Source organism: Pseudomonas ceruminis (genome assembly GCF_021602025.1).
Lineage (GTDB): Bacteria > Pseudomonadota > Gammaproteobacteria > Pseudomonadales > Pseudomonadaceae > Aquipseudomonas > Aquipseudomonas ceruminis.
In genome coordinates, this window is the sequence record NZ_BQHW01000009.1 from 114,031 (window position 1) to 170,576 (window position 56,546).

48 protein-coding genes, 1 tRNA gene and 4 pseudogenes (1 of these 53 running past the window's edge) are annotated in these 56,546 nt (G+C 60.9%); 22 read left to right on the forward strand and 31 right to left on the reverse strand.

The features are described from left to right. The 3 genes in view from mfd to L6D80_RS13180 are tightly spaced (at most 9 nt apart) and all read left to right on the forward strand, a layout consistent with a single transcriptional unit that may run on beyond the window. A protein-coding gene (mfd, locus tag L6D80_RS13170; RefSeq protein ID WP_054903088.1) for a transcription-repair coupling factor crosses the window boundary here: on the forward strand, positions 1-2,614 show its 3' portion. Its footprint begins 836 nt before the window's first position; 2,614 of the gene's 3,450 nt are visible here — the last part of the coding sequence; its start codon lies beyond the left edge, outside the window; its stop codon occupies positions 2,612-2,614. A gap of 9 nt (positions 2,615-2,623) precedes the next feature. Beyond that, positions 2,624-3,196 carry a CsiV family protein gene (locus tag L6D80_RS13175; protein ID WP_176514568.1) on the forward strand — a complete coding sequence of 191 codons (573 nt, stop codon included), beginning with the start codon at positions 2,624-2,626 and terminating at the stop codon, positions 3,194-3,196. Between the two features lies 1 nt (position 3,197). Next, positions 3,198-6,551, forward strand: coding sequence for a DEAD/DEAH box helicase (locus tag L6D80_RS13180; RefSeq protein ID WP_176514570.1), 3,354 nt, complete (start codon positions 3,198-3,200; stop codon positions 6,549-6,551). Positions 6,552-6,608: 57 nt separating this feature from the next. Here L6D80_RS13180 and nagZ read toward each other — a convergent pair whose 3' ends face one another. From nagZ to L6D80_RS13195, 3 genes are read right to left on the reverse strand one after another with little or no spacing between them, the layout of a single operon-like run. After that, positions 6,609-7,607 (reverse strand): beta-N-acetylhexosaminidase, encoded by a 999-nt coding sequence (gene nagZ / locus L6D80_RS13185; RefSeq protein WP_176514617.1) that lies wholly within the window; start codon positions 7,605-7,607, stop codon positions 6,609-6,611. An 8-nt stretch (positions 7,608-7,615) separates the two neighbouring features. Next, entirely contained in the window at positions 7,616-7,786 is a 171-nt protein-coding gene (locus tag L6D80_RS13190; RefSeq protein WP_176514572.1) for a hypothetical protein, read from the reverse strand. A gap of 40 nt (positions 7,787-7,826) precedes the next feature. Further along, on the reverse strand, positions 7,827-8,534 hold the full coding sequence (locus L6D80_RS13195) for a TetR/AcrR family transcriptional regulator (protein WP_054903091.1): 708 nt from the start codon (positions 8,532-8,534) through the stop codon (positions 7,827-7,829). Between the two features lie 221 nt (positions 8,535-8,755). On the opposite strand from L6D80_RS13195, the gene lexA reads away from it, so the two are divergent. Next, entirely contained in the window at positions 8,756-9,364 is a 609-nt protein-coding gene (lexA, locus tag L6D80_RS13200; RefSeq protein ID WP_176514574.1) for a transcriptional repressor LexA, read from the forward strand. A gap of 13 nt (positions 9,365-9,377) precedes the next feature. Continuing rightward, a complete protein-coding gene (gene sulA, locus L6D80_RS13205; RefSeq protein ID WP_054903093.1) occupies positions 9,378-9,854 on the forward strand; it encodes an SOS-induced cell division inhibitor SulA in 477 nt (158 codons plus the stop codon). 33 nt (positions 9,855-9,887) lie between these two features. Here sulA and L6D80_RS13210 read toward each other — a convergent pair whose 3' ends face one another. The 6 genes from L6D80_RS13210 to fadB all read right to left on the reverse strand — a co-directional run bounded on the left by L6D80_RS13210 (position 9,888) and on the right by fadB (position 17,201). Then, positions 9,888-10,121, reverse strand: coding sequence for a hypothetical protein (locus L6D80_RS13210; protein WP_004376430.1), 234 nt, complete (start codon positions 10,119-10,121; stop codon positions 9,888-9,890). Positions 10,122-10,171: 50 nt separating this feature from the next. Then, positions 10,172-10,687, reverse strand: a complete 516-nt coding sequence (locus L6D80_RS13215) for a DUF6586 family protein (RefSeq protein ID WP_176514576.1) — start codon at positions 10,685-10,687, stop codon at positions 10,172-10,174. Positions 10,688-10,797: 110 nt separating this feature from the next. Beyond that, a complete protein-coding gene (topA, locus tag L6D80_RS13220; protein ID WP_176514578.1) occupies positions 10,798-13,407 on the reverse strand; it encodes a type I DNA topoisomerase in 2,610 nt (869 codons plus the stop codon). A 100-nt stretch (positions 13,408-13,507) separates the two neighbouring features. Beyond that, complete coding sequence (locus L6D80_RS13225; protein ID WP_054903095.1) at positions 13,508-13,759, reverse strand: DUF1653 domain-containing protein; 252 nt, start codon at positions 13,757-13,759, stop codon at positions 13,508-13,510. 78 nt (positions 13,760-13,837) lie between these two features. Beyond that, entirely contained in the window at positions 13,838-15,013 is a 1,176-nt protein-coding gene (fadA, locus tag L6D80_RS13230) for an acetyl-CoA C-acyltransferase FadA (RefSeq protein ID WP_012271343.1), read from the reverse strand. 40 nt (positions 15,014-15,053) lie between these two features. Then, on the reverse strand, positions 15,054-17,201 hold the full coding sequence (fadB, locus tag L6D80_RS13235; protein ID WP_176514580.1) for a fatty acid oxidation complex subunit alpha FadB: 2,148 nt from the start codon (positions 17,199-17,201) through the stop codon (positions 15,054-15,056). A 167-nt stretch (positions 17,202-17,368) separates the two neighbouring features. Here fadB and L6D80_RS13240 point away from each other — a divergent pair, with 167 nt between their 5' ends. After that, positions 17,369-17,680, forward strand: a complete 312-nt coding sequence (locus L6D80_RS13240; RefSeq protein WP_176514582.1) for a hypothetical protein — start codon at positions 17,369-17,371, stop codon at positions 17,678-17,680. A gap of 7 nt (positions 17,681-17,687) precedes the next feature. On the opposite strand, the gene L6D80_RS13245 is transcribed toward L6D80_RS13240, so the two are convergent. Next, a complete protein-coding gene (locus L6D80_RS13245; RefSeq protein ID WP_054903098.1) occupies positions 17,688-18,125 on the reverse strand; it encodes a hypothetical protein in 438 nt (145 codons plus the stop codon). A 109-nt stretch (positions 18,126-18,234) separates the two neighbouring features. Between L6D80_RS13245 and L6D80_RS13250 the strand changes: the two genes are divergently transcribed. After that, complete coding sequence (locus L6D80_RS13250) at positions 18,235-18,675, forward strand: universal stress protein (RefSeq protein ID WP_054903099.1); 441 nt, start codon at positions 18,235-18,237, stop codon at positions 18,673-18,675. A gap of 54 nt (positions 18,676-18,729) precedes the next feature. Here L6D80_RS13250 and L6D80_RS13255 read toward each other — a convergent pair whose 3' ends face one another. Then, positions 18,730-20,658, reverse strand: coding sequence for an ATP-binding cassette domain-containing protein (locus L6D80_RS13255; protein ID WP_176514584.1), 1,929 nt, complete (start codon positions 20,656-20,658; stop codon positions 18,730-18,732). 220 nt (positions 20,659-20,878) lie between these two features. Here L6D80_RS13255 and L6D80_RS13260 point away from each other — a divergent pair, with 220 nt between their 5' ends. Continuing rightward, a complete protein-coding gene (locus tag L6D80_RS13260; RefSeq protein WP_054903101.1) occupies positions 20,879-22,807 on the forward strand; it encodes a transglycosylase SLT domain-containing protein in 1,929 nt (642 codons plus the stop codon). 54 nt (positions 22,808-22,861) lie between these two features. On the opposite strand, the gene L6D80_RS13265 is transcribed toward L6D80_RS13260, so the two are convergent. Together L6D80_RS13265 and L6D80_RS13270 are read right to left on the reverse strand one after the other, a co-directional pair. Further along, a complete protein-coding gene (locus L6D80_RS13265) occupies positions 22,862-23,665 on the reverse strand; it encodes an MOSC domain-containing protein (protein WP_176514586.1) in 804 nt (267 codons plus the stop codon). Between the two features lie 56 nt (positions 23,666-23,721). Then, complete coding sequence (locus tag L6D80_RS13270) at positions 23,722-24,657, reverse strand: chemotaxis protein CheV (protein ID WP_054903103.1); 936 nt, start codon at positions 24,655-24,657, stop codon at positions 23,722-23,724. Positions 24,658-25,009: 352 nt separating this feature from the next. Between L6D80_RS13270 and L6D80_RS13275 the strand changes: the two genes are divergently transcribed. The 3 genes from L6D80_RS13275 (at position 25,010) to L6D80_RS13285 (ending at position 27,451) form a co-directional block, all read left to right on the forward strand. Beyond that, positions 25,010-25,519, forward strand: a complete 510-nt coding sequence (locus L6D80_RS13275; protein WP_054903104.1) for a hypothetical protein — start codon at positions 25,010-25,012, stop codon at positions 25,517-25,519. Between the two features lie 385 nt (positions 25,520-25,904). After that, complete coding sequence (locus L6D80_RS13280; RefSeq protein WP_176514619.1) at positions 25,905-26,795, forward strand: sensor histidine kinase; 891 nt, start codon at positions 25,905-25,907, stop codon at positions 26,793-26,795. After that, on the forward strand, positions 26,792-27,451 hold the full coding sequence (locus L6D80_RS13285; RefSeq protein WP_054903105.1) for a response regulator: 660 nt from the start codon (positions 26,792-26,794) through the stop codon (positions 27,449-27,451). Before L6D80_RS13280 ends, L6D80_RS13285 begins: the two co-directional genes overlap by 4 nt. Here L6D80_RS13285 and yegS read toward each other — a convergent pair. Beyond that, positions 27,435-28,316, reverse strand: a complete 882-nt coding sequence (gene yegS / locus L6D80_RS13290; protein WP_176514588.1) for a lipid kinase YegS — start codon at positions 28,314-28,316, stop codon at positions 27,435-27,437. The genes L6D80_RS13285 and yegS overlap by 17 nt on opposite strands. 343 nt (positions 28,317-28,659) lie before the next feature. Between yegS and L6D80_RS13295 the strand changes: the two genes are divergently transcribed. Continuing rightward, complete coding sequence (locus tag L6D80_RS13295; protein ID WP_176514590.1) at positions 28,660-29,907, forward strand: glycosyltransferase family 4 protein; 1,248 nt, start codon at positions 28,660-28,662, stop codon at positions 29,905-29,907. On the opposite strand, the gene L6D80_RS13300 is transcribed toward L6D80_RS13295, so the two are convergent. Both L6D80_RS13300 and moaB read right to left on the reverse strand, forming a co-directional pair. Continuing rightward, positions 29,896-31,083: a molybdopterin molybdotransferase MoeA gene (locus L6D80_RS13300; protein WP_176514621.1), complete on the reverse strand. Its 1,188-nt coding sequence runs from the start codon at positions 31,081-31,083 to the stop codon at positions 29,896-29,898. The genes L6D80_RS13295 and L6D80_RS13300 overlap by 12 nt on opposite strands. A 22-nt stretch (positions 31,084-31,105) precedes the next feature. Then, complete coding sequence (gene moaB, locus L6D80_RS13305) at positions 31,106-31,645, reverse strand: molybdenum cofactor biosynthesis protein B (protein ID WP_054903109.1); 540 nt, start codon at positions 31,643-31,645, stop codon at positions 31,106-31,108. 176 nt (positions 31,646-31,821) lie between these two features. Between moaB and L6D80_RS13310 the strand changes: the two genes are divergently transcribed. Next, a complete protein-coding gene (locus L6D80_RS13310; RefSeq protein WP_054903110.1) occupies positions 31,822-32,043 on the forward strand; it encodes a YgdI/YgdR family lipoprotein in 222 nt (73 codons plus the stop codon). An 81-nt stretch (positions 32,044-32,124) separates the two neighbouring features. Beyond that, a tRNA-Pro gene (locus L6D80_RS13315) sits at positions 32,125-32,201 on the forward strand. A 91-nt stretch (positions 32,202-32,292) separates the two neighbouring features. On the opposite strand, the gene L6D80_RS30300 is transcribed toward L6D80_RS13315, so the two are convergent. From L6D80_RS30300 to L6D80_RS13325, 3 genes and pseudogenes are all read right to left on the reverse strand, one after another. Continuing rightward, entirely contained in the window at positions 32,293-33,060 is a 768-nt protein-coding gene (locus tag L6D80_RS30300) for a methyl-accepting chemotaxis protein (RefSeq protein ID WP_371263321.1), read from the reverse strand. Positions 33,061-33,177: 117 nt separating this feature from the next. Beyond that, positions 33,178-33,909 (reverse strand): annotated as a pseudogene (locus L6D80_RS30305) (HAMP domain-containing protein); the annotation flags it as partial. Between the two features lie 189 nt (positions 33,910-34,098). Beyond that, the gene (locus tag L6D80_RS13325; RefSeq protein WP_176514594.1) at positions 34,099-35,859 is read right to left on the reverse strand and encodes an ABC transporter transmembrane domain-containing protein; all 1,761 of its coding nucleotides are present in this window, start codon (positions 35,857-35,859) and stop codon (positions 34,099-34,101) included. A gap of 203 nt (positions 35,860-36,062) precedes the next feature. Here L6D80_RS13325 and L6D80_RS13330 point away from each other — a divergent pair, with 203 nt between their 5' ends. Beyond that, positions 36,063-36,236, forward strand: a complete 174-nt coding sequence (locus tag L6D80_RS13330) for a PA1571 family protein (protein WP_176514596.1) — start codon at positions 36,063-36,065, stop codon at positions 36,234-36,236. An 82-nt stretch (positions 36,237-36,318) separates the two neighbouring features. On the opposite strand, the gene pdxB is transcribed toward L6D80_RS13330, so the two are convergent. From pdxB to rlmM, 3 genes are all read right to left on the reverse strand, one after another. Next, positions 36,319-37,461: a 4-phosphoerythronate dehydrogenase PdxB gene (gene pdxB, locus L6D80_RS13335; protein ID WP_054903112.1), complete on the reverse strand. Its 1,143-nt coding sequence runs from the start codon at positions 37,459-37,461 to the stop codon at positions 36,319-36,321. 60 nt (positions 37,462-37,521) lie between these two features. Then, a complete protein-coding gene (tusA, locus tag L6D80_RS13340; RefSeq protein WP_054903113.1) occupies positions 37,522-37,764 on the reverse strand; it encodes a sulfurtransferase TusA in 243 nt (80 codons plus the stop codon). Positions 37,765-38,632: 868 nt separating this feature from the next. After that, positions 38,633-39,697: a 23S rRNA (cytidine(2498)-2'-O)-methyltransferase RlmM gene (gene rlmM / locus L6D80_RS13345; RefSeq protein ID WP_176514598.1), complete on the reverse strand. Its 1,065-nt coding sequence runs from the start codon at positions 39,695-39,697 to the stop codon at positions 38,633-38,635. 224 nt (positions 39,698-39,921) lie between these two features. Between rlmM and acnA the strand changes: the two genes are divergently transcribed. Together acnA and L6D80_RS13355 are read left to right on the forward strand one after the other, a co-directional pair. Further along, positions 39,922-42,663 carry an aconitate hydratase AcnA gene (gene acnA / locus L6D80_RS13350; RefSeq protein WP_054902309.1) on the forward strand — a complete coding sequence of 914 codons (2,742 nt, stop codon included), beginning with the start codon at positions 39,922-39,924 and terminating at the stop codon, positions 42,661-42,663. A 260-nt stretch (positions 42,664-42,923) separates the two neighbouring features. Beyond that, on the forward strand, positions 42,924-44,489 hold the full coding sequence (locus tag L6D80_RS13355) for a methyl-accepting chemotaxis protein (protein WP_054902310.1): 1,566 nt from the start codon (positions 42,924-42,926) through the stop codon (positions 44,487-44,489). A 47-nt stretch (positions 44,490-44,536) separates the two neighbouring features. Here the strand turns inward: L6D80_RS13355 and L6D80_RS13360 are convergent, their stop codons facing one another. The 5 genes from L6D80_RS13360 to L6D80_RS13380 all read right to left on the reverse strand — a co-directional run bounded on the left by L6D80_RS13360 (position 44,537) and on the right by L6D80_RS13380 (position 47,910). After that, on the reverse strand, positions 44,537-45,421 hold the full coding sequence (locus L6D80_RS13360; RefSeq protein ID WP_176514600.1) for a pseudouridine synthase: 885 nt from the start codon (positions 45,419-45,421) through the stop codon (positions 44,537-44,539). 50 nt (positions 45,422-45,471) lie between these two features. After that, positions 45,472-45,780 (reverse strand): transcriptional regulator, encoded by a 309-nt coding sequence (locus L6D80_RS13365; RefSeq protein ID WP_176514602.1) that lies wholly within the window; start codon positions 45,778-45,780, stop codon positions 45,472-45,474. A gap of 71 nt (positions 45,781-45,851) precedes the next feature. Next, entirely contained in the window at positions 45,852-46,283 is a 432-nt protein-coding gene (locus L6D80_RS13370) for a D-Ala-D-Ala carboxypeptidase family metallohydrolase (RefSeq protein WP_054902313.1), read from the reverse strand. Positions 46,284-46,388: 105 nt separating this feature from the next. Further along, positions 46,389-46,628, reverse strand: coding sequence for a glutaredoxin family protein (locus L6D80_RS13375; RefSeq protein WP_176514604.1), 240 nt, complete (start codon positions 46,626-46,628; stop codon positions 46,389-46,391). A gap of 73 nt (positions 46,629-46,701) precedes the next feature. Continuing rightward, positions 46,702-47,910: an ammonium transporter gene (locus L6D80_RS13380; protein WP_054902379.1), complete on the reverse strand. Its 1,209-nt coding sequence runs from the start codon at positions 47,908-47,910 to the stop codon at positions 46,702-46,704. 313 nt (positions 47,911-48,223) lie between these two features. Here L6D80_RS13380 and L6D80_RS13385 point away from each other — a divergent pair, with 313 nt between their 5' ends. The 4 genes and pseudogenes from L6D80_RS13385 to dgt form a co-directional block, all read left to right on the forward strand. Then, on the forward strand, positions 48,224-48,538 hold the full coding sequence (locus L6D80_RS13385) for an ElaB/YgaM/YqjD family protein (RefSeq protein ID WP_054902315.1): 315 nt from the start codon (positions 48,224-48,226) through the stop codon (positions 48,536-48,538). Positions 48,539-48,547: 9 nt separating this feature from the next. Beyond that, positions 48,548-48,922 (forward strand): phage holin family protein, encoded by a 375-nt coding sequence (locus L6D80_RS13390; RefSeq protein ID WP_054902316.1) that lies wholly within the window; start codon positions 48,548-48,550, stop codon positions 48,920-48,922. After that, positions 48,919-49,248 (forward strand): hypothetical protein, encoded by a 330-nt coding sequence (locus L6D80_RS13395; protein ID WP_054902317.1) that lies wholly within the window; start codon positions 48,919-48,921, stop codon positions 49,246-49,248. The genes L6D80_RS13390 and L6D80_RS13395 overlap by 4 nt, the downstream gene beginning before the upstream one ends. 124 nt (positions 49,249-49,372) lie before the next feature. Beyond that, a pseudogene (gene dgt, locus L6D80_RS13400) lies at positions 49,373-49,996 on the forward strand (dGTP triphosphohydrolase); the annotation flags it as partial. A gap of 162 nt (positions 49,997-50,158) precedes the next feature. On the opposite strand, the gene L6D80_RS13405 reads toward dgt, so the two are convergent. The 4 genes and pseudogenes from L6D80_RS13405 to L6D80_RS13415 form a co-directional block, all read right to left on the reverse strand. Next, the gene (locus tag L6D80_RS13405; protein ID WP_028699746.1) at positions 50,159-51,523 is read right to left on the reverse strand and encodes a deoxyguanosinetriphosphate triphosphohydrolase; all 1,365 of its coding nucleotides are present in this window, start codon (positions 51,521-51,523) and stop codon (positions 50,159-50,161) included. Between the two features lie 79 nt (positions 51,524-51,602). Then, positions 51,603-52,130 carry a methyl-accepting chemotaxis protein gene (locus tag L6D80_RS30310; RefSeq protein WP_370738927.1) on the reverse strand — a complete coding sequence of 176 codons (528 nt, stop codon included), beginning with the start codon at positions 52,128-52,130 and terminating at the stop codon, positions 51,603-51,605. Positions 52,131-52,142: 12 nt separating this feature from the next. After that, positions 52,143-52,925 (reverse strand): annotated as a pseudogene (locus L6D80_RS30315) (PAS domain-containing protein); the annotation flags it as partial. 25 nt (positions 52,926-52,950) lie between these two features. Beyond that, on the reverse strand, positions 52,951-55,491 hold the full coding sequence (locus L6D80_RS13415; RefSeq protein ID WP_042132490.1) for an EAL domain-containing protein: 2,541 nt from the start codon (positions 55,489-55,491) through the stop codon (positions 52,951-52,953). A gap of 307 nt (positions 55,492-55,798) precedes the next feature. Here L6D80_RS13415 and L6D80_RS13420 point away from each other — a divergent pair. Further along, positions 55,799-56,518: pseudogene (locus tag L6D80_RS13420) on the forward strand (deoxyguanosinetriphosphate triphosphohydrolase); the annotation flags it as partial. Positions 56,519-56,546 lie beyond the last annotated feature (28 nt).

The window sequence follows — 56,546 nt, forward strand, 5'->3', positions numbered from 1 at the left end:
CCAGGTGTTCTCGCTGCCGGGCGTCGAGCAGGCCGCCGAGCACTTCTGGAACGACGTGCGCGGGCGCTATGAAGACCGCCGCGGCGACCTCACCCGCCCACTGCTGCCGCCGGCCGAACTGTTCCTGCCTGTGGAAGACTGCTTTGCCCAGCTCAAACAGTGGCCACGGGTCGTGGTCAGCGCTGAGGCCCTGGACGCTGGGGCAGGCCGCGAACGCTTCCCCGCCCGCGCCCTGCCCAACCTGGCTATCGAAGCCAAGGCCAACCAGCCGCTGGCGGCGTTGTCCGAGTTCCTCGACCAGTTCAGCGGCCGCGTGCTGTTCACCGCCGAATCGGCGGGCCGTCGCGAGGTCCTGCTGGAGCTGCTTGAACGCCTCAAGCTGAGGCCCCAGACCGTTGACGGCTGGACTGACTTCGTCACCGGCAAGGAGCGCCTGGCAATCACCATCGCCCCGCTCGACGAAGGCCTGCTGCTGGACGACCCGGCCATTGCCCTGGTCGCCGAAAGCCCGCTGTTCGGCCAACGTGTGATGCAACGCCGACGCCGCGACAAGCGCGGCGAAGCAGCCAATGACGCGGTCATCAAGAACCTCACCGAGTTGCGCGAGGGTGCGCCCGTGGTGCACATCGACCACGGGGTGGGCCGCTACCTGGGCCTGGCCACTCTGGAAATCGACGGCCAGGCCGCCGAGTTCCTGACGTTGGAATACGCCGAGGGTGCCAAGCTCTACGTACCCGTAGCCAACCTGCACCTGATCGCCCGCTATACCGGCAGCGACGACGCCTTGGCACCGCTGCACCGGCTGGGTTCCGAAGCCTGGCAGAAGGCCAAGCGCAAGGCCGCCGAACAGGTCCGCGACGTGGCGGCCGAACTGCTGGACATCTACGCCCGTCGCGCCGCCCGCAAAGGCTACGCCTTCGCCGACCCAGCTGCCGATTACGCCACCTTCAGTGCTGGCTTCCCGTTCGAAGAAACACCCGACCAGCAGAACGCCATCGAAGCGGTGCGTGCCGACATGCTCGCCGCCAAGCCGATGGACCGCCTGGTGTGCGGCGACGTCGGCTTTGGCAAGACCGAGGTGGCCATGCGCGCCGCCTTCATTGCCGTGCACAGCGGCCGCCAGGTGGCAGTGCTGGTGCCCACCACCCTGCTCGCCCAACAGCATTACAACAGCTTCCGCGACCGCTTCGCCGACTGGCCGGTGACCGTGGAGGTGATGAGCCGCTTCAAGTCCGCCAAAGAAGTGGCCGCCGCTGCCGCTGACCTGGCCGAAGGCAAGATCGACATCCTCATCGGCACCCACAAGCTGCTGCAGGACGATGTGCGCTTCAAAGACCTGGGCCTGGTGGTCATCGACGAAGAACACCGTTTTGGCGTGCGCCAGAAGGAGCAGCTCAAGGCGCTGCGCAGCGAGGTGGACATCCTCACCCTGACCGCCACGCCGATCCCGCGCACCTTGAACATGGCCGTGGCCGGTATGCGCGACCTGTCGATCATTGCCACGCCGCCGGCGCGGCGCCTGTCGGTACGCACCTTCGTCATGGAACAGAACAACAGCACGGTGAAGGAAGCCCTGCTGCGTGAACTGCTGCGTGGCGGCCAGGTGTACTACTTGCACAACGACGTGAAAACCATCGAGAAGTGCGCCGCAGACCTCGCCGAGCTGGTTCCCGAGGCGCGTATCGGCATCGGCCACGGGCAGATGCGCGAGCGCGAGCTTGAGCAGGTGATGAGCGACTTCTATCACAAGCGCTTCAACGTGCTGATCGCCTCGACGATCATCGAGACCGGCATCGACGTGCCCAGCGCCAACACCATCGTCATCGAGCGCGCCGACAAGTTCGGCCTGGCCCAGTTGCACCAGCTGCGCGGCCGGGTCGGCCGCAGCCACCACCAGGCCTACGCCTACCTGCTGACCCCGGCGCGGCAAAAGGTCAGTGCCGATGCCGAGAAGCGCCTGGAAGCCATCGCCAACACCCAGGACCTTGGCGCCGGCTTCGTGCTGGCCACCAACGACCTGGAGATCCGCGGTGCCGGCGAACTGCTCGGCGAGGGCCAGAGCGGGCAGATCCAGGCAGTGGGCTTCACCCTCTACATGGAAATGCTCGAGCGCGCGGTCAAGGCCATCCGCAAGGGCACCCAGCCAAACCTGGAGCAACCGCTCGGCGGCGGCCCGGAGATCAACCTGCGCCTGCCGGCGTTGATCCCCGAGGATTACCTGCCCGACGTGCACGCGCGCCTGATCCTCTACAAGCGCATCGCCTCTGCGGCCGACGAAGAAGGCCTCAAGGACCTGCAGGTAGAAATGATCGACCGCTTCGGCCTGTTGCCCGAGCCGACCAAAAACCTGATGCGCCTGACCCAGCTCAAGCTGCAGGCGGAAAAGCTCGGCATCAAGAAAGTCGACGCTGGCCCCAACGGCGGCAAGCTCGAGTTCGAGGCCGAGACCCCGGTCGACCCGCTGACCCTGATCAAGCTGATTCAGGGCCAGCCCAAACGCTACAAGTTCGAAGGCGCAACCCAGTTCCGCTTCCTGGTGCCGATGGAGCGCCCCGACGAACGCTTCAACACCCTGGAGGCGCTGTTCGAGCGCCTGACCCCACAGACCGCCTAAGGAAGCCCCATGCGTGCCATTCGTTGCCTGACCTTGCTGCTTGCGCTGTTCGCGCCGGCTGCCTTCGCCGAAGGCTTGTATCAGGTGGAAATGCTCCTCGTACGGCAAAACACTGTGCCCGCCTTTACCAGCCCGTTTGCACCTGAGGACTGGAGCGCCGGCGCCCCGCGCCTGGACAAAGGCGCCGAGCGCCCACTGGCACTGGACGATGAAGCCACCCGCCTGCAGGCCACCGCCGACTACACCGTGCTGCTGCACAAAGCCTGGCAGCAACAGGTTGGCAGCCAGCCCAGCCGCATCGCCCTGGGCGCAGGCGAGGGGCAGTTCGGCCACTTCCCGATCGAGGGCAACCTCAGCATCACGGAGGGTCGCTTCATCGCCGTGGAAGCCAACTTCTGGGTCAACCAGCTCGACGGCAACGGCAGCGTGCTGCAAAGCGAGCAGTTCAAGCAGAGCAACAGCACCATGAAGGGCGGCCAACTCACCTTTCTCGACGGTGGGCACCTGGCAGTCCTGCTGAAGGTCACGCCTGCGGGCGCGCCGAAGATACCGGTGATGACCCCGGAAATGATGGAGCAGTGACGTGAGCGAAAGCGATGCGCAGTCCTTCGTCCGGGAACACGCCGGCTGGACCTATGCGTTCGACCGTAAAACCTTGCAACGCGGCCTGGACTACGCAGAGCAAGGCAAGAGTGAAATCGTATCGATCCGGGGCCTGACCATCCACGCCCAGTGCGCAGGCTCACAGGGCGGCGCCTACCACCAACGCATTTCCCTGGACATGACCGAAGAGGGCGTCGAATGCATCGGCACCTGTTCATGCCCGGTCGGGAACAACTGCAAGCATTGCGCGGCCGCGCTCTATGTCCTGGAACGCGGCCCGAACTGGGTCGAAGGCGCGCCTGCCAGCCCGCTTGCGAACGCGCAGACAACGGGGCAACCGGTGGACCTCCCCCCCGATCTCGCGCACTGGGTGCAGGCACTGGAAATATCAGCAACGCCTCCCGCCGAGCCGACCCGGCGCAAGGGGCCGTCGCTCTATTACGTGGTCAGCGTCGAGAGCGGGCAATGCATGCTCAGCGTGTTCAAGGGCACTCGACAAGCTGAAGAGGGACTGAAACTGACGCGGCCCAGCTCGATGCCCGAACTGATCTACTACACCCCGCGCTACGTGACCGACGAGGACCTGCGTGCTCTGCGCCTGATCGATGCCATCAGCAAGGATTACAGCCTGCCGATCGCACGACTGGAAGGCAAGAAAGGCGCTGAACTCTACGAGTACGCCCTGGCCACAGGGCGCCTGCTGTTCGGCACCCAGCGAACGCCACTGATTCACGGGCCAGACCTGCAAGCCGAGTTCCGCTGGATGAGGTTGGACAACGGCAGTTACCGTGGCGCCTGGCACCCCGCTGCTAATGACCACACACTGGCACTGCCGCTCGACCCCCTGTACTACGTGGACACCGAAACGGGGCAGACAGGCAAACTGCTGCATGACCTGGACCCGTTCATCGCCAGCCAGCTGGCGAGTGCGCCAACCGTGCCAGAACACCTGGTCATTCCCCTGAGCCACCGCCTGAATGCCCTGAACCGCCAGGTCCCGACGCCCACGACCGTGCAAGTCGAGCACCTCGAGCAGGTTCAGCCGCGCCCTCACCTGACCCTGGGCAGCCTGGAGTTCAGTGCCTACATGCCCAAGACCGGCCGCATGCAGCGCCAGATGCAACACCGCGCGGCCCTCGCGTTCGATTACGACGGCCTGCGCGCCAGCGGCAACGACGACAAGCCACTGACCCGCCTGGTAGAGGCCACCAGCCAACGCATCCGCCGCCAGCCCCAAGCCGAGCAGGTGCTGCGCAAGGCCTTGCATGACCTGGGTTTCAAGCCCGCCACCCGGCAGAGCAAGGCGCTGCCCGACAGCGCCGGCGAAATGCTCCAGCTGCCCGACGATGAGGCCTGGCTGCGTTTTGCCCGTGAAGGCCTGCCGCGCCTGCGCGCGGCGGGCTGGGAAATCGACATTCACCGGGACTTCGCGTTCAACCTGCAAGAGGTGGAGGACTGGTACGCCAGCATCGACGAAGCGCCAGGCCATGAATGGTTCGACCTGGAACTGGGCATCGTCGTTGATGGCCAGCGCCACAGCCTGTTGCCGATCGTCCTGCAACTGCTGCGCAGCAACCCTGAACTGCTGCGCCCCAGCGAACTGGCCCGGCGCAGTGATGATGAGCACCTGGTGATCGACCTCAACCGCGGCCGCCTGGATAGCCCGACACTGCGCGTCGCCCTGCCCTACGGGCGGATCAAGGCGGTCATGGGCACCCTCGGCGAGCTGTACCTGCACGAGGACACCACCGGCCCGTCATTGCGCATGGACCGCGCCGACGCGGCGCGCCTGAACGACATCGACCACCTGCCCCTGCACTGGGAAGGCGGCAGCCATGTGCGCGACCTTGGCCGGCGCCTGCGCGATGCCCGCGACTTGCAGGTCGAGCCACCCGCCGCACTCAATGCCACCTTACGCCCCTATCAGCAGCAAGGCCTGAACTGGTTGCAGGCACTGCGCGAAATGGGTACCGGCGGGATACTGGGCGACGACATGGGCCTGGGCAAAACCCTGCAGACCCTGGCCCACCTGCTGCTGGAAAAACAGAACGGCCACCTGGCTCACCCTGCCTTGGCGGTGATGCCGACCAGCCTGATCCCCAACTGGCTCGACGAGGCCCAGCGCTTCGCCCCTGGCCTACGCGTGCTGGCCCTGCAGGGCCCAGGCCGTAACAAGCATTTTGCCAAGCTGCACGAATACGACCTGGTGTTGACCACTTACGCCCTGGTGCCACGGGACATTGAACACTTGCGCGCGCAACCCTGGAGCGTGCTGGTACTGGACGAAGCCCAGAACATCAAAAGCAGTACCAGCAAGGCCACCCTCGCGGTCTGCGAGCTGCAGGCCAACCAGCGCCTGTGCCTCACAGGCACACCGATGGAAAATAACCTGGGCGAACTGTGGTCGATCTTCCACTTCCTGATGCCCGGCTGGCTGGGCGAGGTCAAGCGCTTCAACCAGGACTATCGGACGCCAATCGAACGCCATGGCGATGCCGAGCGCCTGACGCACCTGGTCAGCCGCATCCGCCCGTTCCTACTGCGCCGCACCAAAGAGCAAGTGGCCACCGAGCTGCCCGCGAAAACCGAAATGGTGCACTGGGTCGAACTCAGCGACGCCCAGCGCGACACCTACGAGGCCGTGCGGGTGGCCATGGACAGGAAGGTCCGCGACGAAATTACCCGCAATGGCGCGGCTCGCAGCCAGATCGTGATTCTCGACGCCCTGCTCAAGCTGCGTCAGGTGTGCTGCGACCTGCGCCTGGTCAAAGGGGTGGAAACCAAGGGCAACCAGGCCGACAAAGGCAAGCTTGGCGCACTGCTGGAAATGCTCGAAGAGCTGCTCAGTGAAGGGCGGCGGGTGCTGCTGTTTTCCCAGTTCACCTCGATGCTGGCACTGATCGAACAGGAACTGCAAAAGCGCAAGGTCCGTTACAGCCTGCTTACCGGCGACACCCGCGACCGGCGCACGCCGGTGCAGCAGTTCCAGCAGGGGGACAGCGAAGTGTTCCTGATCAGCCTCAAGGCCGGTGGCGTAGGGCTGAACCTCACTGCTGCCGACACGGTGATCCACTTTGACCCGTGGTGGAACCCGGCCAGCGAGAACCAGGCCACCGACCGCGCCTACCGCATCGGCCAGGACAAGCCGGTATTTGTATTCAAGTTGATTACCCGCGGCACAGTGGAAGAGAAAATCCAGCAGCTGCAGCAGGATAAAGCCGCGCTGGCGGCGAGCCTGCTCGATGGCGGGCAGGCGGGGCAATGGCGCTTGGGGGATGAGGAAATCGACGCGCTGTTTGCGCCCTTGCCTGGGAAGCGAGGCCGGCAAGGCTAGTCATCGACAGGCAATATCGGCCTCTTTGCGGGTAGCCCCACGAAGAGGCCGATACCATCAATCGACCAACTGCGCTTCGCGCAGCGCACCCAAGGCCTCCAGCCAACGGGGCTGCTGGCGATAATCGGTACGCGCAAAGCCCTGCCCACGCATCCGCGCAATCCGCGGCGAGGGCTTGACCTTCAGCCGCTGCGCCGCAGTCAGCGCCAGCTCCGCCGCGGCCCGGTCGTTACACACCAGCCCCATGTCGCAACCCGCACTCAAGGCCGCCTCGATGCGGTTGGCCGCATCACCCACTACATGGGCGCCAGCCATTGACAGGTCGTCACTGAAAATCACCCCGTCAAAGCCCAGCTCGCCGCGCAGGATGTCCTGCAACCAACGACGCGAGAAGCCGGCAGGCTGGTTGTCGACCTGCGGATAGATGACATGGGCAGGCATTACGGCCGCCAGTTGGCCACTGAGGCGGCTGAACGGAATGAGGTCTGCCTGGCGCAGTTGCTCGAGGCTACGCTCATCGGTCGGGATAGCCACATGCGAGTCCGCCTCGGCCCAGCCATGCCCCGGGAAGTGCTTGCCACAGGCCGCCATGCCCGCTGCGTTCATGCCGCGGATGAAGGCGCCGGCCAGTTGCGTGGCCCGCTGCGGATCACCTTCGAAGGCGCGGCTACCCACCACGGCGCTGCGCTGATGGTCCAGGTCCAGCACGGGGGCAAAGCTCAGGTCCAGCCCCACCGCCAGCACCTCGGTGGCCATCAGCCAACCACAGTGTTCGGCCAGGGACTCGGCATTGACGTTATCAGCGATCGCACGCATGGCCGGCAGGCGCACGAAGCCTTGACGCAAGCGCTGCACCCGTCCACCTTCCTGGTCGACAGCCAGGATCAGCTCAGGACGGATGGCACGGATGGAAGCACACAGCTCGCGCACCTGGCGCGGGCTCTCGATGTTGCGGGCAAAGATGATCAGGCCGGCCACTTCCGGCTGGCGCAGAAGCTGGCGGTCCTCGGCGGTCAGCCATTTACCGGCGATATCCACCATCAGGGAGCCTTGCAGGCTGACGGTCATAGGTAATCCTTCATTGCAGACGGAGAGAAGCCCAGGTCGGGCATGCCAGGGTGCGCTCGAAACAGGCCCGGCAGATTGGTGTTGTGCAGGCGACTGACACCTGGCTCATAGCCATTGCGCCAGAACAGGTCAGCGAGGGGAATGCGCAGGAAATCGAGGTCGGACATGGGCGCTAGCTTAGCTGAAGCGCCCTGCCCCGCCCAGCCTTCAGGCCTTGGCGGTAGTGCTGGCGGCCTTGCTGCGCGGGCGCAGCTGCGCCGATGCCATGGCCGCGTCGGTGACGCCACTGTCGGCGCGCATGCCGGCAGCCAGGAACGGCACCATCAGGCGCATCACCTGCTCGATCGAGGTATTGATGCCAAAATCGGTTTCGGCGATGGCGCGCAACGCCTTGATCCCGGACATGCTGAAAGCCGCAGCACCCAGCATGAAATGCACCCGCCAGAACAGCTCGAGCGGCGGGATCCGCGGCGCGGCCTCGTTGACCAGCAGCATGTAGCGGCGGAACACCTTGCCGTACATGTCTTCCAGGTAGCGACGCAGGTGCCCCTGGCTCTGGCTGAAGGCAAGGCCCAGCAGGCGCATGAAAATGGACAGATCGTTATTGCTGCGCGGCTGCACCACCAATGCCTGCTCCACAAGCATTTCCAGCAGTTCTTCGAGGCTGGGCTTTTGCTCAGGCTTGGCCTGACGCCGCTCCAGCTCACGCTCCAGGCTGGCACAGAACGGCCCGAGGAAACGCGAGAACACGGCCTGGATCAAGGCCTTCTTGGAGCCGAAATGGTAGTTAACCGCCGCCAGGTTGACCCCGGCCTTGCTGGTAATCAGGCGCAACGAGGTTTCGGCGAACCCCCTCTCCGCGAACAACTGCTCGGCAGCATCGAGAATGCGTTCAACGGTTTCCGATTGGGCCATGACTACTCCGCCAGACTGACAAACAAGTGTTTGAAACATACGTTTCAGCCCTGCGGATGTCAAGGCTCGGTGACCGGGCGGTCGTCATTAAAAAGCCCTTGGTTGCACGCTGCAAGCGACATGATCGTTGGCCAGGCAGTTTTTCTTGCAGCTTGGCGCTTGCAGCTCATCCAGCACTGTATATAATCCCAGTCACTGTATAAAAAGACAGAGCGCCCGCCATGTTGAAACTGACGCCACGCCAAGCCGAAATCCTGGCCTTCATCAAACGCTGCCTTGAAGACAACGGCTTCCCGCCGACACGCGCGGAGATCGCTCAGGAGCTGGGCTTCAAATCGCCCAACGCCGCCGAGGAGCATCTCAAGGCCCTTGCGCGCAAAGGTGCCATTGAAATGACCCCGGGCGCCTCCCGTGGCATTCGCATCCCAGGCGTCGAAGCCAAGACCGAAGAAAGCGGGTTGCCCATCATCGGCCGGGTCGCTGCCGGTGCACCGATTCTCGCCGAACAGCACATCGAGCAATCCTGCAACATCAACCCAGCCTTTTTCCACCCACGCGCCGACTATCTGCTGCGCGTACACGGCATGAGCATGAAGGACGTCGGCATCTTCGACGGCGATCTGTTGGCCGTGCACACCTGCCGCGAGGCCCGCAACGGCCAGATCGTCGTCGCCCGTATCGGTGATGAAGTCACCGTCAAGCGCTTCAAGCGCGAAGGCAGCAAGGTCTGGCTCATCGCCGAAAACCCAGAGTTCGCCCCTATCGAAGTCGACCTGAAAGAACAGGAGCTGGTGATCGAGGGTTTGAGTGTCGGCGTAATTCGTCGCTGATCCAGGAGGCGTCATGCAACAGTTCATCCAAGCACATCAGCAGGTTCAGCTTCCACTGTTCGAAGCCTTTCTCGCCCAGCCGGTATTGCCGGGCCTGAAAGCCAGCGAACAGGCACGCAAAAGCAGCCAACCAGACCTGTTCAGTGAACTGTCCCTGCGTGGCGCACCCGAGCACTGCCAGAGTTTGCTGGCACCCGTTTTGCGCGAGTTGAGCGAAGAGCAGGAAGCACGCTGGCTTACCCTGATCGCACCGCCTCCCAGCCTGACCCAGGCCTGGCTGCGCGACGCTGGCCTCAACCGCGAGCGCATCCTGCTGCTGCAGCCTGGCGGCAACCAAAGCGCCCTGCAACTGGCCTGCGAGGCATTGCGCCTTGGGCGCAGCCACACGGTGGTCAGCTGGCTTGGCAGCGTCAATGCCACCGCACGTCAGCAACTGGTACGCGCAGCCAGTGCCGGAAACGCACAAAGCCTGAACATCCGCCTCGGCTGATGTTCAGGCTTTGCCTGTCATAAAACCTGATGCTCAGTGCAGTACGCGTGGCCCTTCGTCGCGCTCAAGCTCGCCATCCATCAAACGGCCGGCCATCTGCACACCCACACTCAGCATGGCCTTGGCCACTTCAACATGTTGCCCCTGCAGGAACGCCTTGGCATCTTCCGAGAAATCCAGGGTTACCAGGGAGCCTTCGTCCTCGGCGCGACGCAACTCGATTCGGCCATCAGGCAACTCGACAATTTCTAGAAAAGACGTAGACATATAGGGCTGTTCTCCACGAAAGGCCGGTATTGTACCAGCCACAGCGGGTATCAGCACTCACTCAACGCGTCACGGAAACGTCTCACCAAACCTTTGAGGTTGTGGCGCCAGCTTTCCAGCTCGTCCCGTGACAGCGCAGGCTGCTCGGGCTCGTCGAGGTTGATGGCCTGAATAAGCGGCTGGGTGACGTCACCTTTTGGGGCTTTTTTCGCGACCGGTGGTCGGAACAATTCGGCATAAGCGCCCAACAGTTGCGCCAACCAGGTTTCGCGTTGCCTGGCCAATTCCAGCAGCTCCGCCACTTCGGGAATGGCAATGCCATTGAGGGCATCGTCGGCAAGCGCTTGCTCGACAGTAGCCGCCACTGGCAGGCGATAGAACCCGCCAATCTCATGGCATAACCCCAACAGCGCACCGTACAGGTGGAACAACGCCGATTCGCGCTCAGCCTGGACCAGGCCCTGAGCATTCATGGCCTGACTGTCCTCAGCCTTGGCCATGGACTCGAGGGCAAGGCCAGCGAAGAAGAGTTTCTGGTTAGTGCGGGTGTAGAGTTCCTGGGCCATCTTGAGTGGCCTCCCTAAGGCTGCAAGGCGAATACCTGCAGTTTCAGGGATCAGGGTGTACTTGTCACCCATGAAATAGGGCCGCATAGCGGCCCCATTCAATTGCACGATCAGCGCTTGTCTTCAACCTTCCAGGCATTGCCGTCGTAAAACGCCTTCCAGCCGGTCGGCTTACCATCGACCTCGGACTGCACGTACTGCTCCTTGGTCTTGCGGCTGTAGCGGATCACCGCCGGGCGGCCCTCCGGGTCTTTGGGCGGCGCATCGCACAGGAAATGATATTTCGGGTCGATCTCGTGCTTGTGCGGCAGAATTTCCAGCACCAACGGCGCACGCGTCTCGCGGTTCTTGGGGAACTGGCTGGCAGCCAGGAACAGCCCCGAAGCACCATCGCGCAGCACGTAGGTATCGTCGACCTTCTCGCACTTGAGTTCCGGCATGTCCACCTTGTCCATCTTCGGTGGCGCCGCCTCACCGCTCTTGAGCAGTTTTCGGGTGTTTTTACAGGCCGGGTTGGTACAGCCGAAGAACTTGCCGAAACGGCCCGTCTTAAGCTGCATCTCGCTGCCGCACTTGTCGCACTCCAGGCTCGGACCTTCATAACCTTTGATGCGATAGTTGCCCTCTTCGATCTCGTAACCGGCGCAATCGGGGTTGTTACCGCAGATATGCAGCTTGTGCTTCTCGTCGAGCAGGTAAGCGTCCATCGCGGTGGCGCAGATCGGGCAGCGGTGCTTGCCCAAAAGAACGCGCGATTCCGACTCACCTTCGTCGTCCGCCGCAATTTCATCGCCCGGCACCAGGTTCACGGTGGCCTTGCAACGCTCTTTGGGCGGTAGGCTGTAGCCGGAGCAACCCAGGAACACGCCCGTGGAGGCGGTGCGGATCATCATCGGGCGCCCGCATTCCTTGCACGGAATATTGGTCATGGTCGGCTGGTTGGCGCGCATGCCGTGTTCAGCGGATTCGGCAGTCAGCAGTTTCTTGCTGAAGTCACCGTAGAACTCGTCAAGAACGTTCTTCCAGTCACGCTCGCCCTGGGCCACGTCATCGAGGTTCTCCTCCATGCCGGCAGTAAAACCGTAGTCCATCAGGTTGGCGAAGCTTTCCGACAGGCGCTCGGTCACGATGTCGCCCATTTTTTCGGAATAGAAACGGCGGTTATGCAGGGTCACATAGCCACGATCCTGAATGGTGGAAATGATGGCCGCGTAGGTCGACGGGCGACCGATACCGCGTTTTTCCATTTCCTTGACCAGACTGGCTTCGGTGAAGCGCGCCGGCGGCTTGGTGAAATGCTGGCTCGGGTCGATCTGGATCAGCTTGAGTGCTTCGCCCTGGACCATTTCTGGCAGTACGTCGTCCTCACCCGGTTTGCTCTGCTGCGCCAACACGCGGGTATAACCGTCGAACTTGAGGATGCGGCCCTTGGCGCGCAGCTCGAAGTCACCCGCGGCCACCGTAACGCTGGTGGACAGGTACTGTGCAGGCGGCATCTGGCAGGCCAGGAACTGGCGCCAGATGAGTTCGTACAGGCGCTCGGCATCACGCTCCATACCGCTGAGCTTGGTCGGGTGCGTGTTGACGTCGGATGGACGAATCGCTTCGTGCGCTTCCTGCGCCCCTTCCTTGCTGCCGTACACCAGCGGCGCTTCGGGCAGGTACTGCTTGCCGAATTCGCGCTCGATGTAGCTGCGCGCCATGTCCAGCGCGTCGGCCGACAAGTTGGTAGAGTCGGTACGCATGTAAGTGATGTAGCCCGCTTCGTACAGGCGCTGCGCCATCATCATGGTCTTCTTCACCCCGAAGCCCAGGCGGTTGCTCGCTGCCTGCTGCAGGGTGGAGGTGATGAACGGCGCCGAAGGCTTGCTGCTGGTGGGGCGGTCTTCACGCTTGACCACGCTGTAGCTGGACGCTTTGAGCTTGTCCAGCGCAGCCATGGCCTGGGCTTCGTTGAGCGGTTTGAAGGCCTCACCCTTCTCGCGGGTGACTTCGAAGCGCACCTTGGCGTTCTTCGCAGTGCCCAGGTCGGCGTGAACTTCCCAGTACTCTTCCGGGATGAACGCGCGAATCTCGCGCTCACGCTCAACCACCAACTTCACCGCCACCGACTGCACGCGGCCTGCCGACAGGCCACGGGCGATCTTGGCCCACAACAGTGGCGAGACCATGTAGCCCACCACGCGATCGAGGAAGCGCCGCGCCTGCTGGGCGTTGACGCGGTCGATATCCAGTTCGCCAGGCTGCGAGAAGGCATCCTGGATGGCCTTCTTGGTAATTTCGTTGAACACCACGCGCTTGTAGCGGGTGTCGTCACCCCCGATGGCTTCGCGCAGGTGCCAGGCAATGGCCTCCCCTTCGCGGTCCAAGTCGGTTGCGAGATAGATGGTGTCGGCATCCTTGGCCAGGCGGCGCAGCTCTTCGATCACCTTTTCCTTGCCAGGCAGGATTTCGTACTTGGCCTTCCAGCCGTGCTCGGGGTCCACGCCCATGCGCGCCACCAGTTGGCGACGGGCCTTTTCTTTGGGCGACAGGGCCGGAGCCTCACCCGCAGCCTTGCCCCGCTTGGCGGCCGGCTCTTTGCTCGCGCTGGCCGAACCGCTGGTGGGGAGGTCTCGGATATGGCCGATACTCGACTTCACCACGTACTGGTTGCCCAGGTACTTGTTGATGGTCTTGGCCTTGGCCGGGGATTCCACAATGACCAGCGATTTGCCCATGGATCGGAGTATTCCTGAATCTGAAGATGAAAAACGCGTCAGGTGCCGGACGCGGCACCGCTATATATAGTGGCAATAGAGTGAGGTCAAGCGCGGTCGTTCACTCTTGCACCTTGCCAGGCTGCCCAGACAACCCCGCTTCGGCCTTGACCAAAGCAAAGCGTGGCACCTGCTCGCCGTCAACCTCGACGGATTCCTGGAACATCGAAAGCGGGCGTACCCAGTAGCTGTAATCACCATACAGGCACTGGTAGAACACCATCCACTCCTCGCTTTCGGAGTGCCGCGCAGCACTGAAGACACGGTACTCAGGCCCTTTGTAATGCCGGTATACGCCTGGTTGTATCTGCATGCCGCTACCCTCTTGAAACAAATGCCTAAAAAAACAAAAACCGGGGCACAGGGCCCCGGCTGCTGCCTTGCTACGCGATCAGACGCGTTCGAAGACCGTGGTAATGCCCTGGCCCAAGCCTACGCACATGGTCGCCACCCCGAGGGTGCCACCATTTTGCTTCATGACGTTGAGCAGGGTGCCGGAAATCCGCGCCCCGGAGCAACCGAACGGGTGGCCCAACGCAATAGCGCCGCCGTGCAGGTTAACCTTCTCATCCATCTTGTCGAGCACTTTCAAGTCTTTGAGCACTGGCAGGGCCTGTGCAGCGAAGGCTTCGTTGAGCTCGATGAAGTCGATATCGGCCATGGTCAGGCCGGCACGCTTGAGGGCTTTCTGGGTCGACGGGACTGGGCCATAGCCCATGATTGCAGGGTCCACACCCGCCACCGCCATCGAGCGAATCACCGCCAGCGGCTGGATGCCAAGGTCCATTGCACGCTGGCCGGACATGACGATCATGCACGACGCGCCATCGGTGATCTGCGACGAGGTACCGGCAGTGACGGTACCACCTTTCGGGTTGAACGCCGGCTTGAGCGACGCCAGGCCTTCGAGGGTAGTTTCCGGGCGAATGGTCTCGTCGAAGTCGAAGACCTTCAGGAAACCGTTCTCGTCATAGCCCTGCATCGGGATGATCTCGTCCTTGAACTTGCCCTCGACTGTCGCCTTATGGGCAAGCTGGTGCGAACGCACGCCGAACAGGTCCTGTTGCTCACGGGTGATGCCGTGCATCTTGCCGAGCATCTCGGCAGTCAGGCCCATCATCCCGGAAGCCTTGGCAGCGTGCAAGGACAGGTGCGGGTTAGGGTCCACACCGTGCATCATGCTGACGTGGCCCATGTGCTCGACACCACCGACCACGAACACATCACCGTTGCCAGTCATGATGGCCTGGGCAGCCGTGTGCAGCGCGCTCATCGACGAACCACACAGGCGGCTGACGGTCTGGGCAGCCGAGGTGTGGGGAATCTGGGTCATCAGCGACGCCATGCGGGCGATGTTCCAGCCCTGCTCCAGGGTCTGGTTGACACAGCCCCAGATCACGTCCTCGACTTCTTTCGGGTCAACCTTGCCGTTGCGCTCGAGCAGCTTGCTGATCAGGTGCGCCGACATGTCTTCGGCGCGGGTGTTGCGGTGCATGCCACCCTTGGAGCGGCCCATCGGCGTGCGACCGAAGTCGACAATCACCACGTCTCTTGGATTGAGGCTCATATTGATAATCTCGCTCTACTCTCTCTAAGGCGTTGGCCGCTCAGTTGAAGAAGCGCTGGCCATTCTTGGCCATTTCGCGCAACTTCGCGGTCGGGTGGTACAGCGGCCCCAGATCAGCGTACTGATCGGCCAGGGCGACGAACTCGGCCACGCCGATCGAGTCGATGTAGCGCAGCGCACCCCCGCGGAACGGAGGGAAACCAATGCCGTAGACCAGGCCCATGTCCGCCTCGGCAGCCGTCTCGACAATGCCGTCTTCCAGGCAGCGCACGGTTTCCAGGCACAGCGGGACCATCATCCAGTTGATGATGTCTTCGTCGGTCACTTCACGTTGCTCGAAGACAATCGGCTTGAGCACGTCGAGCACGGTGGCGTCGAACACTTTCTTCGGCTTGCCGCGCTTGTCGGTTTCATAGGCGTAGAAGCCCTTGCCGTTTTTCTGCCCCAGACGGTTGGCCTCGTACAGCGCGTCGACGGCCGAGCGGCGCTCGTCCTTCATGCGGTCCGGGAAGCCTTCGGCCATCACGTCGCGGCCGTGGTGGCCGGTGTCGATGCCGACTACGTCCATCAGGTAGGCCGGGCCCATCGGCCAGCCGAACTTCTCCATGACCTTGTCGATGCGCACGAAGTCGACGCCAGCGCTGACCAGCTTGGCAAAGCCGCCGAAGTACGGGAACAGCACACGGTTGACCAGGAAGCCCGGGCAGTCGTTGACCACGATAGGGTTCTTGCCCATCTTCTTGGCGTAGGCGACGGTGGTGGCAACGGCCACTTCACTGGACTTCTCGCCACGGATCACTTCCACCAACGGCATCATGTGCACCGGGTTGAAGAAGTGCATGCCGACGAAGTTTTCGGGGCGCTTGAGGGCTTTGGCCAGCAGGTTGATGGAGATGGTCGAGGTGTTGGAGGCAAGGATCGCATCATCCTTCACCTGCCCTTCAACCTCTGCCAGCACGGCCTGCTTGACTTTCGGGTTCTCGACCACGGCCTCGACGACGATGTCGACGTTGGCAAAATCACCGTAGGACAGGGTCGGGCGGATGGCGTTGAGTGCCTCAGCCATTTTGGCCGGAGTCAGACGGCCCTTCTCGACGCGATTGCCCAGCAGCTTGGACGCCTCGTTCAGGCCCAGCTGGATGGCTTCCTCGCGGATGTCCTTCATCAGGATCGGGGTGCCCTTGACCGCCGACTGATAGGCGATGCCGCCCCCCATGATGCCTGCGCCGAGCACGGCAGCCTGCTTCACGTCGTGGGCGATTTCGTCATGGGCCTTGGCCTTGCGCTTGAGCTCTTGGTCGTTCAGGAACAGGCCGATCAGGCTCTCGGCGACCGAGGTCTTGGCCAGCTTGGCAAAGCCCGCCGCTTCTACCTCCAGAGCCTTGTCACGGCCGAAGTTGGCGGCTTTCTGGATGGACTTGATGGCTTCTACCGGAGCCGGGTAGTTCGGGCCAGCCTGGCCAGCGACGAAGCCCTTGGCGGTCTCGAACGCCATCATCTGCTCGATGGCATTGAGCTTGAGCTTTTCCAGCTTGGGCTGACGCTTGGCCTTGTAATCCAGCTCGCCGCTGATGGCGCGCTTGATCAGGTCCAGGGCACCGGCCTGCAACAGTTGCGGGGCGACCACGGCGTCGACGGCACCGACTTTCAAGGCGTCTTCGGCACGGTTTTCCTTGCCAGCGGCGATCCACTCGATGGCATTGTCCGAGCCGATCAGGCGCGGCAGACGCACGGTACCGCCGAAGCCTGGGTAGATGCCCAGCTTGACTTCCGGCAGGCCGATCTTGGCGGTGCTGGACATGACCCGGTAGTCGGCCGCCAGGCACATTTCCAGGCCGCCACCCAGGGCGATGCCGTTGATGGCGGCAACGGTCGGCACTTCGAGGTCTTCGAAGGCATTGAAGATGCGGTTGGCTTCCAGGTTGCCGGCAACCAGCTCGGCCTCGGGCAGCTTGAAGTTATCGACGAATTCGGTGATGTCGGCGCCGACGATGAACACGTCCTTGCCACTGCTGACGATCACGCCCTTCACCGAGGCGTCGGCCTTGATGGCGTCGACGGCCTGGCGCAGCTCGTCCAGGGTCAGGCGATTGAACTTGTTGACGGACTCACCCTTGAGGTCGAACTTCAGTTCGACGATGCCGCTTTCAAGAGCCTTAACCGTGATGGCTTTACCTTCGTAAATCATCAACTGATCTCCACGATATGGAAGCTGAACTGTACACGCCGATCGCTGGAGGCAAGGCAGCACTTGGCTGCTCTCGCTCCAGGCACACCCGTCAGCGCGCTAGTCGGGATTCTGTACGAGCGGTGTGACATACAAACGCTCAATTCATACGCCCGTTTGATTTGGGTATGCACACATTCTCCGAAAAGGTCAGCGTTGTCAAATGGTCGCAGGCACCGGGAAAACGCGACTTTGCGGTCATCGCGCATCGGGTGGGCGCAAAACCCGCTGACAGTGATTGCAGATCATTCATGTCAGCGATTGACCACAAAAACTTCCCTGCGCTGCATTTTTCCAGCAGCGCGGCGACGCTCGGCTACACTGGCAGTGGCTTCAGGAAAACCCGGCCTGCCTGGCCTTTTCTGCGCAGCAGAAACGACAAAGCGGCAATCCGGCAACGCTCCCTCAGGGGCGCTGCCGGATTGCCGCTTTGTCGTTAACGGGGGCTCAGGCGAGGGTTTCGAAGGCGTGGGCAATATCCTGCAATACAGATTTATCGCCCCGCTCGCTCCAGTACAGAGCAATCATGCGTTTATCGGCTTCGACCTTGTAGACAGTCGCCGGCAAGCGTGCAAACACCTCGGCCAGGCGTGCCTCCTCGCACACTTCGCGCCACTGGTTCCACCACACCCCAGGGCTGATCTGCCAGTAGCACCAGCTGTCTTCATGGCCGCGGCGTCGCGCTCGATGGTACTGCGGGCACGGGCTGGGCGGTTCTTTTTCGAGCCAGTGCGGCCACTGCTGCGGCGCCAACTGCATGGCCAGGCCCATGCGCCGCGCCTCCAGGCGCAAGCTCATCTGCTCGCCCTGCTTGCGCGACACCCGCAACCAGGAAAGCGGGCTGAGAATCAGCGCAAGGATTGACACCACCAGCCATACCGTCATATCTGTAGATCCCATAAAGCGTTGCAAATGAGCGGGTTACTCGGTTTCACGGATAACCTGCTCGAAAGCGACCATACTTCTACTATCGCGATTGTCAGGAGTACAGCTCATGTCCTACGAACATCTTCTGGTCGCCGTCGACCTCACCGAAGAGTGCGACCCGGTGATCAAACGTGCCATGAAGCTCGCCGAGCCGACCGGCGCCAAAGTCTCACTGGTGCATATCGTCGAACCCATGGCCATGGCCTTCGGCGGTGACGTGCCGATGGACCTGTCGCAGTTGCAACAGCAGCAGTTCGATCAGGCCAAGGAGCGTATGGATCGCCTGTTCAACAAATACCCTGAGATCAACCGCGGTGATTCGCACCTGACCTACGGCCAGCCACGCCAGGAAATCCACCAACTGGCCAAGGACCAGAAGTGTGACCTGATCGTGGTCGGCAGCCATGGCCGCCATGGCTTGGCTCTGCTGCTCGGCTCCACCGCCAACGACGTGCTGCACGGCGCGCCGTGCGATGTGCTGGCTGTGCGGTTGCTGAAGAAGGAATGATCTAGCCTGTTCCGGCCTCATCGCCCACAAGCCGGCGATGAGGCCAGGACTGCCTCAACCTTCCAGTTCTGCCCAACGCTCTACCAGCACATCCAGCTCGCCCTGCATTTTTTCAAGCTTGGCCAGCACCGCCGAGGTTTCCTCGATCGGCCGCTGATAGAAGCCCGGCGCGTTGACCTCTTCCTGCGCTGCCGCCATGCGCTGCTCCAGCTCGTCGATCTGCCCCGGCAGCATCTCCAGCTCACGTTGCAACTTGTAACTGAGCTTCTTCTTCGACGCATCGGCTGCCGCAACTACCGGTGCAGGCGCCGCTTCCACTGCCGGCTTCTCGACCACCGCAGTATTGAGCTCGGACTTGCCGCCTTTGCTCTCAGTCACGCCAAGCAGCTTCGGCGACCCGCCCTGGCGGATCCAGTCTTCGTAGCCGCCGACATACTCGCGTACCTTGCCCTGCCCCTCGAACACCAGCGTGCTGGTGACCACGTTATCGAGGAAGGCCCGGTCGTGGCTGACCATCAGCACGGTGCCCTTGTAGTTGCACAGCACCTCCTCGAGCAACTCGAGGGTTTCCACATCGAGGTCGTTGGTCGGCTCGTCGAGCACCAGCAGGTTGGCCGGCTTGCTGAACAGCTTGGCCAGCAGCAGACGCGCCCGCTCGCCCCCAGACAGCGCCTTGACCGGCGTGCGGGCACGCTGCGGGCTGAACAGGAAGTCGCCCAGGTAGCTCAGCACATGGCGGCTCTGGCCATCGATCTCGATGAAGTCGCGGCCTTCGGCGAGGTTGTCGATCACGGTCTTTTCCAGATCGAGCTGATGGCGCATCTGGTCGAAATAGGCGACTTCCAGCTTGGTGCCACGCTCGACCTTGCCCGAGGTAGGCTCCAGATCGCCCAGCATCAGCTTGAGCAGGGTGGTCTTGCCGGTACCGTTGGCACCCAGCAGGCCGATACGGTCCTGACGCTGCAGCACCATCGAGAAGTCCTTGACCAGCATCGGCCCCTCGGGGTGCGCAAAGCTGACGTTCTCCAGCACCATCACCTGCTTGCCGGATTTTTCCGCTGCCTCGATCTGGATATTCGCCTTGCCCTGACGCTCGCGGCGCTCACTGCGCTCGACACGCAAGGCCTTGAGCGCACGCACCCGGCCTTCGTTACGGGTACGGCGCGCCTTGATGCCTTGGCGGATCCACACCTCTTCCTGTGCCAGGCGCTTGTCGAACAGCGCATTGGCGGTTTCCTCGGCGGCCAGCGCGGCCTCCTTGTGCACCAGGAAACTGGCGTAGTCGCCGTTCCAATCGATCAGGCCGCCACGGTCCAGTTCGAGGATACGGGTGGCCAGGTTCTGCAGGAAGGAACGGTCGTGGGTGATGAACAGCACGGCGCCATTGAAGCCGCTCAGGGCCTCTTCGAGCCAGGCGATGGCACCGATGTCCAAGTGGTTGGTCGGCTCGTCGAGCAGCAGCAGGTCAGGCTCGGACACCAGCGCCTGGGCCAGCAGGACGCGGCGGCGCCAGCCACCGGAAAGCTCGGCCAAGGTCTTTTCGGCCGGCAGTTGCAGGCGGCTCAGGGTGCTTTCCACCACTTGCTGCAGGCGCCAGCCATCACGGGCCTCCAGCTCGTGCTGGACGTGCATGAGTTTTTCCAGATCCTCGTCGCCGTGGATGTTCTGGCTCAGATGGTGGTATTCGGCAAGCAGCTCACCGACGCCGTCCAGGCCGGCAGCCACCACGTCGAAGACGCTGCGCTCGTCAGCCACCGGCAGCTCCTGCGGCAGCTCACCGATCTTCAGGCCGGGGGCGCGCCAGATTTCGCCGTCGTCGCCCTTCTGCTCACCTTTTACCAGGCGCAGCATGCTCGACTTGCCGGTGCCGTTGCGGCCGATGATGCACACCCGCTCGCCACGGGCGATCTGCCAGGACACTTTGTCCAGCAGCGGCATCGCGCCGAATGCGAGGGACACATCGCTGAATTTGAGCAGGGTCATGTTCGTCTCCAGAAAGCGGGCGCGCATTCTACCTGAGTTGGCCCATTCCGGCATTAAGTTGACCACGCCGCCAGGGTATTGCGACATCCGGTCGAAGTTAATGCCTTGATACAAGCACAGTGCTTTCACCCGCGACCGGCAAACAGCTAAGCTAAGGCATAGCTTCCAACAGTGCTGGCTTCGCCGTCACTTTCCCATGGTTCAACTGCCCGGACGTATCATGCGCAGCCGCCTGTTACAGATTGCTTCCTGCCTGCTGCTCACCGCCGCCACCGTCAGCGCGGCGCAGGCCATCGACCTTTCCCAGCAACGCCAGTACTACGATGAGGCCAAGCGTGCACTGGCCAAGGGGGACAAGGGCCCTTACCTGCGCTATGCCCCGGCCTTGCGCGACTACCCGTTGACCCCCTACCTGGCGTACGACGAACTTACCGCGCGCCTGAAAACCGCCAGCAACGAAGAAATCGAAGGTTTCCTGGCCAAGCATGGCGACCTGCCCCAGGCCAACTGGATGAAACTGCGCTGGTTGCGCTGGCTGGCCGAGCGTGGTGAGTGGAACACCTTCGTCAAGTACTACGACCCCAAGCTCAACTTCACCGAACTGGACTGCCTCAACGGCCAGTACCAACTCAGCCACGGCCTGCGCGCCGAGGGCTACGCCAGCGCAGAAAAACTGTGGAACGTGGGCAAGTCGCAACCGGCCGCCTGCGACACCCTGTTTGGCATGTGGGCCGCCGAAGGCCAGCTGACCGAAGCCAAACGCTGGAACCGGGCCAAGCTGGCAGCCCAGGCGCGCAACTACGCCCTGGCCAATAACCTGGTCAACTCCCTGACCACGCTTGGCGCGCAGGGCCGCCTGCTGGTGGACGTGGCGCAGAAGCCTGAACTGCTCAACCAGCCATCGCGCTTCACCCCGGTCAACGAGGCCATGTCCGACGTGGTCAGCCTGGGCTTGCGCCGCCTGGCCCGCCAGGACCCGGAGCGCGCCATGGCGCTGCTCGACGACTACGCCCAACGCATGCACTTCTCCCGTGACGAGAAGGTCGCCATCGCGCGCGAGATCGGCCTGACCCTGGCACGCCGCTACGACCCGCGCGCCCTCGACCTGATGACCCGCTACGACCCGGAACTGCGCGACAACACCGTCAGCGAATGGCGCCTGCGCCTGCTGTTGCGCCTGGGCCGCTGGGAGGACGCCTACGAGCTGACCAAGCGCCTGCCCCAGGACCTGGCCAGCAGTAGCCGCTGGAAGTACTGGCAGGCGCGCAGCCTGGAGTTGGCGCAACCCAACAACCCGCAGATTCCACTGCTGTACAAGACCGTGGCGCGTGAGCGTGACTTCTATGGCTTCCTCGCTGCCGACCGCGCGCAAACGCCCTATCAACTGAACAACAAACCGCTGGTACTCAGCCCGCAACTGGTGAACAAGGTACGCAATACCCCAGGTATCCAGCGCGCCCTGGAGTTCCATGCCCGTGGCCAGATCGTCGAAGGCCGCCGTGAGTGGTACCACGTCAGCCGTCACTTCAACCGTGACGAGATGGTGGCCCAGGCGCGCCTGGCCTACGACCTGCGCTGGTACTTCCCGGCCATTCGCACCATCAGCCAGGCGCAGTACTGGGACGATCTGGATATCCGCTTCCCGATGGCCCATCGCGATACCCTGGTACGTGAAGCCAAGGTACGCGGGCTGCACTCAAGCTGGGTATTCGCCATCACCCGTCAGGAAAGCGCCTTCATGGAAGATGCCCGCTCCAGCGTCGGCGCCAGCGGCCTCATGCAACTGATGCCAGCCACGGCCAAGGAGACCGCACGCAAATTCAGCATCCCGCTGGCCTCGCCGCAGCAGGTGTTCAACCCGGACAAGAACATCCAGCTGGGCGCCGCCTACCTGAGCCAGGTGCACAGCCAGTTCAACGGCAACCGCGTATTGGCCTCGGCGGCCTACAACGCCGGCCCCGGCCGGGTACGCCAGTGGCTCAAGGGGGCCAAACACCTGAGTTTCGATGTGTGGGTGGAGTCGATCCCATTCGACGAGACACGCCAGTACGTGCAGAACGTGCTGTCGTACTCGGTGATCTACGGGCAGAAGCTCAATGCACCGCAACCCCTGGTGGATTGGCACGAGCGGTATTTCGACGACATGTGATCCGCATCCGGCCTCTTCGCGGGTAACCCGCGACGAGGCCGGTAACGCCCCCCCTTATTCCAGCACTTCGACCTCCATCCCTACCGCCAGCCGGCCACTGCCATCTACCGCCAGGTTCTGCCCGAATAAAATATCCCCCTCCTTTTCGCGGAAGGTCTTGAGCGTGGTCAACGGCTCACGGTCCGGGCTGCGTGCCCCGGTCGCCGGGTCCAGCGTGGTGAAGATGCACCGCACGCTGGGTTTGAGCACACGAAACTGCAACCCGCCAATGCGTATGCGCTTCCAGCCATCCTCGGCAAACGGCGCTGCCCCCTGCACCACTAGGTTTGGCCTGAAGCGCAGCATTTCCATGGGCCGGCCAATGCGCCGGTTCAACTCATCCAGCGAGCCCTGGCCGATCAGCAATAACGGAAAACCATCGGGGAACGCCGCACGGTCACTGTTCAAGCCGTAGCCACTGGGCAGGTAGCGCGCCCGCTGCTCCGGGCAATAGACCAGCCGTACCGGCTTGCCAAGCAGTTGCGACAGCCAGGCTGCAGCCTCATCACCTGCATCCGGCACGCGCAAGGTATCGCGCCAGAGGGTCACACCACGCAAGCCCTCGTCAGCAGGCGGCACTGCCACCTGCACAGGCGCCTGCCCTGGGGTCTCCAACAGCAACGCCCCCGCCTCACTTACGCTCGCCTTGAGCTGGCTGAGTTGCGGCCAGGCGCGCTGGGTCAGGAAGCGTCCGTTGTCTTCCTCGACCACCAGCCAGCGCCGGTCGCCTGACAGACCAAGAGGGTCCACCGCGCATGCCTGCAGGCATTGCGCCTGGCCTGACTTCACCGGGTACCGGTACAGCTCACTCAGAAACATCCCTGCCTGCCTCGTGCCATGTCAAACAGCAAGCTTATACCCGGCAGCGGCATGGATCACGCGGTGGTGGTATCCAGAAGCAGGCGCTGTTTGACCACATCGACCAGGCGATCGGGCTGGAACTTGGAGAGGAAGTTGTCACAGCCGACTTTCTTGACCATTGATTCGTTGAAGCTGCCCGACAACGAGGTGTGCAACACCACATAAAGCTTGCGCAGGCGCGCGTCGTTGCGGATCTCGGTCGTCAGCCGGTAGCCATCCATTTCCGGCATTTCCGCATCGGTGAACACCATCAGCAGCTTCTCGCAGACATCCTCGCCAGCGTCGGCCCAGCCCTTGAGCATGCGCAATGCTTTCAGGCCATCACTGGCCACATGCAGCTTCACCCCCAGTTGCGACAGGGTGTCCCGCAGCTGCGCCAGGGCAACACTGGAGTCATCCACCAGCAGCACCTCACGGCCTCGGGCGCGGGCCAGCACCGGGTCGGCCAGCTTGTCACCGGACACCCTGGCGTTGTACGGCACGATCTCGGCCAGCACCTTCTCCACGTCGATCACTTCCACCAGCTTGTCATCGACCTTGGTAATGGCCGTCAGGTAATGCTGGCGGCCCGCACTGGAAGGCGGCGGCATGATGGCCTCCCAGTTCATGTTGACGATGCGATCGACCCCACCCACCAGAAATGCCTGCACCGAGCGGTTGTACTCGGTGACGATGATGGTGCTGTCCGGCCCGGGTTGCAGTGGGCGCATGCCGATCGCCTGGGACAGGTCGATCACAGGCAACGTTTGCCCGCGCAGGTTGACCACACCACAGACGAATGCGTGACGCTGCGGCATCAAGGTCAGCTTGGGCAGTTGCAGCACTTCCTGCACCTTGAACACGTTGATTGCGAACAGCTGGCGGCCAGCCAGGCGGAACATCAGTATTTCCAGGCGGTTCTCACCCACCAGTTGCGTTCGTTGGTCTACCGTGTCGAGAATGCCAGCCATTGGAAAACCTCCAGGCTTGAGTCGGAAAATGTGAATTCATTCACCCTGTATCGGCGGCTCAAGGCGCAGCTTGACCCTCACGGGAAAATGCCGCACAGGGCAATTGATATCAAATTACCATCATGCTTTACTGCGGTCCTCAACGCCCAGATCGACAGCGATTCCCACCTGCCACCCCCTAGGCAGGCATCAGGGAAACCCTTAGTAGCAATCGGGCGAAAGCTGATGTTCGCGATATCCTTTAGCCATTAATGTGACGCCATTCTCATTGCATGAATGGAGTCAGGCTTTTGCTAGCGATCGACATGGCGTGCCCATTTTCTGCTCCTGCCCTGCGCACTGGAGTGTCTTGATGGACAGCACAGTCCCAAAGAGCGGCGCCCTGCAGGAATTTCTGCTGGATGCTCAGGTCTTGCTGACCCAGTGCCAGGAATGCCTGCAGCACCTGGAGTTGATCGCCAATGACCCGGACGCCTGTCATTGCCTCAGCCACACCCTCGATACCCTGGCACGTCGCGCCAGCGGCCTGGGCCTGCTTGAAGTCGCTCACTACTGCACCGTGCTGCAGCAGTTGCTGGCACCGGCCTGCCAACGCCAGCACCTGCACAGCAAGGCCTTGCCGGCGCTGGATGCCTGCCTGACCCTGCTGGCCTGGCAGCTGGAGCTGGTCGACGCCCAGACCGGCCGCCTGGCGCTGGACACCAGCGAGCAAGTCGCGCTGCTGACCGAACTGGCCACCGTGCTGGATCAACCGGTGCCGCAAACGTGTGCGCCGTGCCACGAACAGGGCAACCGCTGCGATCATCCTCACCAGAGCCTGCCACAGGGCGCCACGCCCAGCCTGCCCAACCAGGCACATTAGCGGGGCGGCAATCCAACTAAGTGCGTATTAAATGCCGCACCCAGGTCGAACTTGTGAACAGCTGTTAGTTCAGGCACCTGCAGTTGACCCATGACAATCCCAAGTTGAAATGGGCCGCCCACCGTTGGACTAAGTGACATCACTTTGATAGCCATTGCCGTCGCCAAAAAGTCGTGTTCCACCCGCAGATTCCGAGGTTTCAAAGCATTGCCCAGCCGCGACCAAACCGGTCCGAGGTGTTACCATGCGCACTAACAAATACCGGCCGACCGTATACAGAACGCTTACTCATCCGCTCGGCGATTAATTGAAAGCACGACGCCAAAGCCTCTGGCAAAACATGTGCAAGGCCTCCATCAGCAAGACTTCAGTGGCTTCCCAATTTATGTTCCCACGCTTGAAGACCCCTTTGCGCTGCCGTTCTCGCGCTACCCTGCTGCGCTGGGCGACGGCATTGCTGTGCGTGGGCTCGCTGGTTGCCAATCTGTTGCTGCTGGTGCAGGGCAACGCGATGCCGGCCAGCCTGCTACTGCTGCAGCTGGTGGCCATGCTCGGGGTCGCCTGGCACCTCAGGCACGGCGCCAAGTCGATCAGCATGCGCCCGGCGGAACTGGCCGACCGCATGCTCAAGGTTCAGGAAAGCGAACGCCAGCACCTGAGCCGTGAACTGCACGACGACATCGGCCAGTTGCTGACCGCCGCCAAACTCCAGGTGGAATGGCTGCAACGCCGTGTCCCCGACGACTTGCAAGCGCATTTCGGGACCTTACGCGGCACCTTGGAAGACACCCTGGGCAAAGTCCGTGACGTCTCCGCCATTCTCAACCCGCGCCAGTTGGCCAGCCTTGGCCTGGAAGCCAGCCTGCGCGCTCACCTGGTGCGTACGCTGGCAAACTCCGATGTGCACTGGAGCCTGGAATGCAACCAACGCCTGGGCGGGATCTGCGAGGAGGTGGCCATGGCCGCCTTCCGCATCACCCAGGAGGCTGTCACCAACATGCTGCGCCATGCCCAGGCGCGTAACCTGACCATCCGCCTGCAGCGCAGCGCCGCCGGCCTAACGTTGTCGATCGAAGATGATGGCCAGGGATTCACGCCGGCGGCCAACCCGGCCGTGGCAGGCCAACGGGGCATGGCCGGCATGCAGGAACGTGCCACTGCCCTGCAGGGCAGCCTGGAGATCGTCAGCCAGCCTGGCCTGGGCACCCGAATCGTTGTGCTGTTCCCGTGGCCACCACGCACCCATGAACGTGCCAGGACGCCTGTTTCCCGATGACCTGTAGATTGCTGCTGGTGGATGACCACTCGCTGATCCGTGCCGGGGTCCGTGCCCTGGTGTCCGATATCCCCGGCTACACCGTCGTTGGCGAGGCCGACGATGGTGGTCAGCTGCTCGAGCATGTTCAGCAACTGCACCCGGACATTGTCCTGCTGGACATTTCCATGCGCACCACCAGTGGCCTCGACGCCCTCACCCTGCTGCGCGCCACGGGCAACACGTGCAAGGTGCTGATCCTGTCGATGCACACCGACCCGGAGTTGATCATGCGGGCCCTGGAGAGCGGCGCCCATGGCTATCTGCTCAAGGATGCCACTGCCACCGAACTGGAGCAGGCGCTTGCCGCCCTGCGCACCGGCGAGCGCTACCTCAGCCCGGCCATCGCCCACACGGTGATCAACCAGGCACTCATGCGCGCCCAGCACGGTAAACAACCGGATACCGAGCGGCACAACCTGACGGCGCGACAACTGGAAATCCTGCGCCTGATCGTACGCGGCAAGTCCACCCGCGAGATCGCCACGGGCCTGGGCCTGTCGATCAAGACCGTCGAAACCCACCGCTCACAGATCATGAAGCGTCTGCAGATCTACGACGTTGCCGGTCTGGTGCTGTTTGCCGTGCGCGAAAAGATCATCAGCCTGGACGACTGAGCAGCGGCGAGTCGGCCGGCAGGTGCAGGCGCAACGCGCCAGGGCGAACATCAAAACGCAGGCTTTCGGCCTGCAGCGGCTCACCGTCGAGGTTCATGTCCAGGCCTTGCGTGCTCTTGACTTCAACCCACGGCACGCGCGCGCGTACAAACAGCCCCTCACCGCCCAGCAGGTCACGCAGAGCCCCCACTACCTGCTGCGGTGCCGGCAGGATCGCCACGTCAAGCAAGCCATCGTCCACCCTCGCCTCAGGGCACAACACCTGCCCGCCACCGGCCTGGCGGCCGTTGCCGATGCCCAGTGCCAGCAGCTCGCCTTGCCAATGGAAGTCCGGACCGGCCACCTCCACCGACGCCGCCTGCAGCTCGCTGAAGCGGGACAGGCCGGTGAACAGGTAGGCCGCACCGCCCAGCACTTTCTTCAGGTCTTCAGAGGTGCTGGCCGTGACCTGGCTGCCAAAGCCGCCGGTGGCCATGTTCAGAAACAGTTGCTCACCCACCCGCCCGAGATCGATCGGCCGTGCCGGCACCTCTAGCAGAGCCAACGCCTGCGCAGGCTGCAGCGAAACGCCGGCGGCCCTGGCAAAATCATTGGCTGTGCCCAACGGAAGCAGCGCCAGGCTGGCCTCGGTGCCCGCCTGCCCCATGGCTTCAGCCACTTCGCGCAAGGTTCCGTCCCCGCCACCGGCAACCACGTGCGTATAGTCGGCCCCCAGCGCTTCGCTGACCAGCCGCTGAGCATCGCCCGCCTCCCAGGTCACCCGCACGTCCAGCGTCCAGCCCTGTTCGCGCTGCGCGAGCACGGCCTTGCGCACCTCTTCGTTCATCGCCTGCTTGCCATGCAGGATCAATATCGCCTTGCGCATCACGCTTCTCCATCGGGACAACCAGTGCAGATCTCGACCACTGGCAGCGGCAGAATGCTGCATGACGCAAGGATTTTAAGCACCGCCAGGTCATGGGTCTGCCTGTTCAAGCAAAAGCGCCCTTTCCAGACCCTCCATGCTCGACAACTCTTTGGCTGTTTTAGGTCAATCATTCAAACAAGACGATTTTTTGACGAAAATCGTACCAACAAGCCCGCAATCACCTGGGCGAAGGCGCCATCGTGCGCTTTACTGTTAGCTACGGACGCGTACCGGCAGCAGCAATCGGCTGGCTGCCAAGGGCGCGTTTTTTGTCCGCGGCCTTTAACGAGGATTCCGGCTCATGCGCATTCTCTGGACACTGCCCTATCTGCCGTGGCCCACCACCAGTGGTTGCAAGGCCCGGCAATACCATCTGCTGCGCGCCCTTGCGCAACATGGCCACCGGATCACCTTGTTGGTGCAGACCAAAATCCCCTTGAGCGATGCGACCCGCGAAGCCCTCACCCCCCTGGTAGAGCGCTTGATCGTGCTACCCCGGCGCGCCCTGCACAGCCCGCTCAACCTGTTGGCTTCGCCGATCATCGACTACCCCATGCGGGCGATCATCAATGGCTTGGCACCTTGCCTGCGCCACCGTTTCGAGCAATTGCTGGACGAGCCTTGGGACGTCATCCAAATCGAGCACAGCTACAGCTTCCAGCCGTTCGAAAAGGCGCTGCAGGCCCGTGGCTTGCCGTACATGCTCAGCGAGCACACCCTCGAATCGGTGATGGGTGCGGCCTGCCATGACCGCCTGCCGCTGTGGCTGCGCCCACTCAACGCGTTCGACCGCTGGCGCTACCGCCGCTGGGAACAACGCGTACTGTGCCAACCCAGTGAAGTGGTGGCGGTCAGTGCCCATGACGCTGAGCTGATCAGCCAGATCAGCGGGCGCCCGGTCAACGTGGTGGTCAATGGGGTGGATTGCGCTTACTACCAGGACGTACGCCCCGCCCTGCACAGCCAGCGATTGCTGTTCGTCGGCAATTTCGAGTACGGCGCCAACCTGGAAGCCATCGAGTGGGCGCTGGAAGAAATCCTGCCGCAAGTATGGATGAGCAACCCGGCCGTGCGCCTGGCCATTGCCGGGCACGCCATGCCTGCCAGCTGGAAGCTGCACTGGAACGATCCCCGTATCGAATGGCTCGGCTATCGTCCTGACCTGCGCGAACTGCAGCGCCGCTCAGCGCTGTTCTTTGCACCGCTGCGCTACGCTGGCGGTTCGAAGGTGAAAATTCTCGAAGCGATGGCCGCCGGGCTGCCGGTGATTACCACCGGCAAGGGCGTTTCCGGCCTTGCCGTGAACAATGGCGAACATTACCTGGGCAGCGATGACGGCGACCAGTTGGCACTGCTGATCACGCAGTTGCTGAACCAACCCTGGCGCATGTGCCAACTGAGCGAAGCCGGCCGCCAGTTTACCCGGCAACGTCACGACTGGAGCGTGGCCGCCCAACAACTGGAAAACGTGCACATGCGGCTGACCCAGGCGGCCACCGCCACCGCCACACAACCGCGCGGTGCCTGGGTCGGGCGGTCAGCCAAGTAGTTCGCTCAACGGTATGAACGGCACGCTGTCTCCGGTCTTCGGCGTGCTGCCTTCGCGCACCTCGACCAGGCCCTCAGCCCAGGCGGCGCTGCGCAGCACACCCGAACTCTGGTTCTTGTAGATGCGTACCTGGCCATTGTCGATCCGTGCGCGCAGGTATTCACGCCGGGTGCCTGCCTTGGGCCAGTCGAACCCTGCCGGCACGTCGAACCGCAGCGGCGTGACCTCGACCACACCTTGACGGCGTAACAGGTAGGGGCGCGTGAGCAGGCCGAAGGTAACCAGGGTCGACGCCGGGTTACCTGGTAGGCCAATCACCGGCACACCGTGGTAATGGCCGAAGGTCAGCGGCTTGCCCGGTTTGATCGCAAGCTTCCACAGCGCCAGCTCACCCGCTTCGCGCAGCGCCGCACCGAGGTAGTCGGCCTCTCCCACGGACACGCCGCCAGTGGACAGTATCAGGTCGACATCGCCCAGGCTGGCCAGGCATTCGCGGGTACGCGCCAGGTCATCGGGCAGGATGCCACTGTCACGCACTTCACAACCCAGGCGCTGCAGCCAACTGACCAGCAGGCGCCGGTTGCTGTTGTAGATCTGCCCCGGGCCCAGCGGCTGGCCAGGCTCGACCAGTTCGTCGCCGGTGGACAGCACCGCCACCCGTACCCGTCGTACCACGTCCACTTCGGCATAGCCCAGTGTGGCAGCCAGGCCCAGCTCAATGGGCCCCAGCCGCGTGCCCGCACACATGACCTGCTCACCTTTGCGGGTTTCCTGACCCTGCGGGCGCACATTCTGATCCACCTTGAGGGGTTCGAGAAAGCGCACCCGGCCATCGTCCAGTACCGCGGTGTTTTCCTGCATCTCGACACAGTCGGCACCAGCGGGCAGTGGCGCCCCAGTAAAGATCCTGGCGCAGGTGCCAGGCTGCAGGGCGTCGGGCGCGTGCCCGGCAAAAATGCGCTGGCTGACCACCAGCGGCTCGCCCTGCCAGTCCGCCAGGCGCAGCGCGTAGCCGTCCATGGCACTGTTCGGCCAGGGCGGCAGGTCGAGCGAGGCGACCAGGTCGGTGGCAAGCACGCGGCCCTCGGCTTCAGCCAACGACACGCGCTCGATGTCCTTGATCGGAGCCGCTTCGGCCAACGCCAGCAAGCGCTCCAGGGCTTCCTCCACCGGCATCAGCGGCCGGGCCGACGATGCCTCAACCACGGCTTTCGCAGGCCGCTGCCTGCTTCAGATGGGGGACGAAATTGCAAGGGCGATGGCGGGCATCCAGCTGTTCGGCGAGGATGCCGTCCCAGCCAGTGCGCACAGCATTGGTCGAGCCCGGCAGGCAGCAAACCAGGGTGCCATTGGCCAGGCCTGCCAACGCTCGCGACTGCACAGTGGAGGTCCCGATGTCGGCTATTGAAATCTGCCGAAACAGTTCGCCGAAGCCCTCGACCTGCTTGTCCAGCAGGCAAGCGACCGCTTCGGGTGTGCTGTCGCGACCCGTGAACCCGGTACCACCGGTAATCAACACAACCTGCACGCTGTCGTCGGCAATCCACGTCGCGACCTGGGCGCGAATCTTGTACAGGTCGTCCTTGAGCAGCACTCGTGCCGCCAGCCGGTGGCCTGCGGCTGTCAGACGGTCCACGAACATCTGCCCGGACGTATCGTTTTCAAAGGTGCGGGTATCGCTGACCGTCAGCACGGCAATGTTCAGCGCCACGAAGGGGGTATCTGCCTTGGCTTTCATGAGTGTCCATCGCAGGAAAAGAGGATGCTCGCATTTATATCACAGCCCACTTCAAGGCAGCCTTGGCAGACCTGGATCAATACGCAGCGAATCGCGCTATGCTGCACTGCAAAGGAACTTGCGCAGAAGCCCTGCGTCATAAAGGTCATCTAGCACCATCGCACTGGAGAAACATGATGATTCAACGGACCCTTCCCGCCTTTCTGCTTGCCCTGGGCCTTGGCGCCCTCGCCGGTTGCGCTTCGCCGACCGTGATTACCCTGAATGACGGCCGCGAGATCCAGGCAGTGGACACCCCCTCTTATGACGAGGACTCCGGCTTCTACGAATTCGAGCAACTCGATGGCAAGCGCACGCGCCTGAACAAAGATCAGGTGCGTACCGTCAAGGAGCTCTGATCGAGCCCCTGTTTTGAACGTAAGCCCTTGTTGTTAAAAGGGCTTGCGCTCAAAAAAACGATGCAGTAGGATTTTGTTCATCGGAGTGTAGCGCAGCCAGGTAGCGCGTCTCGTTCGGGACGAGAAGGCCGCAGGTTCGAATCCTGTCTCTCCGACCAAATCCTCAAAAGCCCGCCTTGTGCGGGCTTTTTGTTGCGCCTGGAAAATGCGTGGAACCTGGACCGGCCTCTGAATGGAGGCCGGCAAGCACTATGCGGTCAACCGCGAGGTTACTTCACCCAGCTGCCCCGACAACCCGTGCAGGCGCTGGCCGGCTTGTTCGGTATGGTGCACCGCTTCCTGGTTGGCGGTGGCAATGCGGGTAATCTCGATCAGGTTGCACGAAATGTCTTCGGCCACGCTGGTCTGCTCTTCAGCCGCGGTGGCGATCTGCCGGTTCATGTCGCGGATGGCCTCGACGGCTGTGGTGATACGCTGCAGCATCTGCCCGGCCTGCTGCACCTGCTCAGCCCCTTCCTCGCTACGCCGTTGGCCGCTTTCGATGGCCTTCACCGCCTCTACCGCGCCAGACTGCACCGCCTCAATGATCTGATGGATTTCGGCGATCGAGGCCGCCGTACGCTGGGCCAGGCTGCGCACCTCATCAGCCACCACCGCAAAGCCGCGCCCAGCTTCACCGGCACGGGCCGCTTCGATGGCCGCGTTGAGCGCCAGCAAGTTGGTCTGCTCGGCAATGCCACGGATCACTTCCAAGACCTTGCCGATGCGCGAACTGTCGCTCTCCAGATGCCGGATCACTGCGGCTGTATCTGCGATTTCGCGGTTGACCCTGGCAATGATATCGATCGTTTGCTGCATGACCTGCTCGCCCGCCTGAGCGTTGTGGTCGGCATCGTCGGCCGCGCGGGCGGCCTCGGCGGCATGGCGCGCCACCTCCTGGGCGGTGGCGGACATCTCGTGCATGGCCGTGGCCACCTGGTCGGTGCGCTGGAACTGGTCATGGGAACCTCGCGCCATGCCACTGGCGAGGGTGCGCAACTGGCCGCTGGCGCCCTCCAGCTCCTGGGCATTGTCCTTGAGGCGGCCGATGGTTTCCGCCAGGAAGTCGCGCAACGTATTGGCCGCAGACGCCAGCCGGCCCAGCTCATCCTCTCGATGGCTGTCGACCCGTGCGGCAAAGTGGCCCTGGCTCAACTGCGCAACGTATTCGATCAACTGGCGAATCGGGTCGATCAAGCTGCGGTTCACCCGCCACAGACTCAGTACGCCTACCAGCAGCGCCGACCCCAGCATCACCAGCACGCCCAGCCACACCGTGCGCTCGGCGCTGGCACTGATGCTGCCAGCGCGCGTACGGGCCTCGGCCCGTAGCTGTTCGACCAACACACTCATTTGCTCGCCGGCGGCGCGGTCAACCCCTTTGACCGCCTGGTCGCCCGCCGCTGGATCACCACCGGCGGCCAGAAACGCCTCACGCCCTTGTGCATAGGCAACGCCCAGTTGCCGGTGGCTGTCACGCAACTGCTGCAAGGGCGCCTTGAGCGTGGCATCGCTGCTGTCGATCAGTTGCCCGAGCAATTGCTGAACCTGTTGCTCGCGGGCCTGAAACTGCTGCCAGTATTTGTCCAACTCGGCCGGCTGGCGGCCACGCAGCAACACGTTCTTCCATTCCTGCACCTGGATCTTGAATTGCAGGTTGGCCTCGTCGATCAACTGCGAGGCCCGCAGCGGCCCCTCCACCAGCTCGGCGTAGCTGCGCACGCTGGAGGATAGAAACTGGAAGCACACCAGCGCGATCAGCAACATCGCCGCCAGGCTGCCGCCAAGCAGGGTGAGAATTTGCACTCTGAGGGATTTACGCAACATCGCGGATCTCGGAACAAGGAGAAAGGAAACAGCGCGCCGTTGGCAGCGCTGCGACAGACATCCATGTCCTCGTTCGCAGGCAAAAAAAAGCTGCCATCGATCGATAGCAGCGAGGTCGAGCACTTACGCAACAGTTGAAATAGATAGTCTCAAGCAATTGCTACAGAAATGTTACAGCCACGGGACAGACTAATGGGTGGTGAACTGCAGTGCGGCCAGGCGGGCATACAGCGGGCTTTCTTCAATCAGCTGGCGATGGGTGCCCACTGCCACCAGTTGCCCCTTGTCAATCACGGCAATCCGGTCGGCGTGTTGCACCGTGGCCAGGCGATGTGCGATGACCAGCGTGGTGCGGCCGGCCATCAAGCGGGGCAGCGCCTGCTGGATCAGGTGCTCGCTTTGCGCATCGAGTGCACTGGTGGCCTCGTCAAGCAACAGGATCGGTGCGTCCACCAGCAGCGCACGGGCAATCGCCAGACGCTGACGCTGCCCGCCCGACAGGCCGATACCGCCCTCCCCCAGGACCGTCTGGTAGCCTTCCGGCAACTGGCGAATGAATGCGTCCGCGTGCGCCCCTCGCGCCGCCGCCTCGACCTCGGCCAGGGTCGCCTCGGGCCGGCCGTAGCGGATGTTGGCTTCGACACTGCCCCGAAACAGGGACGGGGTCTGTGCCACCAATGCAAACTGGCGGCGCAGGTCTGCCAGCGCCAGGGTGTCGATGGGCCGCCCATCCAGGAGGATGCGCCCGTGCTGGGGGTCGTAGAAGCGCAGCAGCAAGTCGAACAGGGTTGACTTGCCCGCACCCGATGGGCCAACCAGCGCCACCGTCTGGCCTGGTTCGATCACCAGGCTCAAATGATCGATAGCCGCTACTGACGGCCTCGACGGGTAAGCAAATGCCACCTGCTCAAGCTCAATGCGTCCAACGGCCCGCTGCCGGTTCTCAGGCACCTCGTCAGGCGCCAGAATCGCACTGCGCGCAGCCAGCAGCTCGGCGATGCGCTCGGCCGCGCCTGCAGCACGCTGCAACTCACCGATCACCTCGCTGAGGGTGCCGCACGCACTGCCGACGATCAAGCTGTAGAAAACGAACGCCGCCAGCTCGCCGGCTGAGATGCGCCCGGCAATCACGTCCATGCCCCCTACCCACAGCATCACCCCTACCGCGCCCAGCACCAGCACGATGACCAGGGTGATCAGCCAGGCGCGTTGGGCAATGCGGCGCCGGGCAACGGTGAATGCCGCCTCGACCGTGTCGGCGAACAGTGCGCGATCCCGCGCCTGGTGGTTATACGCCTGCACGGTCTTGATTTGCCCGAGGGTTTCGGCCACGTAGCTGCCCACATCCGCCACCCGGTCCTGGCTCTGCCGCGACAGGCTGCGCACGCGTCGCCCGAACAGCAGGATCGGCGCCAGCACCAGCGGCAGTGCCACCACCACGATGCTGGTGAGTTTGGGGTTGGTGATGAACAGCAGCACCACCCCACCTAGCACCATCAGGGCATTGCGCAGGAACATCGACAACGATGAGCCGATCACCGACTGCAGCAACGTAGTGTCGGCGGTCAGCCGCGACTGGATTTCCGAGCTGCGGTTGTCCTCGAAAAAGCCTGGGTGCAGCCCGATCAGATGGTCGAACACAGCGCGGCGGATATCGGCAACGCAACGCTCACCGATCCAGGACACCAGGTAGAACCGGCTGAAAGTACCTACCGCAAGGGCAAGCACCAGGATCAGGAACAAGCCGATGGTCTGGTTCAACTGATGCGCGGAGCGGGTCATGAACCCCTGGTCCACCAGCAGGCGAATGCCCTGCCCCATGGACAAGGTAATGGCGGCGGTCACCACCAGTGCCAGCAAAGCCAGTAGCGCTTGCCGACGGTAGGGACGCATGAACTGCCAGCCGAGGCGCAAGGCGCGACGCTGGCGAGGGGAAACCGGTTCGGGCATGACGATGACCACAGCGACAGGGAACCTGCAGCCTACCATTCATCCGGCCTGGCAGTGGCTATAGCCCATCGTTCTAACGGCGCTCTGGAGATTTGCAGCGCTTTCTGATGGACTATTTGTGTCGTGACATTACAAGAGCCACTGTCACGGGCCAGTCACGGCACAGGTTTACCTTGATATCGGACCTGACGAGGAGACAGGACATGAGCTTGCAGCATGCCAGCGATACCCCTAAACCCCAGCATCACGCGCAACCTGAAGTTTGTGGCTCGATCATCGACGCCCAAGGCCGTGAAGTGCCCATCACCGAGCAGATGATCCAACAGGCCTGCAAGGCCCTGGAAGACAGCCGGGTGGCAAAAGTGCACAAGGGCTAAGTGCAGAATTGATTGCAACCCGGCGCTTGCGCCGGGTTTTTATTGGCCTGTTGGTTGGCGGCCTGCTTCAGGTTTGACTGCGTCAGACCACGGTCCCGCCCAGGGCACTGACCATCTGCGCCAGTTGCGGCGCTTCGCCGTGCAAGCGCACCTTCAGCCCTTCGATTTCGCGCCGTGGCGGATAGTGCTTGCGCAACTGGTCGAACGCTGCGCGCTGTTCGTCCACCTCCTCGCTCAGGCTACGGCGAAAATCGGCATCGTCGCGACGCGGGTCATACACCGCCCGGCACAACGTCGCCAACGCCCAGTCGAGGTCGGCTGCGCCATCGAGTTCGATCTGCGCCAGGGGTGGCCGGGGCAGCAGGTCGGCCAGTTGCACGCGCTCGGCCTCGCCGAGGAAGCGGCACACCGCCTGGTAGATCTGCGCCGTGCCGCGCTGGCGGCCATCCAGGCTGTAGCCCGCGATGTGCGGTGTGGCCAGGGTGCAAAGGTCGGCCAGTTGCAGATCGACCTGGGGTTCACCTTCCCAAACGTCAAGCACTGCGTGCACATCTTCGCGGTCCAGCAGCAGTTCGCGCAGCGCCGTATTGTCTACCACCGGGCCGCGGCTGGCGTTGATCAGCCATGCACCGGGGCGCAGGCGGGCCAGTTGTGCGTGACCTAGCAGGTGCCAGGTGGGGTATTCACCGCCACGCTGCAAGGGGGTATGCAGGCTGATCACATCGCAGTGTTCGAGGACTGTTTCGAGGCTGACGAAGTCGCCGCCTTCGTTGGCTTGGCGCAGAGGGTCGCAGACCAGCACCTTCCAGCCCAGGCCGTGCAACACGCGCACCAGCCGGCCACCGACCTCACCGGCGCCAACCACACCGTAGGTGCGTTGAGGCAGGGCGACGCCGTCCAGGTCAGCCAGGGTCAACACGCTGCCGAGCACGTAGTCGACGACGCCGCGGGCGTTGCAGCCTGGGGCGCTGCTCCATTGAATGCCGGCTTCGGCGAGGTAGTCCAGGTCTAGGTGATCGGTGCCGATGGTGCAGGTGCCGACAAAGCGGACGTTGCTGCCTTCGAGCAGTTGGCGGTCGACTTTAGTCACCGAGCGCACCAGCAGTATGTCGGCCTCTTTGACGCTGGCGGGGTCGAGGCTCCTGCCTGGGTAACGGCGAATCTCGCCGAAGCCTTGGAAGAAGGCATCGAGCAGCGGGATATTCTCGTCGGCAACTATCAGCATGGCGCTCTCCTGTCTGGGGAACGCAGTGTAGGCGCTACGCGCGGCCTGATCCAGCGCGGCTCAGTCGGCTTTCTTGCGGATCCAGTACAGGTAGGTGCCGGCCTCTTCCTGCTGCTGCAGGAGCTCGTGGCCGAGGAAGTTACAGAACTTGGGGATGTCACGGCGGGTCGAGGGATCGGTGGCGATGACCTTGAGCAGGCCGCCAGCAGCCAGGTTGCGCACGTGCTGGTGCAGCATCATCACTGGTTCCGGGCAGTTCAGGCCGGAGGCATCGAGGATGGCGTCGGGGGTGAAGTCAGTCATGAGGGGCTCCGCAAATGATCGCTATTGTGGCCCATCACGCCCCACACACCAATACCCATACCCACCGCTGTTGCTGTTGCTGTTGCTGTTGCTGTTGCTGTTGCTGTTGCTGTTGCTGTTGCTGTTGCTGTTGCTGTTGCTCCTGCTCTTGCCTTTGCTTCTAGCGCGCGATAGTTCAAACGCCGCCGATTGCGACTTCAGGAGGCCGAGCGCAGGTCTTGCGGAGGGAGGTGACGGGCATGGATGCCCGTCAAGCGCTGCGGCCCAGGATGGGCCGTTCAGCGCGGTCCTCTCGGGAGCAAGACCGGAGCGAGGGAACCCCGAAGCGCAGCGTAGGGGCCGGATGATAGGAGCCAGCGTTTTTTGGTTACTTTTTGTCGCGTTTGACAAAAAGTGACCCGCCGTAAGGGCGGAAAGGTGAATCAATGTCGCCTTGGCAAATGGATATGTTCCAGTACATCAGCACCCATTCATGGGCCCCAGGCTCAAGTCTCGGGGCTTGGAATTCGGGAGCTTTGGCTTTCGGATCAGGTGAATATCCATTTGCCATGGAGGCGCTGATTCACCTTTCCGCCCTTACGGCGGGTTACTTTTTGTCTTGGCAAAAAGTAACCAAAAACCGCCCGCTCCCATCATCCGGCCCCTACGCTGCGCTCCGGGGTTCCCTCGCTCCGGTCTTGCTCCCGGGAGGACCGCGCTGAACGGCCCCTCCTGGGCCGCAGCGCTTGACGGGCATCCATGCCCGTCACCTCCCTCCGCAAGACCTGCGCTCGGCCTCCTGAAGTCGCAATCGGCGGCGCCTGATCTACCGTGCGCTTAGAAGCAAAAGCAAAAGCAAAAGCAAAAGCAAAAGCGCCAGGGCTTCGCTTTAACGTGGTTTCAGGTCCAGCCTGCGTAAATGGCACGTCACTTCCTCACGGTCGTGATACAGCTGTTTACAGGCAATCGACACCCTGACTTTACGCGCCTTGAACGTCGCCTCCATGCGATCCAGCAACCGCCGTACTTCAGCGTAACGCTGCTTCATCGGCAACTTCAGGTTGACCACCGCCTCACGGCACAACCCCTCCCCCAGCCACGTCTCGATCAATGACGTCGTGCGCGCCGGCTTCTCGACGATGTCACAGACCATCCAGTCCACCGGCTGCTTCGGCTGCCAGGTAAAACCATCGGCCATCAAGTGCTGCACAAGCCCCGTGTCCATCAGGCTCTCGGCCATAGGGCCATTGTCGATAGCCGTCACCAGCATGCCTCGACGCACCAGCTGGTAAGTCCAACCACCCGGCGAAGCCCCCAGGTCCACCCCGGTCATGTCGTCACCCAGGCGCTGTTCCCACTGCTCGCGCGGGATGAACTGGTGCCAGGCCTCCTCAAGCTTGAGGGTCGAGCGACTCGGCGCCTCCCGCGGAAACTTCAAACGGGGGATACCCATCGGCCACAGCGCGCTGTTGTTCGCCTCGGCCACGCCCGCAAAAACCCGCCGGCCGCTGATGAAGGTCAGCAACAACCGAGGCAAACTCGCGTTGTCGACCAGCCGCCCGCTCTTTTCCAACGCCTTGCGCAATGGCACCTCGAATTTACGGCAGAACGTCGACAGCTCCTTGCCCTCATTGCTGTCGAGCACCTCAAGCCACAGGCTGCCAAACACCGGCTGCCCCGCCAGGTGTTCAAGCAACACACTGATGCGATCGCTTTCCGGTAACTCGATGTAACTGCCACGCGCCCACTGCCGCGGGAAGATCAGCTGCGCAAAGCGCAGTTGCGCCATCAACCGTTCGGCACCTTCGGCATCGGCACAGACAAACTCGGCGCAGGCACTCTGCGGCTTGCCTTTGGCATAGCCAGCAACACCCAGGCGCGCGGCATGTTCGCTGATCTCGGCGCACACCTCGCCCTCGAACCGGGGCCGGCAATGCATGAACAGGGTATTCATCTCTCACTCCACTACGGCTGGCGCGCCAAGGGCGCCGGCAGGGCGGCGATGATAAAGGAAGATCGGAACCTGCGACATGCCCCGCCGGTCCAGAATAGGGTCAGGGCCGCCAAACCGGTCTAACCTGACCATTCAGCCAGGTCCGTACCGTGCGGGCCGAAACAGAGCGGTGATACCGGCATCCTTCCAGCAAATGCCGGGCACCGGTGCAAAAGGAGTAGGCAATGCCCTCGCTCGATAGCCTGAACACCCTCAAAACCCTCAAGGTAGCCGATCACACCTACCACTATTTCAGCCTCCCCGAAGCTGCCCGGCAGCTTGGCGACCTGCAGCGCCTGCCCATGTCGCTCAAGGTGCTGCTGGAAAACCTGCTGCGCTGGGAAGACGGAGAAACCGTCAAGGGCGAAGACCTGCGCGCCCTGGCCGGCTGGCTACAGGAGCGTCGCTCCGATCGCGAAATCCAGTACCGCCCGGCGCGAGTACTGATGCAGGACTTCACCGGCGTACCAGCGGTGGTCGACCTGGCGGCCATGCGCGCGGCAATGGCCAAGGCCGGCGGCGACCCACAGCGGATCAACCCGCTGTCCCCGGTGGACCTGGTGATCGACCACTCCGTGATGGTCGACCGCTACGCCACACCCCAGGCGTTCAGTGAGAACGTCGATATCGAAATGCAGCGCAACGGCGAACGTTACGCCTTCCTGCGCTGGGGCCAGAGCGCGTTCGACAATTTCCGTGTGGTGCCGCCGGGGACCGGCATTTGCCACCAGGTCAACCTGGAGTACCTTGGGCGCACCGTGTGGACCCGCGAAGCAGACGGCCGCACCTATGCCTTCCCCGATACCCTGGTCGGCACCGATTCACACACCACCATGATCAACGGCCTGGGCGTGCTCGGCTGGGGCGTGGGCGGCATCGAGGCGGAAGCCGCCATGCTCGGCCAGCCAGTATCGATGCTGATCCCGGAAGTGATCGGCTTCAAGCTCACCGGCAAGCTGCGCGAGGGCATCACGGCCACCGACCTGGTGCTGACCGTGACCCAGATGCTGCGCAAGAAAGGCGTGGTGGGCAAGTTCGTCGAGTTCTACGGTGACGGCCTGGCCGACCTGCCCCTGGCCGACCGCGCCACCATTGCCAACATGGCGCCAGAATATGGCGCCACCTGCGGCTTTTTCCCGGTCGATGAGGTGACGCTCGACTATTTGCGCCTGTCGGGCCGCCCCAGCGAGACCGTGCAACTGGTCGAGCAGTACTGCAAGGCGCAAGGCCTGTGGCGCCTGCCAGGCCAGGAGCCGCTGTTCAGCGACACCCTGGCCCTGGACATGGGCCAGGTCGAAGCGAGCCTGGCCGGGCCGAAGCGGCCTCAGGACCGGGTCGCCCTGGGCCAGGTCAGCCAGGCCTTCGACCACTTCATCGAGCTGCAACCCAAGCCACTGGCCAAAGAAGTCGGCCGCCTGGAAAGCGAAGGCGGCGGTGGCGTGGCAGTCGGTAATGCCGACCAGGCGGGCGAGATCGACTACAGCCATCAAGGCAAGACCTACACCTTGCGCGATGGCGCCGTGGTGATCGCCGCGATCACCTCCTGCACCAACACCTCCAACCCCAGCGTGATGATGGCGGCTGGCCTGGTCGCCAAGAAAGCCCTCGAAAAAGGCCTGCAACGCAAACCATGGGTCAAAAGCTCACTGGCCCCAGGCTCCAAGGTGGTCACCGACTATTACAATGCTGCCGGGCTCACCCGCTACCTGGACGAACTCGGTTTCGACCTGGTCGGCTATGGCTGCACCACATGCATCGGCAACTCCGGGCCACTGGACGAAGCCGTCGAGAAAGCCATCAGCAGCGCCGACCTTACCGTGGCCTCGGTGCTTTCGGGCAACCGCAACTTCGAAGGCCGGGTCCACCCACTGGTCAAGACCAACTGGCTGGCATCGCCCCCCCTGGTGGTGGCCTACGCCCTGGCTGGCACCGTGCGCCTGGACCTGACCCAGGACCCGCTGGGCACCGGCAAGGACGGGCAGCCGGTGTACCTGCGCGACATCTGGCCCAGCCAGCAGGAAATTGCCGAGGCGGTGGCCAAGGTCGACACCGCCATGTTCCACAAGGAATACGCCGAAGTGTTTGCTGGCGACGCCCAGTGGCAAGCCATCGAGGTGCCGCAGGCCGCCACCTATGTGTGGCAGGACGACTCCACCTACATCCAGCACCCGCCCTTCTTCGACGACATCGGCGGCCCGCTGCCCCAGATCGAGAACATACAGGGCGCGCGCATCCTCGCCCTGCTTGGTGACTCGGTCACCACCGACCACATCTCCCCGGCCGGTAACATCAAGGCCGACAGCCCGGCCGGGCGCTACCTGCGCGACAAAGGCGTTGAACCCCGTGACTTCAACTCCTACGGTTCGCGGCGCGGCAACCATGAGGTGATGATGCGCGGCACATTCGCCAATATTCGCATCCGCAACGAGATGCTCGCCGGCGAGGAAGGCGGTAATACGCTGTACGTGCCCACAGGCGAGAAGCTGTCGATCTATGATGCGGCCATGCGCTATCAGGCTGAAGGCACACCGCTGGTGGTGATCGCCGGGCAGGAGTATGGCACCGGTTCAAGCCGCGACTGGGCCGCCAAAGGCACCAACCTGCTGGGGGTCAAGGCGGTGCTGGCCGAGAGCTTCGAGCGCATCCACCGCTCCAACCTGGTGGGCATGGGCGTGCTGCCGTTGCAATTCAAGGCCGGGAATGATCGCAAGCAGCTGGGGCTGACCGGCAAGGAACGCATCGATGTGCTGGGGCTGGCGGGCGTGCAACTGAAACCGGGCATGAGCTTGCCACTGCGGATTACCCGCGAGGATGGGCAGCAGCAGGAAATCGAAGTGCTGTGCCGCATCGATACCGTCAATGAAGTGGAGTACTTCAAGTCGGGCGGGATTCTGCACTACGTCTTGCGTCAGTTGATTGCCAGCTGATTGCAATGACCCGGGGCGCCTTGCGCCCCGCTTCCACGACCAGAGGCTGGCTCTTGGCCAGCCGATGAGTCATGATCTGACTTCTACGTCATGCGTTAGCAAAAAAACGGTCACAATGACGCCTACATCAGTAAATGGACGGTGCTGCTAACGCAACGCCGGTGGCTAGCTATTGCCCCAGATCAAGCAAGTTAAATATTCATTCAATAAAAACACTGGCTTGCCGATACCTGTGGAAAGCCTTGCGGATTACTCAGCCCATGCGTAACAACCAGCCGATTACCCAGAGAGAACGGACTTTCCCTGCCCACCAACGGTTGATCTCCACCACCAATGCCAAGGGTGTGATCACCTACTGCAACGATGCCTTCATCGAGATCAGCGGTTTCACCCGCGAGGAGCTGACTGACGCGCCGCACAACCTGGTGCGCCATCCCGATGTGCCATCGGCGGTGTTCGCCCATATGTGGCAAACCCTCAAGCAAGGCCAGCCCTGGATGGGCATCGTCAAGAACCGCTGCAAATCGGGCGACCATTACTGGGTCAACGCCTACGTCACCCCGATTTTCGACAACAACCAGGTGGTCGGTTTCGAGTCGGTGCGGGTCAAGCCTACCGCCGAGCAGATCCGCCGCGCCGAAGCCCTGTACCAGCGTATCAATCAGGGCAAGACCGCCATTCCGCGCCGTGACAAGTGGCTGCCGGTGCTGCAGGACTGGCTGCCCTTCATCCTGGTCAGCCAGATTGGCTTCCTGATTGGCAACTGGCTGGGCCACTCCTGGGGCTTCGCCCTGGCCGCCGCCCTGTCAGTGCCCCTGGGCCTGCTCGGCCTGGGCTGGCAGCAACGCGGCCTCAAGCGCTTGCTGCGCCTGGCTGAGCAGACCACCTCCGACCCGCTGATCGCACAGATGTACACCGACAGCCGCGGCGTCCAGGCACGCCTGGAAATGGCCATGCTCAGCCAGGACGCGCGCATGAAGACTTGCCTGACCCGCCTGCAGGACAGTGCCGAGCACCTCAGCGAACAGGCCCGGCAGTCTGATGTGCTGGCCCACAAGAGCTCTTCGGGCCTGGAGCGTCAGCGGGTCGAAACCGAACAGGTTGCAGCCGCCGTCAACCAGATGGCCGCCACCACCCAGGAAGTGGCCAACCACGTGCAGCGCACTGCAGACGCCACCCAGGAAGCCAATCGCCTGACCAGCCAAGGCCGCCAGATCGCCGGGGAAACCCGCGACGCCATCGAGCGCCTTTCGGCTGCCGTGGGCGAAACCGGCGAGACTGTGACGCAACTGGCCAAGGACAGTGACGAGATCGGGGGCGTGGTCGATGTGATCAAAGGCATTGCCGACCAAACCAACCTGCTGGCACTCAATGCCGCCATTGAAGCGGCCCGCGCCGGGGAAATGGGCCGCGGCTTTGCAGTGGTTGCCGATGAAGTACGCCAACTGGCGCAGCGTACCGCCGAGTCCACAGGGCAAATCCATGGCCTGATCGCCAAATTGCAGCAAACTGCCAACACCGCCGTACTGACCATGGAGACCGGTCATCGCCAGGCCCAGGAAGGCGTCGACCGCGTCATGCAGGCGGACCAGGCACTGGTCGGTATCAGCGAAGCCGTGGCCAATATCACCGATATGGCCACTCAGATTGCGGCGGCCACCGAAGAGCAGACCGCTGTGGCCGACGAAATCAGCCGCAACATCAGCACCATCGCTGAACTGGCCGACCAGACCGCAGAGCAGGCCCAGCACTCGGCACTGCTGAGTGAAGAGCTGACCACTACTGCGGGTGGCCAGTACTCGCTGGTGGAGCGTTTCAACCGTTAAGGCCGCCTGGCCTCACTGCCGGTAACCCGGCGATGAGGCCAGATGCCCTACCAATCCAGGCTCAAACGGCTCTCGAAATAGCGCCCCTCACCCGTCAGCGGGTCAGCAAAACGCAAACTGTGCGCCAGCAACTTCAACGGCCGCTGATAATCATCCTCTTCGTTGCGCAAGTCAGGATAGAACGGGTCATTGCAGATCGCCGCCCCCAACGCGGCCATGTGGACGCGTAACTGGTGGGTCTTGCCGGTCACCGGCGATAAGCCATAGCGCCACAGCTCACCGTTCTTCTCCAGCACCTCGGCGAGGGTTTCGCTGTTGTCGGCCCCCGGTACTTCCTGCATTCGGAAAAACGGTTCGCCATGTACCAAGCGGCTGGTATGCACCAGGGGAAACTCACGCTGGGGCAACGCAGCGGCAATGGCTTGATAACGCTTGTCGATGCGCCGTTCAGGAAACAGCCGTTGGTAAGCGCTACGCGTTTGCGGGTTGGCAGAAAACAGCACCAGGCCTGCGGTATGCCGGTCGATCCGGTGCAGCGGCACCAGGTGCGGGTTGTCCAGGCGGCGAATCAAGCGGCGCAGCAGTGTCTGCTCGACGTACTCGCCGGTCGGCGTAACGGGCAGAAAGTGGGGTTTGTCGGCCACCACCACGTGCTCGTCCACATGCAGGATGGTTTCCTGTACCGGGATGGGGCGTTCGTTGGGTACTTCGCGAAAGTAATGCAGGCGCATGCCGCGGCGGTAGGGCAAATCGGCGCTGATGGCCTTGCCGGCAGCGTCGAGCACGCGGCCGCGTGCAAAGCGGTCGAGCCACTGCGCACGCTCGATGGCCTTGAAATGGTCGCACAGGCAATCGAGAACCGTTGCCCAGTTGCCGGGGGGCAGGCAGACCGTGCTGGCTTGCTGGTGGGCAGGATCGAAAGGCGTGGTCATGGCAGGCTCGGAACACTCAAGGCTGCGTATTATCCCCCAAGCCCAACAGCTCAGCCAGCCTGCACTACCCGCTCACTGCGCGCCTTCAGCCAGCGCAGTACCTGTACGGCCTCCCAGCGCCCGGGGTCGTAGAGCGCGTAGAGCAAACCCTGATAACCCACCACATCCAGCCCGCGGTGGTATCCCGCCCGCTGGAACAGCGCCTCGATCTCGGCGAAACAGGTATTGAAATGTACTTTGCCAAAAGGCGTACGATCATCGGTAACCAGGCCTTCGAGGCGCAGTTCCAGCACCGCATCGTAGACCCGCTCCACTGGCATGCGGTTGACGCTGTACTTGAGTTGCTCGACGTTGAGCATGAACCTATCTCTATACTGTATTTATATACAGCATACGAGCATACCTGCCCCTGCGTCAATTCGCCGGCCCTTCACTTCAGCCCCGACATATAGCCAGTACCTCTGCGAATGGTCAGCACCTCCCGGCGCGGCGCGCTGGGCGAGACCGAGAGATGAACCCAACTGTCGAACTCCAGGATCAGCTGGTCGAACTCCACATTGCTTTTACTGATCCGATGAACCACCTCGCGATGGCTGATGCCCACCACACCGAAATCCGCAGCCAGCCCTGTCATGTGCTGGCTGCGGGACGAACCGCCGATGCGCGCGTTCAACTCCGCGCTGCGGTAGCCGCTGCTGACGATGACCGGCCGGGCGAACAGCGCACGCACCTGCTCAAGCGCCTGGCATAACAGGTGCAGGTTGGTGATGACCTGCGGCGTAGGTGTATTGATCAGCCCTTCTCTGGAAGCGATTTGCGAAACGATCATTTCTTGCAGGGTGAAATGTGGGGTAATGCGCATGGCTACAATCTCGAAAACGATGATGAGGTGGTGGTGGCTGTGACCAGCACGGCATCATCGTTCAGCAACACAGCTAACGCAGTCAGGCGATGTTTCCCTGGGCCCTCAATGCCCCAGAAAGGCAACCACCTGTTCTGCATCGAACGGCCAGTGCAGTTCGGCGGCGGTATCGCAGCGACGCAGTATGGGGATGATCAGGCCATAGCGCTCGAACAGCGCCTCGCTATCGGCGATATCCACCAGTTCGACCAGCAAACCATGATCGACAAACGGCATCAGGACGGCTTCGGCCACTTCGCACAAGTGGCACCCGACAGTGCCGAAGAGTTGGCATTCAGGCAGCATGGGGCAGGACTCGGTTTGGCTGTGGGAAGAAACCTATTCTAGGCCCCTCCCGCACGCCGTGCACCCCGCCTGCTCAGTCCTGGCTGGTGGCGCCGATACGGTGCAATGACAGGTCGGCCCCTTGGAACTCCTGCTCATGGCTCAAGCGCAAGCCGTGCACTGCGCGGATCAGGCCATACACGGCGAAGCCACCGAGCAACGCGACTGCCACCCCCGCCAGGCTGCCGAACAGCTGGCTGACCAGACTGACGCCGCCCAAGCCACCGAGCGCCAGCTGACCAAAGATGCCACAGGCAATACCGCCCCATACCCCGCATAAACCGTGCAGCGGCCACACGCCCAGGACGTCGTCGATCTTCCAGCGGTTCTGTGCGGCGGTGAAGCTCCAGACAAACAGCACCCCCGCCACCAGGCCGGTGGCCAGCGCGCCAATCGGGTGCATCAGGTCAGAGCCCGCGCAAATCGCCACCAGGCCTGCCAAAGGTCCGTTATGCAGGAAGCCTGGGTCGTTGCGGCCCGCCAGCAACGCTGCCAGGGTGCCGCCTACCATGGCCATCAGCGAGTTGACCGCCACCAGACCGCTGACGCCTTGCAGGGTCTGCGCGCTCATCACGTTGAAGCCGAACCATCCGATGATCAGAATCCAGGAGCCCAGCGCCAGGAACGGAATGCTCGACGGCGCAAAAGCCACCAGCCGCCCGTCACGGTAGCGCCCGCGCCGCGCGCCCAGCAGCAGCACCGCCGCCAAAGCCAGCCAGCCGCCCATGGCATGCACCACCACTGACCCGGCAAAGTCATGGAACGGCGCACCGAAACGCGCCTGCAGCCAGCCCTGAATCCCGAGGTTGCCATTCCACACCACCCCTTCGAAGAACGGGTAGATGAATGCCACGATCAAGGCCGTGGCGCACAACTGCGGAACGAACCGCGCACGTTCGGCAATGCCGCCAGAGATAATTGCCGGGATCGCGGCGGCGAAGGTGAGCAGGAAAAAGCACTTGACCAGCGCATAGCCATGGTCGGCAGCCAGCTGCGATGCCGGATGCAAAAAACTCACGCCGTAGGCGATCCAGTAACCGATGAAGAAGTAGACCAACGCTGAAATGGCGAAGTCGCTGAGGATTTTCGACAAGGCATTGACCTGGTTCTTGTGACGCACGGTACCCACTTCCAGAAACGCGAAACCGGCATGCATGGCCAGCACCAAAATGGCGCCCATAAGGATGAACAGAGTGTTGGAACCGTGGACCAGGGAGTCCATCGCGCTGTGCATGTTTTCCATGAAATAGGCAGACCTGCTGAAAAGGCACCAGGACAGTTCAAAAACCTGCATCCCTGCACCGAATCGGTGCCAGCCGCGACCCCGCTGCAACGAGCGGGGCGGAGCCTGCGTGGTTTTTTCTTGGGTTTGTCGTGGATTGGGTTAAGGTTTATTCGTATCCGCCGGGGTTTTCGCCCTTGATTGGCGCAATGCCCCGGTCTGCGCCCCGCGTTGTGGCACGCTTCATTAGCAAGCCTCATACCAGCGTCGCAGTGAACCTTCAGCGAACCGGGTAACTCGAATCACCTACACACCTACACAGGGAGAGCCACACATGGCGAGCAAAACCGCAAAGACTGCACAAGAGATTTTGATGGCTGACTTCCAGGCCTTGGTGCGTGACACCGAGAAACTCCTGGCTGACACCGCCAACCTCGCCGGTGACCAGGCTGACGAGCTGCGCGAACAGATCCACGACCGCCTGACCCAGGCCCGGGAGACCCTGCAGCTTACCCAGGACTCCGTGCGCGAGCGTGGCCAGGCAGCCCTGGGGAGCGCTGAGCAGTACGTTCAGAACAACCCTTGGCAAGCCATCGGTATCGCCGCAGGCGTAGGCCTGTTGATCGGCCTGCTGGCCAGTCGGCGTTGAGGAGCCCCCATGGAGAATGAAGCCATTGGCACCAGTGCCTCGGGCAAGCGCCTGGGTGCAGCGCTGCTGGGGCTGCTGCACAGCCATATCGAACTGCTCGGCATTGAGCTGCAGGAGCAGAAAGGTCGCACCCTGAGGCTGTTGCTGTTCGCCGGCCTTGCCCTGGTGTTTGCCCTGTTGCTGCTGACCGCCTTGTCGGGGCTGCTGTTGGTCTTGCTGTGGGACAGCTACCGCCTGGCCGGTATCGTTGGCTTGTGCGTGTTCTATGGCCTGGCCGCGCTGTACTGCGGATTACGGCTCAAAGCTGCAGTGTTCGATGAGTCGTCGCCGTTCAGTGCCACCCTCGAAGAACTTGCCAAGGACCGGGAGCGCCTGACGCCATGAGCCTGCCTGAACTGCCAAATACGCGTAACCCACGGGAGCTGCGCAAGGCGCTGCTGCGCCTGCGCATGGAGATGCACCGCCAGCAGATCCGTCACGAGTCGGGGCAGCTGCTGCAACCCCTGCAGCGCTTGCGCGGCATGGGCGGCTCGCTGCACGACGGGCTGGGCATCAAGCACGCACCGCTGTGGGGCATTGGTGCGGTCGTCGCGCTGGGCTTTCTTACCGGCAAAGGCGTGCGCAGTGGTAACCTGGCGCGCCTGGTGCGCCTGGGCACCAGCCTGCTGCCGCTGGTGAAGCTGTACTTCCAGGGCTCGCGACGCCCCTGAACGCTTCGGCACCTGCTGCGGCCCTGTTGCCGTCCTGGCGGCGACAGGGCCGTATTGACTTGCCGCTTGCATAGCCTGCCCCGACACCTGAAGCTACGCCCATCGATCGACAGGAGAACACGCCTTGGACTGGCAAACCCTGCTCACCCGAGAGCGCCTGGGCAAAGCGTTGTACAGCCCCGAAGAACTGGGACGCAGCCCGTTCCACAAAGACCACGACCGGATCATCTTCTCAGGTGCATTCCGCCGCCTGGGTCGTAAGACCCAAGTCCATCCGGTCTCCAGCAACGACCATATCCACACGCGCCTGACCCATTCCCTGGAGGTCAGTTGCGTTGGCCGCTCACTTGGCATGCGTGTGGGCGAAACCCTGCGCGATAGCCTGCCCGAATGGTGCGGCCCCAGTGACCTGGGCATGATCGTGCAGTCCGCTTGCCTGGCCCATGACATCGGTAACCCACCGTTTGGCCATTCCGGCGAAGACGCCATCCGCCACTGGTTCCAGCAGGCCGCAGGGCGCGGTTGGCTGGACGACATGAGTGATCACGAGCGCGCCGACTTCCTCAACTTCGAAGGTAATGCCCAGGGCTTTCGGGTGCTCACCCAACTCGAGTACCACCAGTTCGATGGCGGCACCCGGCTGACCTACGCCACCCTGGGCACTTACCTCAAGTACCCGTGGACCGCCCGGCATGCCGATGCCCTGGGTTACAAGAAGCACAAGTTCGGTTGCTACCAGAGCGAACTGTGGCTATAGTAAACAGCCAAAAATGACATTTTTTGAAAATCAACAGCCAAAAAGTTATAAGTGCAACTATTTTGGCATGAAAACTAAACTTGATAATCAAAAAAAGAATAAGGAGGGCTTTGCTGAACTTGAGCATTCCACCATTGGCGAGAGCCAATCCACCTAAATTCGCTCACCGCCCATACCACTAAACTGTCGAGCCAAATGCATGGCGTAGTTATCAGTCATGCCACTCACGTAGTCCAGAACCTGCATAATCGCGGAGTAGTCCTTTGAAACATTTTCGCAGGCGTTTATAGCAACCAAGTCAAGCCCCATTAAATCGACTACCCGCTTGGTCTTTGAATCAGCGACTCCGCCATTCCTAGCAAAACTCAGAGCAGCCGAACAGCTAACTTGCAACAACGTTGATATCGTGCTGTACGCACCTATTTCAAGTTCAACTTTACGCGGATGTTGGAAAATTTCCTCGCGTGCAAGAATTTTGGCAGCATTTACGCAATCACGCACATTACTGCTACACAGTTCAAATATACCAAGAGCCTTCCCAGCCATAATTTCATCATAATTGCCCATAAAAGCAGCCACCCCTGCATCTACGAATGCAGAGATAACCTTACCGCGAGCCATCGATAACCTACGCCCAACTTTCATTCCCTGCGTTTCTTTGGCCAATTGGTCCCGTTGCTTCTCATCCAGAACAAGGCACAAAATATCAAAAACCTTATCCCATTCGAGGATACCCATCTCCACACCATCCTCCAGATCAAGGATGGCGTAGCAAAAGTCATCTGAAATCTCCATCAAGTTAGCTAATGGATGGCGGCAACGCCAGCCATCACCAAGCTTTAACAACCCCGTCGCATCCGCCACCTCATCGAAAAAACCAAGTTCCGAGCAGTAAACACCATATTTATTTTTAATAGGTCGCAACTGATTAACTGCATCACGTGCCATCCATGGATACTTTATAAAAGCACCCAAAGATGCATAAGTTAGACGCATCCCCCCATCATACGGATGATACTCTGAGGTTGTTAACACCCGGAACCCTTGGGCGTTCCCTTCAAATCTACGGAAGTCAGTAGCTTCATTGAAAGGCAAGTGCTCAATCATCTTCGCACCTACATCATTAGTGAACCAATGACGTATGGCCTCTTCACCTGTGTGTCCAAACGGCGGGTTGCCAATATCGTGAGCAAGACATGCAGTCTGTACGATATCGCCAATGTCCGAAGCTGAATAGAAATCAGAAATTAGTTTTTCCTTCAAAAGCTCCTGCCCAACTCGGACCCCGAGCGTCCTACCTACGCAAGCCACCTCTAAACTATGGGTAAGGCGATTATGTACATGGTCATTGGTCGCCAGAGGATGTACCTGAGTTTTTCTTGCAAGGCGTCTGAACGCACCGGAGAAAATGACTTTATCATGGTCTGAGTGGAAGGGTGAACGACCAAGTTCCGACTTCGGGGGGCGTCCACCTAATCGACTAGTATTCAACAACTTATCCCAACTCATTCTGTCCATAGCACCTCCGGGCGAAGGAACAACACACAAAAAAATCATTAGCCATTGATATCAGCAAAACACAAACTCACAAGACCAATCAGTTACCCAACCTATTAGCAAAACGTCCTACCGCCTCAACCACTTTTTGAGCCCCCTCCTGAATTTCACATATAACATTTCCTGCCTCAGCGGAAAGCTCAAGACCTTGCACTGCATGCATTTTACCCTGCTCTATGATTCGAAGAGCCTCCTCCGCCATTTTTTGGTTTTTAGAAACCACTTCGACAACTTCCTTCGTCGCCTTCGTAGTTCTGGATGCAAGCTGTCTTACCTCATCAGCAACTACAGCAAACCCCCGCCCTTGTTCACCAGCCCTTGCCGCTTCAATCGCCGCATTGAGTGCAAGCAAATTAGTCTGATCAGCAATTCCCCCAATACTTTTTACAATCCCACCAACCAGTTGGGACTGCTGATCCAGTGCACGAATACCCTCTACAGCCGCTTCCATTTGAGCAGCCAGCTCCTGCATTACCCTCACTGTATCCTGAACCACTCCACTACCACGCCGTGCACTTTCATCAGTATTCCTCGAAGTACCATAAGCTATATCGGCCGCCTCAGACACTGCCTGCTCGCGGTTAACTTGCTCAGTAATGACAGTTGCAAACTTAACCACTTTATACAATCTTTTATAAGAGTCCGAAACTGGATTATACGAGGCCTCCAGCCACACAACCCGACCATAACTATCTATACGTTTTAAGCGATCCGCCACAAACTCCCCCCTTCGAAGTCTCTCCCAAAAATCCTCATACCCTTGAGAGGAAGACTCTGCAGACTCACAGAAAATCCTGTGGTGCTTTCCTTTTATTTGCTCCAAGCTGTAACCCATTGCACTTAAAAATCTATCATTTGCAGTTAAAACTATCCCATCAAGATCAAATTCAATAACTGCAGTTGAACGCTGCAAAGCCCCAATCAAATTCTCATGTTCACAGGACTCTGCAATAGTTCGAGTAAGGTCAGTGGCATAAATTGAGAGATGAGAAAGCACCCCCATTGAACTTCTAATTGGCTGAATAATCACACGCAACCATGCCTCCTCCCCATTCCCCCTACAAGCTTGAAGAGCACCAACCCAATGACTCCCAGACTGAACCGCATTCTTCATACGATTAAAATGATCTGTACTCCGAGCAAAAGCTGGAACCAAGTCAAAAATTGGCCTCCCAACCAATTTTTCAACCGAATAAATCATTTCACGTAAAAAATTATCATTACCCTCCATAATAACACCTTGAGAATCTAATCGAAGCACTAACATCTCATCGTCAAGACTTTTCCTAACCTGCTCCAACGAAAAAAGCTTCTCACTAACTTCCGCAAGCTTTTCTTTTAAATCCCTAACCTTGAAAAACATACCATCACCCACTCGAAAAATTAAATTATTTATAGAGATTGGAAACCCACTCTTCTAATTCTCTAGGAGCAAGCGGCTTTGAAAGAAAGTAACCTTGAGCAACATGATAACCCTGCTCCTTGAGAACCTTATATTGCCCCGCCTCTTCAACGCCTTCAGCGACGACCTTTAAATGTAAACTATCACCTATCCTAAGCACAGCCTCACTAAGTGCCCTACTTATCTCATCTTTCTCCAAATCAAGAACAAAGCTCTTATCTAGCTTTAGCTCTTGAATCGGAAGCTTCCTAAGATAGCTTAAACTAGAGTAGCCCGTACCAAAATCATCCATCGCCAACTTAATCCCTTTTGAGTTGACATCACCCAACACCTTCATAGTATTAGGATTTGTATCAAGCAAAACACTCTCCGTAAGCTCCAATGTCAAATCGCCGACCTTTAAATCATGCTGCCCTAGAGTCCTCAATATCATCCCACCAAGATCTAAGTTATGAAAATTACTTGGCGACAAATTCACAGAAACGGCAGGTATTTTCAGCCCTTTCCGCCTCCAACTTGCAAGCTGACGACAGGCCTCCCTTACAGCCCAAGCACCTAAATCCCCTATCAGCCCACACTCTTCAGCAAGAGGAATAAATCTCGAAGGAGAAACTTCTCCAAACTTTGAGTGCCGCCACCTAGCCAAAGCTTCAACACCATAGAGCGTCCCATCATCTACATTAACTTGCGGCTGATAGTGCAACCTAAGCTCGCCACCATCTATTGCCAAACGCAATGCACTTTCCAACTCCTGCCTTTCTAGAGCCAATTGATTCAGCTCAGGACTAAAGAAACTAAACCTGCCTCTCCCACTTCCTTTCGCTTGGTACATAGCCATATCAGCACGATGTATCAAAGTACCCATATCATGACCATCTTGAGGATACACACTAACCCCTATACTGGCGGATGGAGACAAAATAACCCCACCAATATTAATCGGCCTTGATATAGACTTTCTTATTTCCTCAACAATCTCAGTGACATGTTCACTACCACAGTTTGGTAGAGCCACAACGAATTCATCTCCAGACAGCCGCCCTACAATATCAGACGCCCGGCGATTAAATAGTAATCTTTCAGCAACGGCCCTAAGCAACTCATCACCAGCCGGATGCCCAAGTGAATCATTAACTTGCTTAAATCGATCCAAATCAATAAACAAGACCGACATTGAGCTTTTTGATCTCCTCGCATCAACCAAAGCATGGTCGGCTTTAGCATGCAATAGACTGCGATTGGGAAGCTCGGTAAGGCTATCATAAAACGCTAACTGCCGTATGTTCTCTCTATCTTCTTCACGCTCTATCGCAAGAGCACAAAGCGGCGAAGCAACCTCCATCATCATTTCATGAAGGCTTGAAGGAACCCTACGCACCGAGTAATAAAAAACAAGTACACCGACAACACTTCCCTTTGTATTCTTGATAGGCGTAGACCAATAACTTTTAATTCCAAACCTCAAAAACTCTTCTGACAGGCCCTCCCATACTGGATCTTGCTCAATATCCTCCGCAACAACAGGCTCACCATAGTAAGCAGCCTTGCTTGAAGAGCCGACACAATGTTTCACTTGCATCCCTTCTAATAGCCTTGCATACTCAACCGGAAGACTGGGGGCCGCCAGCGGATGCATGACCCCATCTTCATCAATCTGTATAACAGCTATCTTTATATCAGGCTCAACAAATTCAATTTCCCTACATACCAGATCCATTACCTCCTCTAGAGGATTCTCCCGCACCATGGCATCCAATATAGTACTTTGAATAACCTCATGTATCTTTGAGCCTGTCACATCAGCAAGCACAGTAACAGTATTAACAAGATCGCCACTCGCACTCAAAATTGGACTAATAGCAATATTTGACCATATACGCTCGCCATCTTTAAGCCGCGTTAACTCTTCAACCTTAAAAGACAAACCAGCCTTTAATCTAGAGTGGACCGCCTGAATTCTTTCATCACTCAAATGCGGCACTATTAGAGCAGCAGGCCTTAACCCTTCAACCTCTTCAGAAGAATAGCCAAAAATACGCTCAAAACCCTTATTTACAAAGACAATTTTCCACTCATGGTCGGTAATAACAATTGCATTATCTGTCTCATTCGCAACCAGTGATAAAAGCTTGGTACGCTGACGCTCTTTACGCCTATCAGTAATATCCTTCACAAATGCAGTATAAACAACCATCCCTTCACTCTCGACACGAGAGATCGACATAGCTCCCCACCGCTGAGAGCTATCCTTTCTATGAATCGGGACCTCTCGCGTAGTACCTACAATTTTATTGATACCCGTCCGGCGATTTTCATTTATATAGTCATCGTGCTTAGACTGCATTCCTAAAGGAACGAGCATCTTAACATTACGACCTAGCACTTCATCTCTGCTATAGCCCCACAGAGCTTCCGCCGCACGATTAAAAAGAACAACATTATTCTCAGCATCAATAACAACAACACCATCTACAGCTTGCTCAAGTGTCTGAGTGAATATTTTTGAAAGATTATGTGTAATAGGCATTTAGATACTACCGACGAGCTACTCAAAAGGCATCTTACCAACGGAGTTCTAGCAGGCTTAGCCCGCATCACCCGCCCCACGAAACACCAATAGCTTAAGGCCATCAATATCAAAAGTCATCAGGTGCTCTCGAACATCTAATCCCGGCCATAAAATCCTGACCATATGAACAGAAAAATACACTTAGCAGCACTTTATCCACTTAAGCATCGAACCCTAAAATACTGAATCTAAAGAACAATTTTTCCGAAAAACACCTATTTGAAGGTACTCCGCCATCAATATAAGAAATGGTTGTTCAATTACCAAAAGCGGGTTGCCTTTACTGGAGCAGATCGCCCACAAGCTTGGCCTGCCGCTGCTGGAAGAGCAGCGTTGGGCACGCCACCCCCTGGTCTACCTGATGGAGGCAGCAGACGACATCTGCTACGGGCTGATCGACCTGGAAGATGGCCTGGAGATGGAGTTGCTGGAGTACGCCGAAGTAGAAGCACTGCTGCTGGACCTGGTGGGGGATGACCTGCCCGAAACCTACCGTCAGCTCGGCCCTTCGGACTCCCGCCGGCGCAAACTGGCAATCCTGCGGGGCAAGGCCATCGAGCACCTCACCAATGCCGCTGCGGGCGCTTTCGTCGAACAGCAGCAGGCACTGCTCGCCGGGCAACTGAGTGGTGACCTGGTCGAGCACATGCACGGCCCCGCCCAGCGCTGCGTGCTCCAGGCCAAGGCCATGGCACGCAACAAGATCTTCCAGGACAAGCGCAAGACGCTGCATGAAATTGGCGCCTACACCACCCTTGAGATCCTGCTCAACACCTTCTGCGGCGCCGCCCTCGAGCAACATGGCGGGCGCACCCCGTCGTTCAAGAGCCGCCGCGTGCTGGACCTGATCGGCAACAACGCGCCTCACCCTCATGACTCCCTCTACACGGCATTCCTGCGCATGATCGACTTCATCGCCGGCATGACCGACAGCTATGCCAGCGAGATGGCCCGGGAAATGACCGGGCGCTCCAGCCCGACCTGAACTGAGCGATGCCGCATGCCCCGGAGCA

Excerpts from the sequence above, each read along its gene's own strand:
- L6D80_RS13415 (WP_042132490.1), bottom strand. The coding sequence starts at position 55,491 with ATGCCTATTACACATAATCTTTCAAAAATATTCACTCAGACACTTGAG.
- L6D80_RS13380 (WP_054902379.1), bottom strand. The coding sequence starts at position 47,910 with ATGGAAAACATGCACAGCGCGATGGACTCCCTGGTCCACGGTTCCAAC.
- L6D80_RS13260 (WP_054903101.1), top strand. The coding sequence starts at position 20,879 with ATGCGCAGCCGCCTGTTACAGATTGCTTCCTGCCTGCTGCTCACCGCC.
- topA (WP_176514578.1), bottom strand. The coding sequence starts at position 13,407 with ATGGGCAAATCGCTGGTCATTGTGGAATCCCCGGCCAAGGCCAAGACC.
- L6D80_RS13215 (WP_176514576.1), bottom strand. The coding sequence starts at position 10,687 with ATGGCCCAGGAACTCTACACCCGCACTAACCAGAAACTCTTCTTCGCT.
- L6D80_RS13395 (WP_054902317.1), top strand. The coding sequence starts at position 48,919 with ATGAGCCTGCCTGAACTGCCAAATACGCGTAACCCACGGGAGCTGCGC.
- L6D80_RS13295 (WP_176514590.1), top strand. The coding sequence starts at position 28,660 with ATGCGCATTCTCTGGACACTGCCCTATCTGCCGTGGCCCACCACCAGT.
- lexA (WP_176514574.1), top strand. The coding sequence starts at position 8,756 with ATGTTGAAACTGACGCCACGCCAAGCCGAAATCCTGGCCTTCATCAAA.
- pdxB (WP_054903112.1), bottom strand. The coding sequence starts at position 37,461 with ATGCTGATAGTTGCCGACGAGAATATCCCGCTGCTCGATGCCTTCTTC.
- moaB (WP_054903109.1), bottom strand. The coding sequence starts at position 31,645 with ATGAAAGCCAAGGCAGATACCCCCTTCGTGGCGCTGAACATTGCCGTG.
- L6D80_RS13195 (WP_054903091.1), bottom strand. The coding sequence starts at position 8,534 with ATGGCCCAATCGGAAACCGTTGAACGCATTCTCGATGCTGCCGAGCAG.
- acnA (WP_054902309.1), top strand. The coding sequence starts at position 39,922 with ATGCCCTCGCTCGATAGCCTGAACACCCTCAAAACCCTCAAGGTAGCC.
- L6D80_RS13370 (WP_054902313.1), bottom strand. The coding sequence starts at position 46,283 with ATGCGCATTACCCCACATTTCACCCTGCAAGAAATGATCGTTTCGCAA.
- L6D80_RS13375 (WP_176514604.1), bottom strand. The coding sequence starts at position 46,628 with ATGCTGCCTGAATGCCAACTCTTCGGCACTGTCGGGTGCCACTTGTGC.
- L6D80_RS13310 (WP_054903110.1), top strand. The coding sequence starts at position 31,822 with ATGATTCAACGGACCCTTCCCGCCTTTCTGCTTGCCCTGGGCCTTGGC.
- rlmM (WP_176514598.1), bottom strand. The coding sequence starts at position 39,697 with ATGAATACCCTGTTCATGCATTGCCGGCCCCGGTTCGAGGGCGAGGTG.
- L6D80_RS13355 (WP_054902310.1), top strand. The coding sequence starts at position 42,924 with ATGCGTAACAACCAGCCGATTACCCAGAGAGAACGGACTTTCCCTGCC.
- L6D80_RS13240 (WP_176514582.1), top strand. The coding sequence starts at position 17,369 with ATGCACACATTCTCCGAAAAGGTCAGCGTTGTCAAATGGTCGCAGGCA.
- L6D80_RS13245 (WP_054903098.1), bottom strand. The coding sequence starts at position 18,125 with ATGACGGTATGGCTGGTGGTGTCAATCCTTGCGCTGATTCTCAGCCCG.
- L6D80_RS13405 (WP_028699746.1), bottom strand. The coding sequence starts at position 51,523 with ATGGACAGAATGAGTTGGGATAAGTTGTTGAATACTAGTCGATTAGGT.
- fadB (WP_176514580.1), bottom strand. The coding sequence starts at position 17,201 with ATGATTTACGAAGGTAAAGCCATCACGGTTAAGGCTCTTGAAAGCGGC.
- yegS (WP_176514588.1), bottom strand. The coding sequence starts at position 28,316 with ATGCGCAAGGCGATATTGATCCTGCATGGCAAGCAGGCGATGAACGAA.
- L6D80_RS13300 (WP_176514621.1), bottom strand. The coding sequence starts at position 31,083 with ATGCCGGTGGAGGAAGCCCTGGAGCGCTTGCTGGCGTTGGCCGAAGCG.
- L6D80_RS13390 (WP_054902316.1), top strand. The coding sequence starts at position 48,548 with ATGGAGAATGAAGCCATTGGCACCAGTGCCTCGGGCAAGCGCCTGGGT.
- L6D80_RS13250 (WP_054903099.1), top strand. The coding sequence starts at position 18,235 with ATGTCCTACGAACATCTTCTGGTCGCCGTCGACCTCACCGAAGAGTGC.
- fadA (WP_012271343.1), bottom strand. The coding sequence starts at position 15,013 with ATGAGCCTCAATCCAAGAGACGTGGTGATTGTCGACTTCGGTCGCACG.
- L6D80_RS13210 (WP_004376430.1), bottom strand. The coding sequence starts at position 10,121 with ATGTCTACGTCTTTTCTAGAAATTGTCGAGTTGCCTGATGGCCGAATC.
- L6D80_RS13225 (WP_054903095.1), bottom strand. The coding sequence starts at position 13,759 with ATGCAGATACAACCAGGCGTATACCGGCATTACAAAGGGCCTGAGTAC.
- L6D80_RS13190 (WP_176514572.1), bottom strand. The coding sequence starts at position 7,786 with ATGTCCGACCTCGATTTCCTGCGCATTCCCCTCGCTGACCTGTTCTGG.
- L6D80_RS13285 (WP_054903105.1), top strand. The coding sequence starts at position 26,792 with ATGACCTGTAGATTGCTGCTGGTGGATGACCACTCGCTGATCCGTGCC.
- L6D80_RS13275 (WP_054903104.1), top strand. The coding sequence starts at position 25,010 with ATGGACAGCACAGTCCCAAAGAGCGGCGCCCTGCAGGAATTTCTGCTG.
- L6D80_RS13365 (WP_176514602.1), bottom strand. The coding sequence starts at position 45,780 with ATGCTCAACGTCGAGCAACTCAAGTACAGCGTCAACCGCATGCCAGTG.
- L6D80_RS30300 (WP_371263321.1), bottom strand. The coding sequence starts at position 33,060 with ATGGCGCGAGGTTCCCATGACCAGTTCCAGCGCACCGACCAGGTGGCC.
- L6D80_RS13265 (WP_176514586.1), bottom strand. The coding sequence starts at position 23,665 with ATGTTTCTGAGTGAGCTGTACCGGTACCCGGTGAAGTCAGGCCAGGCG.
- L6D80_RS13330 (WP_176514596.1), top strand. The coding sequence starts at position 36,063 with ATGAGCTTGCAGCATGCCAGCGATACCCCTAAACCCCAGCATCACGCG.
- L6D80_RS13280 (WP_176514619.1), top strand. The coding sequence starts at position 25,905 with ATGTTCCCACGCTTGAAGACCCCTTTGCGCTGCCGTTCTCGCGCTACC.
- L6D80_RS13360 (WP_176514600.1), bottom strand. The coding sequence starts at position 45,421 with ATGACCACGCCTTTCGATCCTGCCCACCAGCAAGCCAGCACGGTCTGC.
- sulA (WP_054903093.1), top strand. The coding sequence starts at position 9,378 with ATGCAACAGTTCATCCAAGCACATCAGCAGGTTCAGCTTCCACTGTTC.
- L6D80_RS13255 (WP_176514584.1), bottom strand. The coding sequence starts at position 20,658 with ATGACCCTGCTCAAATTCAGCGATGTGTCCCTCGCATTCGGCGCGATG.
- tusA (WP_054903113.1), bottom strand. The coding sequence starts at position 37,764 with ATGACTGACTTCACCCCCGACGCCATCCTCGATGCCTCCGGCCTGAAC.
- L6D80_RS13175 (WP_176514568.1), top strand. The coding sequence starts at position 2,624 with ATGCGTGCCATTCGTTGCCTGACCTTGCTGCTTGCGCTGTTCGCGCCG.
- L6D80_RS13325 (WP_176514594.1), bottom strand. The coding sequence starts at position 35,859 with ATGCCCGAACCGGTTTCCCCTCGCCAGCGTCGCGCCTTGCGCCTCGGC.
- L6D80_RS13270 (WP_054903103.1), bottom strand. The coding sequence starts at position 24,657 with ATGGCTGGCATTCTCGACACGGTAGACCAACGAACGCAACTGGTGGGT.
- L6D80_RS13385 (WP_054902315.1), top strand. The coding sequence starts at position 48,224 with ATGGCGAGCAAAACCGCAAAGACTGCACAAGAGATTTTGATGGCTGAC.